We start from the raw sequence: 56,902 nt of genomic DNA, 5'->3' as shown, positions 1-56,902 counted from the left end.
GCGCCGTTGGGCCCGATCACCACCCAGCGCTCGTCTTCCCGGACGCTCCAGTCGATGCCGCGCAGCAGGGCGGCGCCGTCCCTGCGGACGGCCACGTCCTGAAGCTGAAGCACCTGACCGCCCATGTGGGCCCCCTCCCGTGGTTCGCTGAGATAAAACTATGGCAGTCCGACCACATATCGTGGATCGGGTGCGCATCGATTCACCGATCTCCGCCACGCTCGTCGCCTGGGGCAATGCCTGGCTCGGGGGACACGTGAGTCTGGAGCACGCCCTCGACCGCGTCGAGCGCGAGGCCGGACCCCAGGTGGTGGCGGCGGATGACGTCGAGACCCCCCTGCTCGCCTACCTCGTCGACCGGCGGATCGAAGGCCTGGGCGCGTTCCGGCTGGCCCTGCCGGTGCCCGGCGACCCGCTCGGGCTCACCGGCCCGCCCACCTTCAACGGCGCCGCGATCGACGCGGGCCAGGCCGTCGTGGCCGTGCTGTCCGGCCGGTGCCTCGGTCTCGTGCCGTCCGCCGACAGGCGCGGCTCGTCGTACTCCGGAATCCGCTGGACCGTGGCCGAGGCGTCGGCCGTCCCGCCCGACGTGCCGTCGCTGGCCGAGGCGGAGCAGGCGCTGCGGACCGCCATGATGGCCGCCACCGAGGCGCTGCTGGGCATGGGCGGCCCGGCGCAGGGCTTCCCGGCGCCGGACACGCTCGACCGCGCGGGCGAGGCCCTCGCCCCCGGCTATCCCGGCAGGGCGCACCGGGTCGGCGCCCTCGCCGCCCGGCTGTCGGCCGCGCTCCGCCTCGCCGACGAGCGGGGGCTCACCTCCGGGCAGGTCGCCGCACGCGGGCAGGCCCTGCGCGACCTCGACCGCGCCGTACGGCGGGCCAGGGTGGCCGCGCACAACGCGATCGTGGAGTCCCAGGTCTGACGTGCGCCCGGACCGGGCTCACCGCTTGGCGATCGCCTCGCGAACGGCGGGCACGACGTCCTGGGCCCAGCGGGTCAGAAGGGTGAGGTCGGGGGCGCCGTGGTCGGCGGAGAAGAGCGTGAAGCCCGACGCGCCGTGCTCCAGCACGGCCCCGGTCAGCTCCTCGACCCACTGGCCGGCGGAGCCGCCGATCCAGCGGCCCTCCGAGTCACGGGTGGCGGGCAGCGGCCGGTCGGTGATGCGGCCGGGGAAGTTGAAGACCGTGCGGATCTCGCGCGGATCGCGGCCGACGGACGCCGCCGCCTCGTCGATGACCGGCCGCGACGTGCGGTAGCGCTCGCTCAGCCAGTCGGCCGCGTGGCCGGGGATCCAGCCGTCCGCCACCCGGCCGGTCGCGGCCAGGGATTTGCGGCCGACCGATCCGGTCCACACGGGCGGCGCGGGCACGGGGGCCGGCTCGATCTGGTTCACCTGGTAGTGCCTGCCCTGGTAGGTGACCGGAGGGCCGCCGCCGGACAGCAGCTTGACCAGGACGATCGCCTCCTCGAAGGCGTCCACGGCGTCGCCGGGCGAAAGGAGCGGCACCCCCATGTCGGCGATGCGATCCCACAGCCCGCCCGCGCCCATGCCGAGCACGACCCGGCCGCCCGACAGCGCCGACAACGACGTCACCGTCCTGGCCAGCATGGGAGCGGGCCGGGTCGGCAGGTTGGTGACGTTGGCGAAGCCGGCGATGTGCTGCGTACGCCCGAGGATGAAGCCGAGCGCGGCGTAGGCGTCCACACGTCCGCCGAGATAGGGATGGTCCGACAACGTGAAGATGTCGAGCCCGTCCCGGTCGGCCTGCTGGACCATGCGCAAAAGCTCGGGTATGTCCTCGATGCCGGAATGCGCGCCAAACCCGAAGACGACGTCATGTGCTGACAACGTTCTGCCTTTCTGTGTGCGGACAGGCGTTTCGTCCATGTCAGGCGGCACCGAACTGCTCGGCGAAGCGGCCGGTGAACAGGTCGGCCCCCTTGTACGCCGAGACGGTCTCGGCCGGGACGACGACCGGTCCGTCGGGGCTGGGCAACTGGCCGACACCGCCACGCGGGCCAAGCGGGAGCAGGATCATGGGGTAGGGCAGCGGCCGGTAGGTGGCATCCGGCTGCTCGCCGCGCAGCTGGGCGATGATGTTGCGGGCCACCACCTCGGCGTGCTGCATCGCGTACCCGGCCATCTTGGCCTCGGGGACGTCGGTGATGTCGCCGATGGCGTAGACGTGCTCGTAACCGTGGACGTTGAGGGTCTCGGTGACGGGAACCCGTCCCTGCGGCGTTCGCGTCGTCAATCGGCCGTCGGCGAGGTAGTCGCTGTTGACCCGCACGCCATGGGCGCGGAACCAGATGTCGGCGGTGATCTCCTCCCCGCCGGTCGTGGTGACGGTGAAGGTCTCCGCCTGGCCGGGTTCGGTCGCCGGAGGTGCGGTCAGGCCGGTGCCCAGCCGCAGGTGGATGTCCAGGTCATCGAGCTGGCGGTGCAGTTCCTGGCGCATCTCCTCGGGGAAGGCGGCCAGCAGTCGCTCGGCGGGGTCGACGATGGTCACGTGCTTGCGCGGCCAGACTTCCTTGATCTCACCGGCCAGTTCGAGACCGACCGGCCCGGTGCCGAGAATCAGCACCCGTTCGGCGCCGGCCAGTTCCTTGTGGGTCCGGCGCAGGTCGTCCAGGGCGTCGTCCATGGAGTCGGAGGCGGGTTTGGCGGGGTAGGTGTAGCTGGAACCGGTGGCCAGGACCAGGTAGTCGGTCTCGACCCGGCCGCCCGAGGCCAGGGTGACGCCGCCGGGGTCCACCGAGACCGCGCGCTCGCGCACCACCGTGCCGCGCCTGAGCCACTGGTCGTAGGGGAAGAACATGGTGCCCGCCCAGTCCGGCTGGGTCAGCGCCCGCAGAGAGCCTGCCGTGTTGACGAACGCGTCCCGGGGGTCGATGAGGACGACGTCGGCCTCGGCGTCCAGCGCCTTCGCGAGCGCGGAACCCCCGTAGCCTCCGCCGACGACCACGACTGTACGACTCATCTTTCACGCTCCAACGCAAGAAATGGATGCAGTTCGCACTACGAACCATATTAGTTCGTAGTGCGAACTGCAACCTTTCCCGTATTCAGTGCGTGGAGTCCGGCTCCATGAAGACGCTGGGGACCTTGTTGTCCGTCACGACACGGCCGAGCAGAGCGGCGAGCGCGTCGCGCTCCGCCGGCGCCAACCCCGCGACCAGTTCCTCGACGCGGCGGCAGGTCTCGGTGTAGAACTCGTCGGCCAGCTCGGCGCCCTCCCCGGTGAGCGACACCCGCACCGCCCGCGAGTCCTGAGGGTCGGGTGTCCGCTGGACCAGGCCGTTGCGCTCGCTGCGGTCCACCAGACCGGTCAAGCTCGACTTCGCCAGACCGAGCATCGCGCCCAGTTCGCTCATGCCGTAGGGCTGCGTCATCAGGACGCACAACAACTGGCCCTGCTGCTGGGTGAGACCGTACTCGCGGGCGGAATTCGCGTACACGGCGTTCACCAGGAATGTGGACCGCACCAGTGCGGCCACCGTCCCGATCTGGACGCCGACATCCTTACTCACCGGTCCAGAGTAACCAATTCGCGAGACGAACTACCGCTTCCGCCGAAGCATGCGGAGGGGGCTATCGGGGCGACTGGATCGGGGCGGCGGCCCGGTCCACGTTGTCGGCCACGCGCCGGAGCAGCCGGATCAGTTGCTCCGCCTCCTCGTCGGTGAGACCGGACAGCGCGTCCCGCTCCCCCTGCACCAGCGCCTCGCGCACCAGGTCGAGCCGGTCCCGCGCCAGATCGGTGACGGAGAAAAGGCTGCCCCGCCGGTCACGGGGATTGGGCTGCCGGCACACCAGGCCGTCACGCTCCATCCGCGACAGCATCTCGGCCATCGTCGGCTGTTCGACCCGCGCCGACCGGGTCAGGTCCTTCTGCGACAGCGGGCCGCCTTCGGCCAGTGTCAGGAGCACCGCGGCGTTGGCCATGCTCAGCCCGAGGGGGCGCAGCCGCAGCTCATGGAGGCGGATCACCTTCCTCGACGAGCTGTTGATCCAGAAGGCGACATAGCGCTCCGGATCCCACCGCTCCTCCTCGCCCTCCATCGGCGCCTCTCTCCCGATCGACCTGGCGTCCGGCACGGGCACGTGACGACATGTCCCGAGGGGCACCCGTCCGCCGCCCGGCAAAAGGCTACCGACACCGTACGCGGCCTTTGCATAGGCCCCTATGAATCTGCTTACATAGGCGCCTATGTATCAGCGGCAGACGGGACGGACCATGAAGACAGCCATCGTCAACGCCCGGGTGTTCGACGGCGAGAGGCCGATCGGCCCCGCCGGAGTGCTCGTCGGCGACGGGCGAATCCTCGCCGTGGGAGGGGACATGCCCTCCGACGCCGAGGTCGTCGACGCCGCCGGGGCGACCCTCCTCCCCGGCCTGATCGACGCCCACGTCCACACCGGCGAGGACTCCCTCGCGCTCGCCCTGACGTTCGGCGTGACGACGGAACTCGAGATGCAGGGCATGCACACCCGGCACAACCGCGCCCACATCGAGGACGACGACACGCTCGCCGACGTCCGCTCCGCCGGCTTCGGTCTCACGGCGCCGGGCGGGCATCCCAGCGAACTGCTCCCCGAGGGCTTCGACATCCGTCCCTTCCTCGGGCCCGGCGGCCGGGCGTCCGCCGGGAACGGCGCGCCGGGTGACCGGCGGCAGGCGGGTCCTCCCCCGGAACCGCACGTGAGCACCCCCGGGGAGGCGGTGGCGTGGATCCCTCGCCTCGTGGCTTCGGGCTCGGATTACATCAAGTTCATGGTGGACGACGGGACCGTCGAGGGGCACCCGGGCCTTCCCATGCTCGACCAGGCGACGCTGAACGCCGGCGTCGCCGAGGCCCACCGGCACGGGATGCTCGCCATCGCCCACGCACTCACCGTCGACGCCACCCGCATGGCGATCGAGGCGGGCGTGGACGGCCTCGCCCACCTGTTCATGGACCGCCCGCACACCCCCGAGATCATCCGGTTGATCGCCGACTCCGGCGCCTTCGTCGTCGCGTGCGTCTGCCTGAACGCCTCGCTGATGGGGATGACCGGCGAGGCGCTGGCCGATGACCCGCGGGTGAGCAGGCGTCTCGACGACCGATGGGACAAGACCCTGCGCGGCAGCTTCAACCGCTACCCACAGGGCAGGCTCGACGACGTGCTGGCGTCCGTCGCGGCCCTGCACGAGGCCGGCGTGGACGTCCTCGCCGGCACCGACACCTCGATCCCCGTGCCGTTCCTCGGCGGGCTGGCTCCCGGCGCGAGCGTGCACCACGAACTGGGGTACCTCGTCCGCGCCGGTCTCGCCCCGTCCGCGGCGCTCCACGCGGCGACCGCCGCCACCGCCCGGCGGTTCCGGCTGGACGACCGCGGGCGCATCGCCCCGGGGCTGCGCGCCGACCTCCTCCTGGTCGACGGCGACCCCACTACGGCCATCGGCGACACCCTGAACATCCGGGCCGTCTGGCGGCGCGGCGCCCGGCTGGCGGGGTGAGCGGGCGGAGTGAGCAGGCGGACGCTCAGGCCAGGCCGTGGCGCACCGCGTAAAGCGCGGCCTGGGTGCGGTCCTGCACGCCGAGCTTCATGAGCACGTTGGAGACGTGGGTCTTCACGGTCTTCTCCGCCACCACGAGCTCGCGGGCGATCTCGCGGTTCGAACGGCCGGCGGCGAGCAGTCGCAGCACCTCGCGTTCCCGGTCGGTCAGCGCGGACCCCGCCCCGTCCTGCTCGCGGCCCGCCGGGCCGGCCAGCATCGCCTCGGCCGCCTCCGGTGCGAGCAGGACCTGCCCGCCGTACACGGCCCGGATCGCCTGCACGAGGGCGCCGGGGTCCACGTCCTTGTAGAGGAAGCCCGCCGCGCCCGCCCGCATCGCCGGAGCCACGTCGCCGCGGTCGCTGACCGAGGTGAGGACGATCACCCGCACGTCCCGGCCGGACAGCTCCGCGAGCGCGCCGAGGCCGTCGAGCACCGGCATCTTCAGGTCGAGCAGCAGCACGTCGGGGGCGAGCGCGCCGGTCATCTCGACCGCCTCGGCGCCGTCGGCCGCCTCCCCCACGACGCTGATGTCCTCCTGGATCTCCAGGAACGTACGCAGGCCCTGCCGTACGACGGGGTGGTCGTCGGCGATGAGCACGCGGATCACGCGGGCACCTCCAGTCGTACGGTCGTGCCGCGGCCGGGCGCGGAGGAGACCGTCAGCGTGCCGCCGACGGCCTGGGCCCGGTCGCCCATCGACGGCAGCCCCAAGCCGTGCACGCCTGCCTCGTCGAATCCGGCGCCGTCGTCGGTCACCTCCAGCACCAGCGCGTCCTCCCGATGCGCGAGCCGTACGTCGATGCGGGCGGCCCTGGCGTGCCGTACGGCGTTGTGCAGCGCCTCCTGGGCGACCCGGAGCACGGCGACCTCGATCTCGGGCGCCAGGTCGAGGCCGCGGTCGCCCGGCGGCTCGCCCTCGGTCGTGAAGGCGACCGTCATGGGGTGCAGGCGGTCGAGGAGGGCCGCCTGCTTGCGCAGGCTCTCCACCAGGCCGTGCCGGTCCAGCTCGGCCGGGCGCAGCTCCACGATCACCGCGCGCAGCTCGGTCAGCGCCTCTCCCGCCATCCGCTCGACCCGCTCGATCGCCTCGGCCGCCCGCTCGGGGTCCGTACGCGCGAGCGCGGCGGCGGCCCGCGCGGTCAGCCGCAGCGAGAACAGCTTCTGGCTGACGGCGTCGTGCAGCTCGCGGGCCATCCGGGTGCGTTCCTCGACGACCGTGAGCTCGCGCCCCCGCTCGTACAGCCGGGCGTTGGTGATCGCGATGGCGGCGTGCGCCGCGAACAACGTCAGCAGTTCCTCGTCGGCCTCGTCGAACCCGCCGGGCGTCCGCTTGTTGGACAGGAAGATGATCCCGAGGACCGTGTCGCCGTCCGTGATCGGCACACCGAGGAAGTCCTTGAGTATGGGGTGGGCCTTCGGCCACCACTCGAACCGGGGATCCCTGCGGATGTCGGGCAGCCGCACCGGCGTCCCCTCGCGGAGCATCGCGCCCAGCATGCCGTGCTGGCGCGGGGTGGGCCCGATGGCCGCCCACTGCTCGCCGGAGATGCCCTCGGCCACGAACTCGGCGAACGCGCCGTCGTCGTCGGGCACGCCGAGCGCGGCGTACTTCGCGTCGAGCAGCCGCGCCGCGGACCGCACGATCACCTGGAGGACCTCGCGGACCGACAGGTGGCGGGTGACGGCGAGCACGGCCGAGCTGACCGCGTGCAGCACCGCATCGCGGTCCCGCACGGAGGCGGCGGGGTCGGCGGCGGGGTCGGCGGCAGGGTCGGCAGGCTCGGGCACGGGACACAGACTAGGACCACCGCCGAAGGGCCCGCGTCGGCCGCAGGACCTAGACCCAACTGCCGAGCGACGGCCGGACCTCGGTCCGATGTGCGCCTGACGTGCTGATTTCTAGCGTGAAGCGCATGAAGCACGCACTCATCACCGGAGCGTCGCGAGGGCTGGGACTCGCTCTCGCCAAGGCGCTCGCCGCCGACGGCTGGTCACTCCTCCTCACCGCGCGCGGCGAGGAGGACCTGATGTCGGCGGCCTTCGACCTCGGCGCCCGGGCCATCCCCGGAGACGTCGCCGACCCGGCGCACGTGGCCGGGCTCGCCGAGTCCGTGCCCGAGCTGGACCTCCTGGTCAACAACGCGAGCGGGCTCGGCCCCGCCCCGATGCCCAGGCTCGCCGACTATCCGCTGGACGCGCTGCGCGCGCTGTTCGAGACGAACGTGATCGCGCCGCTCGCGCTGGTGCAGGCGACGCTGCCCGCGCTGCGCAAGCGGCGGGGCGCGATCCTCAACATCTCCTCCGACGCCGCCGTCGAGGCGTACGAGGGCTGGGGCGGCTACGGCGCGACCAAGGCCGCCCTCGACCAGGTGTCGAACGTCCTCGCCGCCGAGGAGCCCGACGTGGCGGTCTGGTGGGTGGACCCGGGCGAGATGCGCACCCGCATGCTGGCCGACGCCGTGGGCCCGGAGGAGGCCGGGGCAGCGCCGCCGCCCGAGAGCGTGGTCCCGGCGCTGCTGCGCCTCGTGGGCACCCGCCCCGCCCCCGGCCGCTTCACCCGGGGAGAGCTGGAATGACCGCCAGGGACCCCCACACCGCCGTCCCGGCCCGGACCGAGCCCCCCGTGAAGACCGCACCCGGCCCGGCGATCCGGCCGTACGGGGCGGGGGGATCGTTCGAGTTCGCGCTGGGGGCGCCGCTGGAGGCGCACGAACCGCCGGAGGCGCGTGGGCTGCGCCGCGACGAGGTCAGGTTGCTGGTGTCCCGCCGTGACACCGGCGAGGTCACCCACCACGTCTTCGCCGACCTGCCGTCGCTGCTGTCCCCCGGCGACCTGCTGGTGGTCAACAACTCCGCCACCCTGCCCGCGGCGGTGCGGCTCGACCGGCTGGCCGTCCACTTCTCCGGCCGCCTCGCGTCCGGTGAGTGGCTGGTCGAGCTGCGCCGCCGTACGGCGACGGCGACGGCGCCCTACTCCGGCGCCGCGCCCGGCGAGTGGCTGCCGCTCCCGGGAGGGGCCACGCTGCGCCTGCTGGCGCAGGAGACGCCGCGCCTGTGGCGTGCCCACCTGGACCGCGACGTGCTCTCCTACCTCGCCGCACACGGCGTGCCCATCCGGTACGGCTACGTGGGGCGCGACTGGCCGCTCGCCGACTACCAGACGGTCTTCGGGGTCGAGCCGGGCAGCGCTGAGATGCCCAGCGCCGCCCGGCCTTTCACCCCGGAGCTCGTCACCGACCTGGTCAGCCGGGGGATCGGCGTCGCGCCGATCACGCTGCACACCGGGGTCGCGTCACCGGAGAAGGACGAACCGCCCTATCCCGAGTGGTTCTCGGTCTCCCCGTGGACGGCACGGCTGGTGAACATCACCCGCGAGCACGGGGGCCGGGTGATCGCCGTCGGCACGACCGTCGTACGGGCTCTGGAGACCGCCGCCCTCGACGCCCACGCCCCGGGCACGGTGCGGGCGGCGTCGGGCTGGACCTCGCACGTCGTCACGCCGGCGGGAGGCGTGCGAGTGGTGGACGGCCTCGTCACGGGCCTGCACGAGCCCCGCTCCAGCCACCTGATGATGCTGTCGGCGATCACCGGGACCGGCGTGCTGGCCCGCTCGTACGAGGCGGCGCTGGAGGAGGGCTACCTCTGGCACGAGTTCGGCGACAGCCATCTCATCCTCTGATACGTGATCAAACCGTGATCTCGATCGTCAAGGCTGACCGCATGCGTACCCTCATCGGCAAGCCGACCGCGCTGCTGGCCGTGCCACTGGCCGCGGGCGCGCTGGTCGCGTCCGGCGCGCCCGCCTCCGCCGCGTCGTCGGCCGCGTCCACCGCGTCCACCTCGTCCACGGCGGTCGCGGCGTCTGCGGCGACCACGGCGGCCTCGGCGCCCGTCCGCATCCAGATCAGCTATCCCTACAGCGTCCGTGCCGGGCGCGTGGTGTCGTTCAAGGTCAGGCTCATCAACAAGCTCAGGACCAAGACCGACGAGATCTTCCTCGCGGTCAAGTTCCCCAAGAACGTCACCAAGACCCGGATCTACGTCCCGCACGGCTCCAACTACCACGAGCACTGCACGCGGGAGCGGACCCGGGCCCTGTGCGTGCTGCCCGGCCTCAAGAAGGGCAACAGCTACACGTTCTGGGCGAAGGCCCAGGTGAGCGGGTCCGCCCGCGGCAAGCTCTACGGCTACTTCGGCGGCGCGGTCGTCGACACGTCGACGAACACCGACCCCAGGGAGCTGCTCAGCGAGTTCGGCGACAGCATCGGCTGGGTGAAGTCGAAGAGCTCGATCTACCGCTGAAATCCGTCCGTCCACCACGGCGCCCGTCCGGCCTCGCCGGGCGGGCGCCGTCGATCGTGTGACGGCCCCCCGTCAGGCCGCCACGGCCTGCTCCTCGGGCTCCATGAGCCCCGTCCTGACCTGAGCCTCGGCGATCCGCGCCAGCGCCGTCCGCGCCTCCCTCCGGTGAACCGGCCCGCCGTACGCGGCCGGACGGTCCGGCCGTACGGCGGGGAAGACCGTCACCTCCGCGACGAGGTCCCTGGTGGCGACGATCCGCAGGACGGACGCGAGCAGCGTGTCGTCCCCGACGTACGACGGGCGGGTGGAAAGGGCGGCCCGCTCCCCCGTACCTTCATGAACCCCCGTACCTCCATGAACCGCGGTGCCCTCCAGGAAACGCAGCGCCAGCGGCCGCACGGGCACCCCCGCGTCGAGCGCCGCCTGGAACACCGCGGGCCGGAAGCGCCCCATCTCACGTCCGCACCACGTCGTGCCCTCGGGGAACGCGGCCACGCTCTCGCCGCGCCGCAGCGCGGCGGTCATGTCCGCGACGACCCCCGGCAGGGCGGACAGCCTGTCCCTGTCGATGAACAGCGCGCCGCCCCCGGAGGCAAGCGTGCCGACGATCGGCCACCTGCCCACCTCCGCCTTGGCCAGCGGGCGGCAGGCGAAGGTCGCCGTGATGACCAGGGGGTCGAGCCAGGAGACGTGGTTGCCGACGAGCAGGGCGGGCCCGTCCTCCTCCGGCACGGCTCGCGCCCGCGCCGAACCCCCGATGCAGGAGAACCCGCGGCGCGTCACGATCCTGATGCCGAGGGCCCGTAGCAGCAGACGCGACCACCACGTCGTGACCGCCCCGCGCCGCGCCGTACGACCCAGCGCGAGCGCGATCGGCAGACCGGCGAGCAGCACGGCGGCCGCGCCCGCCAGTCGGGCGGCCCGCCGCAGGGGGCCGGCCGTACGCGCCTGCGCACGCAGGCAGACGTCGGGCGCGCAGGGAGACACCGGCAGCCAGGCGGAGGAGGCCGCCGGCAGGTGCGCGACGGCGCTCACCGCGACTGCCTGAGGAAGTGCCGCAGGTAACGGGGGTCGGCGTCGGCCACGGAGAGCAGCACGAAGAAGTCCGCGGTGCCGAAGTCCGGATCGTAGGCGGGAGCGCCGCAGATCCACGCGCCGAGCCGCAGGTAACCGCGCAGCAGCGGCGGCAGCACGAACCGGTCGGGGCGGGAGACCCCGGCGTCGCGCCAGGGCGTGTGCGGCGTGACGCGATACTCCTCGGGCCCCAACTGGACCCGGTCGACGACTCCGGCGGCGACCGCACCGCCGTCGTCCAGGGGCACCGAGCAGCAGCCTGCGAGCCAGGCGTGGCCGCGGCTGGTCATGTAGTGCGCGATTCCGGCCCACATCAGGGCGACGACCGTGCCGCCGCGGTGGTCGGGGTGCACGCACGTGCGCCCGGCCTCGACCAGGTCGCCGCGCAGGCCCTTCAGCGCGCCGAGGTCGAACTCGGAGTCGGAGTAGAGCCGGTCGGAGCGGCGGGGCGGCAGCAGGCGGTAGGTGCCGACCACCGTGTCGCCCTCGCGGACGAGGAGGTGGTCGCAGTACGCGTCGAGCGGTTCGGCGTCGAGCCCGCTCAGGGGGGAGTCGAGCCGGGCGCCCATCTCCCCGGCGAACACCTCGTAGCGCAGGCGCTGGGCGGCACGCAGGTCCGCGGCGCTCTCGGCGAACCCGACGGTGTAGCGGCCGGAGCCCAGGGAGTGTTGAGACTGCAGAGAGATCGTCATGCGCGTCGCGTCCTTCCTCGGGGGGTGTCGGCCACGATGAGGCGGACGGCGCAGGGCGTCCCGGACTGGCCTGCTTCGCGGCCCACCACCATGACGACATGCGGAAATGACAGCGGAGCCTCAGGGCGGGGGCATGAAGGCGTCCGCATCGTGAACCTCGTGCGCGCTCATGACAAGCGGCGCAGTAACCTCAAACAACGTGAACCAGCGCACGCTCCTGATCACGCTGACCGGTCCGGATCGCCCGGGCGTCACCTCGCGGCTGTTTTCCGTACTGGCCGGGTTCCCGGTCGTCGTGGCCGACGTGGAGCAGGTCGTCATCCGAGGCCGCCTCACCCTGGGCGTACTCGTCGCCTACGCCGGCGGGCCGCCCACCGGCACCGGAGGCACGATCGGCGGCCTGTGGACGGCCGTCGAGCAGGTCGCCGCCGACCTCGACATGGACCTGGAGATCGCGACCGGCACGATCTCCAAGGAGAAGCGGCGACGCGGACGGCTGCACGTCACCGTCCTGGGCGCGCCGCTGCTGCCCGCCGCCATGGCCGGGATCTCCGGCCGGATCGCGGCGAGCGGCGCGAACATCGACAGGATCGAGCGGCTGTCGAGCTATCCGGTGACGTGCATCGAGCTCGCCGTGTCCGGCGCCGACCCCCAGGCGATGCGCGCGGAGCTGGCCGCGGAGGCGGCGGCGCAGCAGGTGGACGTGGCCGTGCAGCGCAGCGGCCTGCACCGCCGCGCCAAGCGTCTCATCGTGATGGACGTCGACTCGACGCTGATCCAGAACGAGGTCATCGAGCTGCTGGCCCGGCACGCCGGGTGCCTGGACGAGGTCGCCCGGGTCACCGACGAGGCCATGCGCGGCGAGCTCGACTTCGCCGAGTCGCTGGTCAGGCGGGTCGCGCTACTCGAAGGGCTGTCGGAGGAGGTCTTCGAGAAGGTCGTCAAGGAGGTCGTCCTCACCCCCGGCGCGCGCACGCTGGTGCGGACCCTCAAGCGGCTCGACTACCGCTTCGCCATTGTGAGCGGCGGCTTCACCCAGATCACCGACTCCCTGGTGGCCGACCTCGGCATCGACTACTCGGCCGCCAACACCCTTGAGGTCGTCGACGGCCGGCTCACCGGCCGGGTCGTCGGCGAGATCGTGGACCGGCCGGGCAAGGCCCGCGCGCTGGAGCGCTTCGCCGCCGAGTCGGGCATCCCGCTGAGTCAGACCGTCGCGATCGGCGACGGCGCCAACGACCTCGACATGTTCGCCGTCGCCGGGCTCGGCATCGCGTTCAACGCCAAGCCCATCGTGCGGCAGGCCGCCGACACCGCGGTCAACGTGCCCTACCTCGACTCGATCCTCTACCTGCTCGGCATCTCCCGCGAGGAGGTCGAGGCGGCCGACGCCGAGGACGGCATGCCGCCCCCCATGATCTGAGACCTCAGGGCCTGCTCGCGAAGGCGTCGGCCGCCGCCGCGCACAGCCGTACGGCGTCGGCGTCCAGCGAGCGCAGCGCCTGGTCGACGGCGGCGGTGCGCAGCAGCGCCGGCCCCGAGCCCGGCTCGGTGGCGTTCGCCTCCAGCTCGCTGAGGCGGCGCTCGGCCTGGGCGCCGACCCACACGGCGTCGTCCGCGAGCCCCCGGCTCACCTCCGCCGCCGGCTCGTACGGCTCCCGCCCCCGCACGGCCTGCGCGGTGGCCCGCAGATGGTCGGCCACGGCGTCCAGGACGTCGGGGACCGGCCCGGCGCCGGTGGGCTCGTCGCGCAGCACCGAGATCAGCGTCAGCAGGTCGTCGCGGACCCGCTGGGCAGCCTCCAGGGCCTCGTCGACGGCCTCGGGGGCCGTGCCGCCGGGTTCCTTGGCGATGTAGCCGAGCGCCCCCGTGACCATCTCGGCGTCCACCGCGGCCTTCCTGATCCGCTCCTCTACCCGCTCGGCGCCCGCCTTCCCCCTGGCCAGCTGCGCCAGCGTCCGGGCGACCGCCGCGTGCGAGTCGAGCATCCGGCCGACCCGCTCGGCCAGCCGTTCCGTCTCCCCCCGCGGCCACAGAAGCCGCGCGCACGCGATGGCGATGACGCCGCCGACGACGGTCAGCACGACCCGCGACTCGGCGATCCGCGCGGTCTGCGGCACCTGGAAGTCGAGCAGCAGCAGCACGCACATCGTCATGAACGTCGCCCAGTAGGCCTGGTGTGTCGGGGCCAGGCCGAACGCCAGCGCGGCCGACACCCCGATCAGCGCGACGAGCGTCCAGTGACCCGGTGCGATGTGCAGGATCGCGGCCGAGACCAGACCGCCGGCCGTGCTGCCCCCCACCCGCGCCCACACCTTGGCCCGCGTCTCCCCGTACGTCGGCTGGATGGTGACCAGCACCGCGATCACCAGCCAGTGCGGGAACGCGGGTTTGAACAGCACGATGACGATCGAGGCGAAGGCGGTGCCGAGCACGACGCGCAGGGCGTGCCGCACGCGCGGGTCGTCGAAGGCGAGCGGCGGGGGAGCCGCCAGCGTGGCCAGATCGAGGCCGGGCGCGCACAGGCGGCGGGCCGCCTCGACGGAGCCGTCGAGCGCCTCCTGGATCCGCCCGGCGCTGTGCGCGATCTGCCGGAGGAGGACGAGCACGACCATCTCGCGCTCGCCGCCCGCGGCCCGGTCGCGCAGCCGGTCCACCCGGTCGCGCAGCCGGTCCACCCGATCGCCGAAGCCCACGACGGGCACGTGCTCGGGCGGGCACTCGGCCAGGTAGGCCCGCAGCGACGCGGACAGCGAGCCCACGAGGTCGCCGAGCCCCGCCTCGTCCGCCGCGCCGGGCGCACGCCGGGCCAGCGTGTCGCACAGCCCCCGCAAGGCGATGATCTCGTGGAACACCCGGCGCAACGCGAGCGCGACGTCCTCGGCCGCCCGCGACCGCTCCCACCGGACGCGGCGGGCCCGGGCCATGCGGACCTCGGCGATCGCGTCGGCGGCCTTCCTCCGGCGCTCGTCCCACTCGTCCTGGCCCACCGCGGGGTCGGCCACGGCCTCGACCAGCCCGGCCAGGATGTCGGCCGTCTCCCCCAGCATCGTGACGACCGGGCGGGTGCGCCGCCACGGCCAGGGCAGGGTGAGCAGGACGGCCGCCAGCAGACCGCCGAGCAGTTGCAGGCCCGTGTGCGGCACGGGGTCGAGCGGCAGCGGGTTGGCGGCGGTCAGCAGCAGCGTGAGCGCCGGGGTGACGCCGATCGGGCGCACCAGGCCGCCCAGCCCGGCCAGGGCCGAGGCGACCAGGACCATGAGCCAGCTGCTGCCCGACAGCAGGATCCCCAGCGACGTCCCCACGCCGACCGACAGCACGACGCCGAGCAGGTAGGGGGTGCGCATGCCCGCGGGGTTCGCGATGGTGCGCGCCGCGACCAGCCACGCGCCGAGGCCGACCGTCGCACCGCCCGCGGGGTGCCCGATGAGCAGGCCCGTGAGCAGCGGGATCACCAGGCAGGCGGCCCCGGTCAGGCCGAAACCGAGCGCGAGGCGTGGATCCTCCAGTCTCGGCGCCCTGGCGAGCACGACGTTCCTGAGCGGCAGGCGCTTCTTACTACCCGCCTTGCCGGGCCGCAATCAGGTGCGGCTCACATGGACCAGCCGTCCGGTGCCGGCGGCGACGTCCTCCCACGGCACGTCCAGCTCGATCACCGCGTACGCGCCGGGCGGGAAGCCGTCGAGCCTGGCGTCGGTCAGGGCGGCGACGAGCTCGTGCACGCCCGGGTTGTGGCCGACGAGCACGACCGACGCGATCTCGCCGTCCGTACGGCGCAGCACGCCGAGCAGGTCGTCGGGGTACGCCTCGTAGATGTCGCGTTCGATCTCGACGGGGGCGTCGAGGCCGAGCAGCTCGGCGGTCCTGCGGGTGCGGACCGACGGCGAGCACAGGACGAGCCCCGGGGTGAGCCCGGTGAGCCCGGGGACCAATCGCCGGATCTCCTCCCCGGCCGCCCGGGCGTCCCGTTCACCGCCGGGGGTGAGCGGACGTTCGCTGTCCGGGAGGCCGGGCGCGTGGCCGGCCTTGGCGTGCCTGACCACGACGAGCGTCCGGACGCTCATGGCATGGCCCAGACAGCGAGGCCCACGATCACGGCGATCATCACCGTCATGGTCAGCAGGATCAGCGCCAGCGTCCTGCCCCCGTTCGGCTTGTCCATAAGTGCTCAGTGTATGGAGAAGGTCCCCCGCTCCATGAGCGAGGGACCTTCGGGCCGTGTTGCGGGCCGCGTCAGTGGGCGACGGGCTCCGTGGCACGGGAGGCCTCGTCGGCCTCGCCGGACGGGGCGATGCCGGTGGCGCGGCGCTTGGAGACGACCACGGCGCCGACCACGATCGCCACCGCGACGACCGTCGCGGTGACGCGGACCGCGACGTTGTCGGCGTACGCGACGACGGCCGGGGCGATCAGCAGCGCGACCAGGTTCATCACCTTGATCAGCGGGTTGATGGCCGGGCCCGCGGTGTCCTTGAACGGGTCGCCGACGGTGTCGCCGATCACGGTGGCGGCGTGCGCCTCCGAGCCCTTGCCGCCGTGGTGGCCGTCCTCGACCAGCTTCTTGGCGTTGTCCCAGGCGCCGCCGGAGTTGGCGAGGAACACCGCCATCAGCGTTCCGGCCGCGATGGCGCCGGCCAGGTAGGCGCCGAGCGGCGCGTATCCGAGCGCGAAGCCGACCGCGATCGGGGTCAGCACGGCGAGCAGGCCGGGGGTCGCGAGCTCGCGCAGCGAGTCGCGGGTGCAGATGTCCACCACGCGTCCGTAGTCCGGCAGCTCGCTGCCGTCCATGATCCCCGGCTTGGTGCGGAACTGCTCGCGCACCTCGTACACGACCCGGCCGGCGGCGCGGCCGACGGCGCTGATCGCGAGGCCGGAGAACAGGAACACCACGGCCGCGCCGACGATGAGGCCGACCAGGGCGTTCGGGGCGTCCACCGACAGGCTGAAGTCGGCGAACGAGCCCAGGGCGTTCTTCACGCCCTGCGACGCCTTGGCCAGCTCGCCCTCGACCGCGGTGCGGAACGAGCCGAACAACGCGGTCGCCGCGAGCACGGCGGTCGCGATCGCGATGCCCTTGGTGATGGCCTTGGTGGTGTTGCCGACCGCGTCCAGGGAGGTGAGCACGCGGGCACCCTCGCCCTCGACGTCGCCCGACATCTCGGCGATGCCCTGGGCGTTGTCGGAGACCGGGCCGAACGTGTCCATCGACACGATCACGCCGACCGTGGTCAGCAGGCCGGTGCCCGCGAGGGCCACGGCGAACAGCGCCACGGTCACGTTGCCGAAGCCGAGCAGGAAGGCGCCGTAGACCGCGCCGCCGATCAGCAGCGCCGAGTAGACCGCGGACTCCAGGCCGACCGAGATGCCGGACAGGATGACGGTGGCGGGACCGGTGAGCGAGCTCTCGCCGATCTCCCGCACCGGACGCCGGTTGGTCTCGGTGAAGTAGCCGGTGAGGATCTGGATGGCGCTGGCCAGGACCAGGCCCACGAGCACCGCGCCGATGGCGATCAGGCGCGGGTCGGCGGTGAGCGCGGCGACGTCCGCGGAGGCGCCGGACAGTTCGGCGAAGCTCGACGGGAGGTACGCGAACGCCGCGACGGCCACCAGCACGGCCGAGATGGCGGCGGAGATGAAGAAGCCGCGGTTGATGGCGGCCATGCCGGAACGGTCGTTGGAGCGGGGAGCCGTGGTGAAGATGCCGATGACCGCGGTGATCACGCCGATCATCGGGACGATCAGCGGGAAGACCAGGCCCTCGGTGCCGAACGCGGCCTTGCCCAGGATCAGGCTCGCGACCAGGGTGACGGCGTACGACTCGAACAGGTCGGCGGCCATGCCGGCGCAGTCGCCGACGTTGTCACCCACGTTGTCGGCGATGGTGGCGGCGTTGCGCGGGTCGTCCTCCGGGATGCCCTGCTCGACCTTGCCGACCAGGTCGGCGCCGACGTCGGCGGCCTTGGTGAAGATGCCGCCGCCGACACGCATGAACATCGCGAGCAGCGCGGCGCCGAAGCCGAACCCCTCGAGGACGTTCGGCGCGTCGCCCTTGTAGACCAGCACGACGATCGCGGCGCCCAGCAGGCCCAGGCCGACCGTGAACATGCCGGCGACGCCGCCCGTGCGGAACGCGATGCGCATCGCGGTCCTCTCACCCGACTCGCGGGCGGCGGACGCGACGCGGACGTTTCCTCGTACGGCGAGCCACATGCCGATGAAACCGGTCAGTGCGGAGAACACCGCGCCGACGACGAAGAAGACGGACCGGCCGATGCGCTCGCCGGTCGAGCCCGCCGGGAGCAGCAGAAGCAGGAACGGAATGATGACGACGAATATCGCAAGCGTCCGGAACTGCCGCGTGAGATACGCGGCGGCGCCCTGCTGCACGGCCCGCGCGATGTTCTGCATTCGCTCGGTGCCCTGCCCGGCGGCGAGCACCTCGCGCACCAGGCCGCCCGCGACGGCCAGAGCGAGCAGAGCCACGACGGCGACGACTATGACAAGGGTGAGATGGGAACCGTTCAACGCTACCGCTGCGCTCTCGCCAGCGGCGTGATAGGCAGACATCCGTCCTCCTCGGCCAGACGGGTTTCGGTCCTGCCCGGACGGCGCCGACGATCCGACTGGCCGTGCGGCGCACTTCCGGGCGGTTGGCAAGTGCCGCTTCCGGTTGCATCCGCAATACCTTGGCCGGTGCCGGGAGTCTACGCAGCGACGCCACGGATATGAAGGCCCTCGTGCCCCGTAATCGAGGCGGCGTCCAGTAATGGACGAACATTTGCACCGCTATGAACGTGCTTTGACCAGCGGAGTCAGGGGCGTGGCGGCGATGGTCGCCCTGGTTACAGTACTCCCCTGTCCCTTGTTTCGGTCCGTCCGAAATTAGGCCGGGCATAGCAAAAGATCGAGTGTCACGCCGGGGGGCGACACTCGATCTGCTCGAAGGTCTCGCCTCGAAGACCTCGCCCCGAAGGGTCGTTGAAGGTCGTCGAGGTCCGTGAAGGTCCTCCTCGGATGTCCCCGGAAGCCCTCGGCTCTCTTCGGAGGCTCTGGGATCTCTTTCGGAGGTTCTCGGAGGCTTCGCAGGTCAGAGGGCGGCGATGCCGTGGGGCGACGCGGGCCAGCTCATGCGGATGCGCATGCCCTTCGGCCCGGGAAGCACCTCGACGTCGTCGGCCAGCCCCGCGATGACCGCGATGCCCAGATTGTCGATCTCGGGCATGAGGTTGCCGTTCGCCTCCAGCACCTGGGGCGTCACGTCCTCGCTCGGGGCGGCGTCGGCGACCGTCACCTCGAAACGCCCCGCGTCATCGCGTAACTCGATGCGTACCGGCTCCCCCGGGCAGTGGAGGCGGTGCGCCTCCACAGCCCGCGAGCACGCCTCTCCGACGGCGAGCCGCACCTCGTCCAGGATCGCCTCCGCCACTCCCGTGCGCCGGGCGATGGCCGTGGCGACCAGCCGGGCCGTACGCACGTGGGCGGGCAGAGCGCTGAACGTCAGCTCGACGGTGGCCATGTTGCTGAGTCCTCGGCCGTCACTTGTCCCGGCCGTGGGCTTCCTTGGCCTCCTCGACCGAGGCGTAGATCCCGAAGACCTTCGTCAAGCCGGTGATGCGGAAGATCTTCAGGATGCGCTCCTGCGTGCAGACGAGCTCCAGGGAGCCGTCGTGCGCCCGCACCCGCTTGAGGCCGCCGACCAGCACGCCAAGGCCTGTCGAGTCGAGGAAGTCCACCTTCTCCATGTTCACGAGCAGGTGGAAGTTGCCCTTGTTGACCAGGTCGATCAGCAGCTCACGCAGTCTGGGCGCGGTGTAGACGTCGATCTCACCCTCGACATCGACGATGGTGAGATTGTCCTCGGAATGGTGGTCCAACTTCAGATCCACAGATCCTCCAGCGCCTTACTTGCGTAGGTCTCGATACAGGTCATGCATCCTGGTAGTCCAGAGGCACGACCCGATGCGCGGCATTCAACCACGCTACGACTCCGTGTCTATACGAAATCACGACTCCGGGCGACTCTCCCCGCAGATGCCAAACTGGAAACCAGTGACTCCGACTTCTTCGTCCTCTGCCCGAACAGGCGACCTTCTCACCCGCCTGCTCGCGGTTCCCGCACGCCGGGGGCGCGTGACTCATGTGGAGCATGTTCCAGCACGTCAGGCAGGTGAGGCAAGGTGGCCGGAATGGGCCCCTGACCTGCTGGTCTCGCGACTGCGTCTGCAGGGGGTCTCCGGCCTGTGGGAACACCAGCTTATGGCCGCCGAGCTGGTTAAACGTGGCCAAAACGTGATCATTGCCACAGGGACCGCGTCCGGGAAGTCTCTGGCCTACCTGGTGCCGGCCATCACGGAGATCTTCTCCGGTGGCACCGTGCTGTATCTCACCCCGACCAAGGCGCTCGCCGCCGACCAGCTCAGGGCCCTGCGCAAGCTGCGGCTGACGCAGGTGCGCGCCGCGACGTACGACGGCGACACCCCGCCCGAGGAACGCCGGTGGGTCCGCCAGAACGCCAACTACGTGCTGACCAACCCGGACATGCTGCACAGGTCGATTCTGCCCCGGCACTCGTCCTGGTCGTCATTCTGGCGGCGGCTACGGCTGGTGGTCGTGGACGAGTGCCACGGCTACCGGGGCGTCTTCGGCTCCCACGTCGCCCAGATCCTGCGCCGGCTGCGCCGGGTCGCCGCCAGATACGGCTCCTCCCCGGTGTTCCTGCTGGCGTCGGCCACCGCGAGCGACCCCGCCGCCGCAGGAGTGCGTCTGACCGGCCTTGAGATGGCCGAGGTGACCACGGACGCCTCCCCCAGGGGTTCGACCACCTTCGCCCTGTGGGAGCCGCCTCTGACCGATTTACGCGGGGAGAGCGGGGCCCCGGTCCGCCGTACGGCCACGGCCGAGGCGGCCGATCTCCTGGCGGACCTCGTGATCGAGGACGTGCGCACTCTCGCGTTCGTCCGTTCCCGCCGCGCCGCGGAGGCCGTGGCCCTCACCGCCCGCCGCACGCTGGAGGAGGTCGAGGCCCTCCTCGACGCCGGGCCCGCGCCGTACGGGGAGTACGCCGAGGGCGTGCGGGAAGAGGTGAGCGGCCCGAACGACGGCGGAGCTTTCGGCGGCGCATTCGGCGACGCTTCCGGCGAGGCCTTCGACGGGATCGGCGGGCGGGGACGGTCCTCAACGGCGGCCGCCGAGACCGGAGAGGCGGCTGAGATCGACGCGGGACACCGTCGTGGAGGAGGGCGGCTGGCCGACCGGGTGGCGGCCTACCGGGCGGGCTACCTCGCCGACGACCGGCGGGTGCTCGAAAAGGCCCTGCGCTCGGGCGAACTGACCGGCCTGGCCACCACCAACGCGCTCGAACTCGGCGTCGACGTCTCAGGGCTCGACGCGGTCCTCATCGCCGGATGGCCCGGCACCCGCGCCTCGTTGTGGCAGCAGGCGGGCCGGGCCGGGCGCGCGGGCCAGGACGCGCTGGCCGTGCTGATCGCGCGTGACGACCCGCTGGACACCTACATCGTCCATCATCCGGAGGCGGTGTTCGGGCGGCCGGTGGAGGCCATCGTCCTCGACCCCGACAACCCGTACGTGCTGGCGCCCCACCTGTGCGCGGCCGCTGCGGAGATCCCGCTGGCCGAGGACGACCTGGAGATCTTCGGCCCGGCGGCGCGGGGCGTGCTCGACGACCTCGTGAGCCAGGGACTGCTGCGCAGGCGCCCCACCGGGTGGTTCTGGACGAGCCGGGACCACGCGGCCGACCTGGCGGACATCCGCGGCTCTGGCGGTGCCCCGGTGCAGGTCGTGGAGGCGTCCACCGGTCGCCTGCTGGGCACGGTCGACGAGCCGTCGGCGCACACCATGGTCCATGCCGGAGCCGTCTACCTGCACCAGAGCGAGACGTTCGTGGTCGACGTGCTCGATCTGGACGCGGGGGTCGCCCTGGTCACCGCCGCCGAACCGGACTACGCGACCTTCGCGCGGGACGTCACCGACATTCGGGTGATGGAGTCGCTGCGTTCGCGGCCCTTCGGGCCCGGCACTCTGCACTTCGGCTCGGTGGAGGTCACCCGCCAGGTCGTCTCGTACCTCAAACGGCGCACCCAGACCGGGGAGGTCCTGGGCGAGGAGCCGCTCGACCTGCCGCCGCGCACGCTCTGCACACGCGCGGTCTGGTGGACCCTGCCCACGCCCGCACTCGCCGACCTCGTCGAGCCCGGACACGCTGTGGATCTCGGCGGGGCGGCGCACGCGGCCGAGCACGCCTCGATCGGCCTGCTGCCCCTGTTCGCGACCTGCGACCGCTGGGACATCGGCGGCGTGTCCACCGAACTCCACCCCGACACGGGCCTGCTCACGGTCTTCGTCTACGACGGCCACGACGGAGGCGCGGGCTTCGCCGAGCGCGGGTACGCCCGGGCGTCCGACTGGCTGACGGCGACGCGGGAGGCGATCGCCTCATGCGAATGCGAACGCGGCTGCCCGTCCTGCATCCAGTCCCCCAAGTGCGGCAACGGCAACGAGCCGCTCGACAAGGCCGGAGCGATCCGCCTCCTCGACATCCTCCTGGGCACCTGACCCGGCGCGCGGAACACGTCAGGCTGCGGACGGACCCTCCCAGCAGGCGGGCGGGCTTGCACTCCCGTCACACCAGCCCCGAGAGGCGAACAGAGGCAGCCGGAGCCGGCAGGCACCGAAGGCACGCGTCCCCGTAGGCGCCGGGAACACGCGACCGTCAGAGGTCGGGGCGGCGGCCGGGGTAGGGGCTGTCGTCGTCCTCCGTCCAGACGTCCGGCTCGGGCTGGCGGAGGGGCCGTTCCGGCATCTGGCCGTTGACCGCCGCACCCGCGGGCACCGCCGGCACGGGGACCACTGGCACGGGGACCACTGGCACGGGGACGACCGGCATCTGCCCGGGCAGCACCACCGGAGACAGCGATACGTGCGCGGGGGCCGTCCGGCCGCCGTCGTCCCGCCGTGCCGTCAACGGCGGAAGCGACGCCAGCCGATCCAGCGCAGTCTGCACAGGCGGCTCGCCTTCGGCGGGGACGGCCGAGGTCGAAAGGTCACCGGACGACGATCCGGGGAAAGCCGCGCCGACGACGGCGGAGTCCGCGGAGGCGCCGTTCCCCGGAACGGTTTCGGAAGCGGAGTCGGTGGAAGCGCCGTCCTCGGCTGTGGGGGCAGCGGAGGTCGCCTCAGCCGCGGATGTCTCGCCAGGACCGGTCTCGGCGGTAGGGCTGATTTCCGTGGCAGGGCCGGTCTCAGTGGCAGGGCCGTTCTCAGCGGTAGCCGACGGCTCCTGCCGGTCCGGCCGGCCGAGAGAGGCGGTCGGCTCCTGATCGGACAACGAGGCCACCGTGCCCGTGGTCGCGCCGGCGCCTGGGATGGTGCCCGTGCCCTCGGTCGTCGAGGAGACGGCGCCCAAGCGGATTTCGGTGTCGGCCTCCGTCTCCGGGAGATTCTCGCGGGCCTTCGGCCTGGCCAGGATTACGGAGGGACGTCGTACAGGCGCGTTCCCCCGGGCCTTCGCCGTGGCGGCGCCGCTGAACGCGGCCGCGCCACTCGCCACCGTGGCGGCCTCAGGCGGGGCGCCCGTCTTTCCTGTCACCGGCCGCGGCTGCGAGCCTCCGGACCGTCCCTCGCCCGCGCTGTCACTTGTCAGGCCCTTGCGCCGCAGCCAGGCGCCCAGGTTCGCGCCCGTGAGCAGCAGGACGACGGCGAGCGCGACGTAGACGCCGAAGCTCAGCCCGCCGAGCGGCAGGAAAGAGGACTGAGCCGTCATCTTCGGATCGTCGGTCTTCTCCGGGACGACCACCGGCTCGGTCTGGTCACTGCCACCGTTCGCCTCCGGCAGCGTGAGCTCGGTGTCCTTCGGCGGCTCGGTGTCCTTGGGCAGCGTGGTGTTCTGCGGCAGCGCCGGTTCCGGGTTCGGCACGGCGGTGGACTGATGCGTCTTCGGAGTCTTGGCGGCGGGCGACTTGACCGTCGACTGGCCCGGCTTCCTCGACGGCGACGGGGAGGGGCTCGGGGACGCCTTCGGCGCGGGAACGGCCACGTACGCGGCCGCGGAGCGCTGCGATGCCACGGTGCCGCCGGTGCCGTCCGAGCGGAACGCGCGGACGGAGACGTCCACCTTCTGTCCGCCCATGCCGGCCGGAAGCGCGAGGCTCGTCTGACAGGTGGAACCGGAGCAGGCGGAGTCGGCGGAGACGGAACCGGACTTGCCGGCCTTGACCGAGGTGATCTCGTACGACTGGAGGTCGGGCTCTGCGCCCTTCGCCCAGCTGACCAGGATTGTCGAGGGGTTCTTGAGCCGTGCCTCGACCCCTGAGGGAGCCTCCGGCGGACGGCTGAGCACGAAGGTGGAGGTGGCGTAGGTCTTGTGTGTGACCTCACCGAACAAACTGACCGTGAACGTGCCGTTGGGGGCGTCGCCGGGGTCGAAGGATCCGCTGATCGTCTGGTTCGCACCGCCGGAAGCGATCTTCTGCCGGGATACGGAAGGACCTTCGACGTACAGGGCCATGCTGACCTGGTACCAGTCCGTCTGCGCGGACACGGCCACGGCACCCGATGACTTGACGACCTCCCCGTCCGCGGGGGACAGGATCTCGGCGTCGGCCGCGTTCGCGGGTGCGGCGCCGATCATCGGCGTGGACGCCAGAGCCATCAAAACGATCATCGCCGTTGTGCCCAGCCTACGAACCCTGGTCACGACGCATCCCTTCATGGAGAACCGTCCGCCCCGGCTGCCTCGGCCGAATACGCACGGCGACTGAGAGTACGCGGCACTTTACGCCAGCCGTCCGCTCTTAGACCGAATGTCTAAGAAGTCGTGATTCTATTGCGACACAAGTGGTCTCACTTTACGGAAGATCAGAAATGCGCCATATGCCCGGTCGCGCTCGCGGCGGCTGGTAACGCCTCATCGGTGCTCGACGTGTGTCAGCGGCGGGGCAGCGGCTTCGACGGCGGCCGCGGCCGCCAGACAGAGATCCTCGCGAAACCGAGAACCGATGAGCTGCACCGTCTGTGGCAGCCCCTCGGCTCACCGCCACCGCGGGCAGCCCCAGCAGGTTCGCGGCCACGCTCATCCGATCGACGCCGGCCAGTCCGCGAGCCAGGCCGCGAGGTCGGCTCCCACGGCGAACGCCGGTCTCGTACAGATCGGCGTTCGCCGTGGGAGGCCCCTGACGAGCTCGGCCAGGTCGCTTGCCGCCATCTCCCAGAGCTCCGTCACCGTGGCCTCCTTCGCCCGCCGCGGCTGTCGAACCTTAGGCGGACCTCCGGAGAAGAGCAGTCTTGTTCTTTCTGGCGGGTTGATCCGCCCCACGGCGACCACCTCCTATGCGGCGGAGCCGACCGGACCGGCCGATGCGGAGGCGGTGGCCGTCGCGGGGCCGAGGAGTGGGACCACGAACCGCACGGTTACCGCGACCTCGGCGACACCGTCCGACAGCGAGCACGCTCGCAGAGACGCGCCGTTGGCGGCCGTGATCGCCTGCGCACGGTCACACGCCTCGTCAGGGACCGCCAGCGCCACGCGAGCGGCCCCGAGCGCGCCGAGGTCGGCGGCGCTCTGTGCCCGGTGCCGCGCGACGCGAGCGACACCTACCTGGACGACGACCATCGCCACCGCCCACACGGCGGTCATGAGGGCGATCGTCCAGATGGTCGCCGAGCCGCGCTCCCGGCTGGAGCGCGTTCCGCCCTCGAATGCCTGAAATCTCCTCATTCGCGTGCCCCCGCTCCCGCGATCCGCGCTCCTCCGATTCCTTTGAGTTCAGGGCGACTGCGTCGCGGAAGGCTGCCGGCCGCGTTCATATGGCTTCGGAACCGCTCGTCATTCGCGTCCGCCTGGTCTCGGAGCGACGAGGTCCTCCCGAGGCCCGTAGACCGGGTCGCCTCCGCAGCCGCCGACAGCGACGGAAGGACGCCGGGTTCGGTGGCGGAGACGGCGGCGGCCCGGAGGCGAGCCGGCGGGAGCGGCGACCTGAAGGGCGGCCGGACGATCGCGATGACCTCGACCCGGGTGGTGTCCGCTCCCACGCGGATGGACACCGTGGCACCCTCGGGAGCCAGTCGCAGGACTGCCGCGCTCACCTCCTCGGCCGCCTCGCCTCGTGCGGCGGCGCGTGCGCCGGACCGGGCCGCGTCGACGCATCGCAGTTGCGCGCCCACGATCGTCACCGCCCACAGTGAGGCGGTCAGCACCACCACGAGGGCCGGAAGTGCGACAGCGGTCTCCGCGGTCACCGAGCCTCGCTCCCGCCGGGGCGGTAGGTCCACCACACGCCGTCGCGGCATCCAGGCACAGCGGCGCATCACCGGGAGCCTCAGGCGGCCAGCTTCAGCGCCTTTTGGATGAGCGCGGCGAGCATCGACCTCACTTCGGCGCTGGTGACCACCTTCCAGAGCAGTGCGGCGAACCCGCAGGCGGCTATCGTGCCGACGGCATACTCCGCGGTGGACATACCCGCGTCGGCCCTCGTTTCGGCCTGCACCGCCCACCGAACGCTCAGCTCTCGAGCGCGGCACGAGGCCCGGGCGACCGATCGCCGCAGCGCGGCGTACGACCTCCGCAGGACGTCCCGCAACCCGCCTCCCGCCCTGTGGCCGGCAAGCGCCCACCCGCCGGCGACCGCCCGCTGTCCCAGGCGGCCGGACTTCGGCCCCCGCCCGGACCGCGTCGACGAGCCGGAGGCTTCGGAAGCGCCCGATCCCGCCCACCGGCCGAAGCGGGTGAGCACGGCCGTGCGCCCGGAGCGGCTGAGCAGCGCCCTACGTGCCGAGCGCACGAGCGTCGCCCATCGTGCCGACCGCGCCCTGTGACGGCCCACAGCGTCACCGTCTCGCCGCCGGAGGATCGCGCCCGTCTGATTCCTCCGGCCGGTCGCGGCGTGCTTGCTCATCGGTCCTCCTGACCCGCTCGGGGCGGCCTCTCCGCCCGCGCTGGGGCCAGACTGCGGGATCACGGACGGAGGGATTCGGGCCGAGCACGGTTCTGTGGACAAGAGCCCTGCCGCCGCAGTTGTCCACAACCACAGCGCCCTCATCTGTGGATCGGCGACTAGCGATTGTGGAGCTTCTGAACCCTTTACCCCGCCTGCTGTCCACAGGTGTGGATGAGGCTGTCCACAGGTTGTTCATGGCAGGAGGATCTGGCCCGCCAGACCCGCGACCATGGGAATGATCCCCAGGAAGACGAAGGCCGGCAGGAAACAGAGCCCGAGCGGGGCGACGGCGTGGACACCTACCCTGCGCGCCGCGGCCGAGGCCGTCGCCTGCGCCGTACGCCGGGCGTCGTCGGCGAGCCGGGTGAGGACGTCGGCGACCGGCGCACCGCTCTGGGCAGCCCGGATCATCGTTCTGGCCAGGGCGGCGAGCGCCGGTTCATCGGACAGAGCGGCCCACGCCTCCTCCGGAGGAGCGCCCAGGCGCATCTGAGCACCGGCCCACGAGAGGCGCTCGCCCACGGGGCCCGCGATCGCGACGGCGGTCGTCTCGACGGCCCCGCTCATCGGTTGTCCTGCCCGGAGACAGGCGACGATCAGATCGACGGCGAACGGAAGGTCGGCCCCCATACGCTCCCTGCGGCGTCTGACCTCGGCCGGTTCCCGCCTGCGAACGGCGACGAACAGGCCGATGGCCGTCACCGTCCCCGCGCACGCCCCCACCAGACCACCGAGAAGCAGGAACAGCGCGAATCCCACAGGTGCCGCGACGGCCACCCCTCGACGTGACGCGCTCGCGCCCATCGGCGCGGCGCCTGGTGATCCCCGTGCCGGCGCCTCCGACGCCGCCGACGACGCGATGGCGTTCAGCCGCACGGCCGGCGAACGGGCAGCCGGCCACGTCAGCATCGCCAGCGTGGTCAGGAGCCCGGCCAGTACGGCGATCATGTCTCGCCCCCTTTCCAGCGGGACAACCGTCTCCAGCAGGACAACCGGAGCTGCCATCCACGACGACGGCCGTCCTCTCCACCACACGTGACGCCCGCCGCCCACGCCACTCGTGACACGCACACCTCGCGACAGCCGCCGGCACCACTCGCGGCTTCGGCCCGCGACGTCCCCGGCACGCGTCCGATCAGGCCGTCCGGCCCCCGCACGCGTCCGATCGGGAATGTCCGGCACCGTCCCGCCACCGCACGTCGACGACGGCGCCGTCCGATCACGGCACCGTCCCGATCACGGCACCGTCAGCTCCTCGGCCCGGGTGACGAGCCTGCGGGTCCACCAGACGCCGGCGGCGTCGAGGACGAGCCCGACGACCAGGCAGACGAACCCCGCCGGGCTGCCGAACAGGAACGCCAGCGGATCCATGCCGAGCCCTGCGGCCATCAGCAGGCCGAGCACGGGCAGGCCCGCCAGCATCCGGGCGGTCGCCCGAGGTCCGGAGAGCTGGGCGGCCACCTCCTCTCGGTGGGCCTGCGCCTCGCGCAGAGACGCGCACGCCCGTTCCACCAGTGCGGTCAGGCCGCCGCCCACGGCTACGCTCACCCGCCAGCACGCGGCCAGCCGGACCAGTCCCTCACCCCCGCGCGCGGGCGCGGCGTTCAGCAGGGCCACGGCGACGTCGCCGCCATCCCGGGCGGCGGCGACCACCGGGGCGAGCGCGGCCGGATCGGGTGGGCTGAGCGAGGAGACCGCCCGAGCGAGGGCGTCGCCGGGAGTCCTGCCCGCCGACAGCTCGGCTGCCAGGCTCTGGCACAGCTCGATGGACGCCGCACGCCAGGCCGCCGCCGTCGCCCCTGGGCGTGGACGGCGGGTGAGTACGACCCAGAACCTGCGCATGTCCCTTGACCGCCGGCTCCGCGTGAGCCACGCCAGCCGTGTCGTCCCGGCATCCGGCCCGGCCCACACCCAGGCGGCGAGGGCGGCGGCGAGCATCGCGACCAGCCCCGTGACCAGCCCGCCCGGCGGCGTCATGACGGCCACGAGGCCGGGCAGCGTGCTCGTAGCGCCTCGAAGGACGGGCCCCGGCACGCCCGGCCGTCCGGATCGAAGGTCAGAGCCGCAGCCGCCGTCACCAGGCCGGACGGGCCGCGCTCGAGCACACAGATCTCCGAAACACGGCGGCGGCCGCCGCCGGCCTCCCGCACGAGGTGGATCACGAGATCGAGCGCGGCGGCGATCTGGCTGTGCACCGCCTCCCGCGACAGCCCCGCCGCACAGGCCAGAGCCTCCAGCCGCGCGGGCACGTCGGCGGCGTTGTTGGCGTGCAGCGTGCCGCAGCCGCCCTCGTGACCGGTGTTGAGCGCCGCCAGCAGATCGACGACTTCCGCTCCTCGCACCTCGCCCACCACGAGGCGGTCGGGCCGCATCCTGAGGGCCTGCCGTACGAGATCGCGCAGCCCGACCCCGCCCGCGCCTTCCAGGTTCGGCGGCCGGGCCTCCAGCCGTACGACGTGAGGGTGCAGAGGCTGCAACTCGGCGGAGTCCTCGACCAGCAGCAGACGCTCCGCGGGACCCGCGAGGGAGAGCATGGCGCTCAACATGGTCGTCTTGCCGGTGCCGGTTCCTCCGGTGACCAGGAACGCCAGCCGGGCCGCCATGATCGCGCGGAGCACGGCGGCTCCGCCCTCCGCGGCGAGCTCCTCCACCGTGAACGCCCGTCGTGACGGCAACCGCAGCGACAGGCAGGTCCCCTCCGCCGCTATCGGCGGGAGGACCGCGTGCAGGCGCACGCCGCCGGCGAGCCGGGCGTCCACGTAGGGGCAGGCGTCGTCGAGGCGACGTCCGGCCGCCGCGGCCAGGCGCTGGGCAAGCCTGCGGACCTCGTCGTCTCCCGGAAACGTCACGCCCGTCCTGCGCAGGCCGTCCCCGTCGTCCACCCACACCTCGCGCGGCCCGTTGACCAGGACGTCCGTGACACCCGGTTCGGCCAGCAGGGCTTCGAGCGGGCCCGCGCCGATGAGATGGGCGCGCAGCGTTCGAGCGACGGCCAGGATCTCGGCGTCGCCGAGCACGGCCCGCTCGGCGCGCAGGGCCGCCGCCACCTGGGCCTCGCTGGGGGCGGCACCGGTCTGCGACAGCCGTACGCGCACCGCCTCGACCAGATCAGCGCCGACCCCGGGAACGGTCACCGGTCCTTGGCGGGTCACGGGCCACCTGCCCCGGCGGACGGCCGGCCGGTCCTGCCGCCCTGGGAGAGCCCGCCCAGGAGGGACTCGAGCAGCTCACCGCAGAAGCGGCCCAGCGGGGAGCGGCGCAGCGGCGGCGGGTCTCCCCGATCCAGCGTCTCCACGAGTCCGCGCGTCTCCGGGAGCACACCCGCGCACGGGACCGACAGAGAGGCCGCGACGACCTCCGGATCGAGCGTCCCGGCACGCATCACCAGGCGCAGGTCACCGGTTCCCGGCCGGAGCAGCGTCACCGTCTGGGCCGCCGCGAGCGCTCCTCGCAGGTCCGCGGGTACGACGACGATCGTCGCGGCGGCCCTGGCGAGCGCCTCAGCCTCGCCTTCGCCGACGTGCCGGGGCAGGTCGACCACGACCAGGTCGCAGCCGCGCTGCGCGGCGTCGAGCACGACACGCATCGCCTCACGGGGGATGCGCACCGGCTCGCCGCGATGCGCCGACAACACCGTGAGCTCCCCGAAGGTGGGCAGCGCCTCCTGGAGGGCGGCGAAGCTCACCCTGCCTTCCCTCCCGACGACGTCGGGCCAGCGGGCGCCCAGCGCCTCCTCCTGACCGAGCAGCACGTCGATGCCGCCGCCGAGCGGGTCGGCGTCGACGAGGAGCGTGCGCAGCCCGCCACGGGACGCCGTCAGCGCCAGGGACGCCGCGAGGACGGTGGCACCGGCGCCGCCCTTGCCTCCCGCGACGCACAGGACCGTGCCGGCCCTGGTCGCGGGCTCGGCGGCGTCGCCGAACTCCTCCACGAGGAGCCGCTCGGCCTCGGGCAGTTCCAGCACGGTGTGCGCCCCGACCGCGACGCACCTGCGCCACATGTCGGGGTCGTCGGCGGTGCGCGTCACGACGACCACGTTCTGCCGAGGCGGCGGACCCGTGGCGGCCAGATCGTCGGCCAGGTCACTGCCGACCACGACCAGCGGAGCCCGAATCCAGTACGGCCGGGCGTGGGCCGCCGCGTGGGCCACGTCGAGTTCGACGCCTGCGGCGGCGGCGATGCGGAGCAGATCGTCGAGGAGTTCCTGATCGTCGGTTATGGCCAGTGGGCGTGGCATCGGTGTCTCCCTGTCGTCCCGGACGACTCGGTGTTCGGGAGGACCACCATGCGAGAGGCCGCGACCGGCGCGGGCGAGCGAACCGCGTTCTGTGGACGAAGCCCGGCCTGTGGACAAGACCGGGCGGTTCGGGTCGTCCCCTATTGGCCACAGGCAGGTTGATCAAAGAAAAAGGGCGACCCCCGCCGGGGGGGAGAGCGGGGGTCGCCTAGCGGTCCGGCTCTGGGGGGGTAGAGCCGGTCCCGTATTACAAGAAAGCTTTAAACAAGGGACCACGACATGGCAAGGGTTCCAACGTCATCAAGCCACGCACGCCGTTCCGTATGGAGAGACACACCGTATGCTGCCTGATCACGAGAGGTACGTCGAGAACCCTGTCCAATCTGAGTAAAATTTTTTCTCAGAGTCAGTGTGGCATGTCGACAGGCACGGTCGCAACGGGTACGGGCGACGGCCACGAGGAGTCACCGTTCCCCCTCTTCATGCCGACATACGGCACCAATGGGGACAGAGGTACAGGAATGACCCAGATGACTCGGTAAAGCTCTTGGACGTAGGGGTTTCCATCTCGGGGAAACGGACGTAAAAAGGGATTACGGACCTGCGGGTCCGTGTACGGCATCGGGTACCCACGCGCGACCAGCCGCGGGAGGCGTGTCGAGACGGGCTTGACCCGCTCCGACAAATTCAGGTGCACGCTTGGTAACCCGGTGACACGTACCGGCGACGGCGTTCCACACCAGGGACGCCGTCTGCTTTGTCCGCACCGGCGCCGCGCCTGGCGGCCCGGCACGGCTCCAGCGGACCGCCCCCGCCCGCACCTGCGCCGCGTACGGCGGCACGCAAGGGCGGCTCAGCGGGACATGGCCTCGCAGATCGCCGTCGTCTCGCGGACGCCGTGGACGACCGCCGAGGCGCAGTGCCTCACCCAGATCCCGACGCCCTCACTCGTGCCCTTGAGATACGCCCTGAGGCCCTCGGCGTACGCGTCGCCGAGGTCGGCGTGGCCCACCTCGACGGCGGCGAGCGACTTCGGATCGAGGCCGAGGTCGACCAGCGTGAGCCGCTCCGCGGCGCGGGCGACCAGGCCGTCGGCCACCCCGAACGGACGCAGCACCGCCAGCTCCGCGTGCACGATCGCGGCGAGCACGAGGGCGGGTGCCCCGGTGGAACCCGTGACCAGCCCGGCGAGGGCCGACATGCGGGCCGCGGTCTCCTCCGGTCCGGGCGCAGGGCCGAGCCCCAGCGGATCGGCGGTCGTGGGAGCGGTCCGGGGCCTGCCGGGGTCGGCGGTCATCCCGGCCGCCGCCAGCGCGTGCAGCCGGGCGAGGACCTGCCGCGGCGCCGAGCGCCACGTGGGGGCCAGCCGTCCGAGTTCGGCCGAGGCGCGCAGCGCGCCCTGCACGACGGGGTCGGTCACCTCGCCCATGCGCAGCGGCTCGATCGGCACGTCGACGCCCTCGATCGCGGCGGAGGCGCGCGCGCCACGCAGGGCCGACTCGGCCGACACCTCGGGACTGCGCCGGCGCAGCACCCGGTGCCGGTAGAGCCGGTCGACGGCCTCTCGGGCCTCCTGTACGGCCTCGGGCACGCCGGGCAGCCCGGCGATCACAGCCAGGGGATCGCTCACAGCCCCCGACCATACCCGCCGGTAGAAGGTCGTTCGCCGAAGAGGTACGGCCGTTCAGCGCACAAAGGCGACACCGGTCTCGGCCAGTTCCTCACCTATCGCTAAGTTGGCAGGTTATAGGCGGTAACCGGACAAAACGCCCCCACCCCGATTACTTGTACTTGACACCGCTCGCCTGGTGAAGTGGGACACGACATACCCCAGCTTGGCCGAGGCGGCCGAACGAGAGACAACCTTTTAGACGCTGTGAAGGAGTACGGAGTGGCCACCGAGACCCCCGGTCAGGAAGCCCAGGAGACGCTGTCGAACCTGCTGAGCGAGACGCGCCGGTTCGAGCCCCCGGCGGACCTGGCCTCGGCCGCGAACGTCACGGCGGACGCCTACGAGGAGGCCGCACAGGACCGGCTCGCCTTCTGGGAGCGCGCCGCGGAGCGGCTGACGTGGGCGGAGCGCTGGGACACCACGCTTGAGTGGGAGCCGCCCTTCGCCAAGTGGTTCGTCGGCGGCAAGCTGAACGTCGCCTACAACTGCGTCGACCGCCACGTGGAGGCCGGCCGGGGCGACAAGGTCGCCTACTACTGGGAGGGCGAGCCGGACGGCGACAGCCGGACGATCACCTACGCCGACCTGCAGAAGGAGGTCGCGAAGGCGGCCAACGCGCTGCAGGAGCTGGGAGTGCGCAAGGGCGACCGGGTCGCGGTCTACATGCCGATGATCCCCGAGCTGCCGATCACCCTGCTGGCCTGCGCCCGGATCGGCGCGATCCACTCGGTGGTCTTCGGCGGCTTCTCCGCCTCCGCCCTGAAGAGCCGCATCCACGACGCGGACGCGAAGGTCGTCGTCACCGCCGACGGCGGCTTCCGCCGCGGCGCGCCCAGCGCGCTGAAGCCGACGGTCGACGAGGCGGTCGCCGAGTGCCCCGGCGTCGAGCACGTCGTCGTCGTACGCAGGACCGGCCAGGACGTCGCGACCACGGAGCGGGACGTCTGGTGGCACGACCTCGTGGACCGCCAGCCCGCCGAGCACGAGCCGGTGCCGCACGACGCCGAGGACCCGCTGTACATCCTCTACACCAGCGGCACGACAGGGAAGCCGAAGGGCATCCTGCACACCACCGGCGGCTACCTCACCCAGGTCGCCTGGACCCACCACGCGGTCTTCGACCTCAAGCCCGACAGCGACATCTACTGGTGCACGGCCGACATCGGCTGGGTCACCGGGCACTCCTACATCGTGTACGGCCCGCTCGCCAACGGCGCGACCAGCGTGATCTACGAGGGCACCCCGGACACCCCGCACCGCGGCCGTTTCTGGGAGATCGTGCAGAAGTACAAGGTCACGATCCTCTACACCGCCCCCACCGCGATCCGTACGTTCATGAAGTGGGGCGACGACATCCCCGCGAAGTACGACATGTCGTCCCTTCGGGTGCTCGGCTCGGTCGGCGAGCCCATCAACCCCGAGGCGTACGTCTGGTATCGCGAGCACATCGGCGCCAACCGCTGCCCGGTGGTGGACACGTGGTGGCAGACGGAGACCGGCGGCATCATGATCAGCCCGCTTCCCGGCGTCACGGCCGCCAAGCCCGGCGCCGCCATGCAGCCGCTGCCGGGAATCTCCGCCGACGTGGTCGACGACCAGGGCAACTCGGTGCCGAACGGCGGCGGCGGCTTCCTCGTGGTCCGCGAGCCGTGGCCGTCCATGCTCCGGACCATCTGGGGCGACGACAAGCGCTACGTCGACACCTACTGGTCGCGGTTCGAGGGGATGTACTTCCCCGGCGACGGCGCCAAGCGCGACGAGGACGGCGACCTGTGGCTGCTCGGCCGGGTGGACGACGTCATGCTCGTCTCCGGGCACAACATCTCCACGACCGAGGTCGAGAGCGCGCTGGTCAGCCACCCGAAGGTGGCCGAGGCGGCCGTCGTGGGCGCCACCGACCCGCTGACCGGCCAGGCCATCGTGGCCTTCGTGATCCTGCGCGGCAGTGCGGAGGAGAGCGAGGACATCGCCGCCGAGCTGCGCGCCCACGTGGCCAAGACGCTCGGCCCGATCGCCAAGCCGCGGCAGATCCTGGTCGTGCCCGAGCTGCCCAAGACCCGCTCCGGCAAGATCATGCGCCGGCTGCTGCGCGACGTGGCGGAGAACCGGTCGCTCGGCGACGTCACCACGCTGACCGACAGCTCGGTCATGAACCTGATCGCGGAGAAGCTGCCCAGCGCCAAGAGCGACGACTGATCACGAGCCGCCTGATCTCGTGAGGAAGGCGTGGACGAACGGCGTCCACGCCTTCCGCGTCTCCGCACCGGCCACGGTCCGGCGCGACGAGGAGCGTACGGATCGCCTGAGCCGTCATATTCGGACCGTCTGCGGGCAGGTCTCCGCGTGTCGCGTCCTTCGAATCGGGTTATCCACAGGCAAGGGGCTTCAGTGCAGGTGCGCGGACGGGCACGAGATGATGTTTGATAGTCGCAGATAGGAGATCGCTCATGCCCGAGGACGAATCGCTCGGTGCGCTGGTCGCCCAGGCGAGCCATCACATCTCGACCCTCGTACGGTCGGAGATCGAGCTGGCGAAGGCCGAGCTCAAGTTCGACGCGAAGCGGGTCGGCATGGCCGCCGGGCTGTTCGGCGCCGCGGCCTTCATCGGGCACCTGTGCCTGATCCTGGCCTCGTTCGCGATCGCGTACGCCCTCGTGGCCGTGGGGCTGGCCACCTGGCTCGCGTTCACGATCGTCACGGTGTTCTACCTCCTGATGGCCGGGTTGCTGGTCCTCGTCGGCTACCGCCGGCTCAAGGGGCTGACCGGCATGAAGCGCACCAGGCGGAGCCTGCGCGGCCTGGCGGGCCCGGAGGAGGCGGAGGAGGAGCTGCCGGAGAGGATCCCGGCCCCCACCACGCCGCGGTCCGCGGCCCCGGCGCCGCCGCCGTACACGGGCCCGACCGCCGGGCAGGTGGGCGCCCACCGGGAGTCCGTGAGCGATGCCGGTTGACGAGACGCTGATCGAGCTCGACGGCCCCTGGACACACCGGGCGGTGCACGCGGGCGGTGTGCGGTTCCACGTGGCTGAGGCCGGGGACGGGCCGCTGGTCCTGCTGCTGCACGGGTTCCCCCAGTTCTGGTGGACCTGGCGACACCAGCTTCCGGCGCTGGCGGAGGCCGGTTACCGGGCCGTCGCCGTCGACCTGCGCGGTTACGGCACCAGCGACAAGCCGCCACGCGGCTATGACCTGCCCACGCTGGCCGTCGACGCGGCGGGCCTGGTGCGCGCGCTCGGCGAGACGAGCGCGATCGTGGTGGGCCATGACTGGGGCGGCCTGCTGGGCTGGACGATGAGCGTCCTCGACCCGAAGGTGGTGCGGCGGCTGGTGCCGGTGTCGGCGCCACATCCGCTGCGCATGCGCTCCGCGCTTTTCACCGACCCACTCGGGCAGCTCAAGGCCAGCCGCTACGCCCTGGGATACCAGCTCCCCTTCCTGCCGGAGCGGAAGCTGACCCGCAAGGGCGGCGCCGCGGTCGGCAGGCTGGTCGAGAGGTGGGCTGGGCCGCAGTGGCCCGGCGACGGCGTGACGCGGGTGTATCGGGAGGCGATGCGGCTCCCGACCGTGGCGCACTGCGCGCTGGAGTACTACCGCTGGTTCGCCCGGTCCCAGCTCCGCCCTGACGGCTTCCGCTACGCCCGCCAGATGCGCGCGGAGATCGAGGCGCCGACGCTGCAGCTGCACGGCGCGCTCGACCCGTGCATCCTGCCGCGGACCGCTCAGGGCTCCAGCAGGTTCGTGGCCGCGCCGTACCGGTGGCGGCTGATCGAGGGCGCCGGGCATTTCCCGCACGAGGAGCGCCCCGAGCAGTTCAACGCCGAGCTCATCGCCTGGCTCTCCGACCCCGAACCCGACCGCTGAACCCGCCGCTCAGCCCGACCGCTCAGCCCGACCGCTCAGCCCGACCGCTCAGCCCGGCCACTCAACCCGGCCACTCAACCCGGTCGCTCGACCTGACCGCCGAATCCGACCCCGAACCCGCGGCTGAACCCGGCTGCTGACCTGACGTCCGGCGCCTGGTGGGACGCGCCGTCGCCGGTCTCGCACACCTTGATCGTCCCCAGTGCGGCCGCCCCGGCTGCCGGATCGGTACCCGTGATCTTGTAGAAGATAGTAGAAATGTGCCCTGAAGTGGCTCAACTTCCTGGTTGATCTCCGGGGTGATCCGGGAGTCGCCGGGGTGCTTCGGCCGCTCAGAACCGCCCACGCGCCCTGCGGAGAGACCATGCGTGACCGTGACGAAGCGGGTCGCCCCCGCAATGCACGCCCTCGCGACGAGTACGGCAGGCCGCTCCCCAGAGGCACAGAGGGAGTGCCCCGGGTGCCGGACGACTACGCCCCCGCCGCCGAGGAGGCGCTGGAAGAGGCCAGGAACCTGCTCGCGGCGGGCCGGCCCTTCCACGCCCACGAGGTGCTTGAGGCCCGCTGGAAGACCGGCCCGGCCGAGGAACGCGAGTTGTGGCAGGGACTCGCCCAGATATGCGTCGGCCTGACGCACATCCAGCGCGGCAACCTCTCCGGCGCCGCCGCCCTGCTGACCCGCGGGTCCGCCAGGCTCGGCGCGTACGGCTCCACCCGGCCCTACAGGCTGGACCTGCGGGCCCTGGCCATCGAGGCCGACGCGGTCACGACCGCCATCGACGAGGGGAACGCGGACGCCGGCTCCGCCATCGCCGCCATCCTCGCCCGCCTGACCCCCGCGAAGTAGCGAGGCCGCCCGTCGGCGGCAGCGGTGACGCCGGGGTGCGGCGGCGGGGTGCGGCGGCGGGGTGCGGCAGCGGTGACGCCGGGGTGCGGCGGGCAGGGCTGCTGACCCATAAGGCTGCTGCGCATTGTGGAACCGGGCCCCGGCCGCGTGATGCGCGGGAGACGCACCTAGAGCAGCTTGTCGCGCGCGTAGGCGGCGGCCGCCGTACGGTTGCGGACGCCGATCTTGGCGAAGGCGTTGTTGATGTGCGTCTTCACGGTCGTCTCCGCGATGAAGAGGGCCGAGCCGATCTCCGCGTTGCTCAGCCCCCCGGCGACGAGCCGCAGCACCTCGACCTCCCGCACGGTCAGCCCGTCGGGACAGGCCGTGACCGGCGGCGGCGCGGCGCGGGACAGCGCGTCGACCAGCCGCCGGGACACCGCGGCCGAGAACGTCGACTGCCCGGCGGCGGCGGAGCGGAGGGCGGCGGCGATCTCGGCGCGTCCCGCGTCCTTGGTGAGGTAGCCGCAGGCCCCGGCCAGCAGGGCCGAGTCCACGGACCGGTCGTCGTCGTAGGTCGTCAGCACCACGACGGCCACCTCCGGGTGCTCACGGCTGATCCGCCGCGTGGCCTCGACGCCGTCCATCACGGGCATGCGCAGGTCCATGAGCACGACGTCGGGACGCAGCTCGGCCACCAGGCTCAGGGCCTCTTCTCCGTTCCCGGCGTCGCCCACCACCTCCACGTGGTCGACCAGGTCCAGCAGCGCCACCAGGCCCTCACGCATGAGCTGCTGGTCGTCCACGACCAGGACCCTCATTCCGGCACCTCCGCCCGCACCTCCCACAGGCCGCCCGCCGGTCCGGCGCTCAACGTCCCGCCCGCGAGCGCCAGCCGCTCACGCATGCCCTGCAGGCCGTGCCCGGACGACACCGCGCGTGCGGCCTCGCACGGGTTGCGCACCACCAGCCGGACGGCGCCCTCACCGTAGCCGAGCTCGACCGTCACGGGCTCGCCCGGAGCATGCCTCGCGGCGTTGGTCAGCGCCTCGCGCGCCGTACGCAGCAGGCAGACCTCCGCCGCCGGAGTGATCGGCCGCCGTGTGCCCGCCGTACACAGTTCGGCGGACACGTCGTGATCCCTGCGGTGCTCGGCGACCAGCAGGCTCAGCGCGTCGGGCAGCGGCGGCACGTCCTCCCGCAGGGCCGCCACCGCCGAGCGCGCCTCGGTCAGCCCCTCCCTGGCCAGAGCCCGCGACCTGCGGATGCGCGCCACCGCTCCCTCCACGTCGCCTCGCTCGGTGAGCAAGGCCTCGGCGACCTCCAGTTGCACCCCCAGGGCGCCGAGGGAGTGCGCGAGCACGTCGTGGAGCTCCCTGGCGATGCGGGCCCGCTCGTCGAGCGCCATGGCCCTGGCCCGGTCCTGCTGGGCCCGGCGGTACTGGCGCCGGTGCAAGGCGAAGAGCACGGTGCACAGCACGACCGCGGCGCGGACCACGATCGCCGATCGCGGCTGCTCCCACCACAGCATGCTGCCGGCCATGAGCGCCAGGTCGGTCACGGTGACCGCGACGATCGCTCCCATGCTCGGCGTCACGTGCGCCGCGAACAGCAGCAGCATCGCGAACACGAAGACCGTGGGCGCCGCCTCGGCCGATCCCGACACCGACGCGGCGATCGCCGAACCGGCCGCGAGGAGGGCCACGGCGACTCGCGAGAAGTATCGGTCGAGCAGGACGAAGGCCAGCCAGCACGCCATCGACGCGCAGAGCGCGGACCAGAACAGCGCGGGGGCGCGATCGGGCGACGCGGTCGCGAGCGACCAGGCGAGGACCAGGCTCATCAGCAGCCTGACCATGTGGCCGGTCTCGGGGTCGTCGGCCGCCAGCAGCCGCACGACCCGCCCCCACACCTCCCGCATCGCCTAGCGCGAATCCGTCAACGTCAGAATCATGTTCAACACGATAAGCCGGAAGGCCACGAAGCCGGCGATCACCAGCAGGGCCACGATCACGATCGCGAGCAGGAACTTGCCGTTCATCTTCCCCCCGTTGGCGTCCAGGAGCCGGTGCAGCAGGTCGAGCCAGATGCGGCCCGACCCTCCAGTGCGTTTGTCCATGCCGAGGACGGTAGGGACGGGGTGGGGTGGAGCGGCACCTCCGAAGGATGGAGAACGGGGTGGAGCCTCAGGAACCGGACACTCCCTAGTCGCAGTCCTGGGTGCCCACGCGGACGACGGCGCCGCTGCCGTCGTTGGCGTCGGGCATGACCTCCTCCGCAGTGAGGGCGTAGCCCGTCTCGGGCTGGTCCGTCGCGGCGGCGAAGATCACTCCGAACACCCGGCCGTCAGGGCTCAGCAGCGGCCCGCCCGAGTTGCCCGGCTGGACCTTGCCGCGGATGGCGTAGACCTCGCGCTCCACCCTGCGCTGGTTGTAGATGTCGTACGACTCGGCGCGCTGCTTGATCCTGATGCGCGCGGCGAGCGGCGTGAAGGGGTGCCCCTTCGGGTAACCGGCGATGATCGCGCTGTCGCCCTTGTCGGCGTTCATGTCGAAGCGCAGCGCGTTGATCGGGAGGCCCGGGACGAACAGGATCGCGATGTCTCGCTCGGGGTTGTACAGGACGACCCGGGCGTCGTACTGGTTGCCCTCGTAGTCGGTGACCCGCAACCCCTCGGTGACCCCGGCGACGACGTGGGCGTTGGTCATGATCCGCTGCCGCGCGTAGACGAACCCGGTCCCCTCGATGCGCTTGCGGCAGCTCGGGGCCGTGCCCTGCACCTTGACGATCGCCCTGCGGGCCCGGACGAGGGCGGGGCTGCCGTTGATCAGGCTCTGGTCCGGCGGGGGCACGTTCTGGCCGCCGATGGAGGTGATGACCTGCGGCCACTCCGATGTGCTGACAAAGTCCCTGAACGGCTTCTGCATGGCCCGCACGCCGTCCGGCATGGCCTCGTCGACCGTCTGCCACACGACGGATCCGTTGATCTGGTCCTTGACCAGCGGCTGGCCGAAGCTCATCGAGACCATCAGGGAGCCGAGCAGCCAGGCGATGGCCAGAACCGACAGACCGCTGGCGACCGAGCCGCCGAAGGCGTCGACCGCCTTGGCCGGCTCCCATGTGACGTGGCTGCGGGCCACCGCGCCGATCGTCGAGGACGCGAACTGCCCGATCGTCGCCGCCAGGAAGACGATGACGATGGCTAACAGGGCCCTCTCGATGTCGCCGCTGACGATCGCTCCGGCCAGAGGCGGCGCGATGAACAGCCCCAGGATGGCGCCGCCGATGAATCCGATGAAGCTGAAGGCCCCGATGATGAAGCCCTGCCGGTAACCGGATACCGCGAAGGCCACCACCAGGCCGATCAGGATGAGATCCAGAAGATCGCCGCGCACAGTTTCCACGGTATAGCCACGCCACTCGTCGTGTGCGGGCGTCTGCCGGGTCTCGTCGCCATACGCGGCGTACGAGCACCCCGGCGGCTCAGCCCCGCGCGGCCAGGTCGAGGACCTCTGGGGGAAGATCCTCGACCCGCGAGCGGTCCCAGGGACGCTCGAAACCGGCCGCGGTCAGCACGCCGTCGAGCACGCCGGCGGTGAACCCCCACACGAGCAGCCCGCGTACGCGGAACGCCACGGAGGGGACGATGCCGCGCGGATGGCGCAGCCGCAACCGGTTGGCCGGGTCCACCAGCTCCGCGACCGGGACCCGCTCGACGGTCTCGACCTCGTCGGGAGACGCGGCGTGCACGGCGCAGGGCGTGTGCCACCAGGCGAGCACGGGCGTCACCCGGTTGTCGCTGCGCCAGACGTAGAGCTCGGGCATGGTCCCGACGACCTCGACGCCCGAGGGGTCGAGCCCGGTCTCCTCCTGGGCCTCGCGCAGGGCCGCGCCGATCGGGCCGTCGTCGCCGGGATCGACGCCGCCACCGGGAAACGCGGGCTGGCCGGCGTGCACCCGGCCCTTCGAACTGCGCTGGATGAGCAGGATGTCGGGCCCTTCTGGCCCCTCGCCGAACAGCAACAACACCGCCGCCGAGCGGCCGGCGCCGTTCGCGGGCGGCCGCAACGCGGTGGGAACAGGGCTGTGCGCGGCCTTCGCGGCCAGCTCCGTCAACCAAGGGGGAGCCACGACCACCTCCACATCGTCACACCGAGCATGCTGGGGCCCAGGCGTGCCGTACAACCACGGGAGGACGCCCGAGCTTCCCGATCACTACATACTCACGAGAACGGACCCGGCCGCACCAGCGTGCGCGCCTCGTCCGCGTCTGTGGGGCCGGTGCCGTACGACGGGCAGAGCGCCGCGAGCGGGCACACGCCGCAGGCGGGCTTCCTGGCGTGGCAGATGCGCCGGCCGTGCCAGATCAGCCGATGCGACAGCATCGTCCACTCGGACTTGGGGATCAGCTCGCCGACCTCGTGCTCGATCTTCACGGGATCGGTCTCGGTCGTCCAGCCGAAGCGCCTCGTCAGCCGCTGGAAGTGCGTGTCGACGGTGATGCCGGGAACGTCGAAGGCGTTGCCGAGCACGACGTTCGCGGTCTTGCGGCCCACGCCCGGGAGCTTGACCAGCTCGGCCAGCTTGCCTGGAACCTCCCCCTTGTGGTGTTCGCACAGGGCCTGCGCCATCCCGATGATGCTGTTGGCCTTCGCCCGGAAGAACCCGGTCGACTTGATGATCTCCTCGAGCTCGGCGCGGTCGGCTCCGGCGTAGTCGGCCGCGGTGCGGTACTTCGCGAAGAGCACCGGAGTGACCATGTTGACCCTCTTGTCGGTGCACTGCGCCGACAGGATCGTGGCGACCAGCAGCTCCAGGGGGTTGCCGAAGTCGAGTTCGCAATGGGCGTCGGGGTAGGTCTCGGCCAGGATCCGGTTGATTCGCCGCGCCCGCCGCACGAGTCCCAGGCGGGTCTCGGCCTGGCGCTGACGCCGTCGGGGAGCGGCCGTGTTCGTCGCCATGCCGCAAGCGTAGGGCCTCGCGTCCTCGGCCCGCTCCCAGGTCATGGCTTGCCACACATGCCACATATCCAGCCTGTATTTGCCAATTTGTCCCTACGCTGCGCAATACACTGTGCCCGTAGGGGGACGACCGGCTGCCCGAGCCGGTCGAGCGCGCGATGGGCGTAAGGATAGGTTTCCGCCAAGATTGTGTTGTTTCGCCAGGCACCACGCACACGAGTGCGAGCCGGGAGCTACGCCCATGCGACGTAACGGGACACCCCGTAATGCGTCGCGGAAGGCGTGGGTCACAATGGCTAGCACGGAGCCGGCGACCGAGCGCGCCCGCAGCAAGGAGGCACCGTGAGCACCGAAGAAGTACTGAGCAAGGCGCCGCTGTTCTCCGCGCTCGACCGCGAGAGCGCCGCGGCTCTGCGTACGAGCATCACCGAGGTGGAGCTGCCCAAGGGCCGCACCCTCTTCAGTGAGAACGAGACGGGCGACCGGCTCTACGTGGTGCTCGAAGGCAAGATCAAGCTGGCGCGCACCGCTCCCGACGGCCGGGAGAACCTGCTGAGCGTGCTCGGGCCCGGCGAGATGTTCGGCGAGCTGTCGTTGTTCGACCCTCGCCCGCGTACGGCCTCGGCCATCGCGCTGACCGACGTACGGCTCGCCGGCCTGGGGCACGACGACCTGCGTCCGTGGCTGACCGGCCGGCCTGAAGTGGCGCTGCACCTGCTGCGCGCCCTGGCCCAGCGGCTGCGCCGCACCAACGACGTGCTCGCGGACCTCGTCTTCACCGACGTGCCCGGCCGCGTCGCCAAGCAGCTCCTCGACCTGGCCGACCGCTTCGGGCAGAAGACCGACGACGGCATCCGGGTGCACCACGACCTCACCCAGGAGGAGCTCGCCCAGCTCGTGGGCGCCTCGCGGGAGACCGTCAACAAGGCCCTGGCCGACTTCGCCCAGCGCGGCTGGCTGCGCATCGAGGCCAAGGCCGTGGTGATCATGGACAGGGAGCGGCTCTTCAACCGCTCCCGCTGAAGCGACGCTAGAGCGCCTTGAGGTAGTCGAGCTGGGCCGCCACCGACATCTCGGCGGCCGGCCACAATGACCGGTCCACGTCGGCGTACACCATCTCGACGATCTCGCGCGCGTCCCTGGCGCCCCTGCGGATCGCCTCGCGGATCTGGTCCAGCCGCTCGCGCCGGTGGGCGATGTACGCGTCGAGCACCCCGGAGGGATCGGGCAGGACGGGCCCGTGACCGGGCAGCAGCACCATGGCCTCCAGCATCTCGGCGCCCTGCCTGAGCCTGTCCAGGCTGCGCAGGTAGTCACCGAGGTCTCCGTCGGGGGCGATGACGGTCGTCCCCCGGCCGAGGATCGTGTCACCGGTCAGGATCGCCCGGTCGCCGGGCAGCCAGAAGCACAGCGAGTCGAACGAGTGCCCGGGCGTGCCGACGACCCGCACCTCCACGTCGCCCGCCGTCACCACGTCGCCGTCGGCCAGGCCCTCCTCGCCCAGGCGGAGGCGTGGGTCGAGCGCCCGCACCGGCGCGCCGAGCATCCGCGCGAGCGTCGCCGCGCCCTCGCTGTGGTCGGGGTGGCCGTGCGTGAGCAGGACGGCGGTCACCCGGCGGCCGTCCACCCGCTCGGCGACCCGCCGCAGGTGCGCCTCGTCGTCCGGACCGGGATCCACCACCAGTACGGCGTCCGCCCCGCCGACGATCCAGGTGTTGGTGCCGTCGAGGGTCATCGGCGACGGGTTGGGCGCCAGCACGTTCACGGCGCTCGCCGTGCCCGCGCCGTCAAGGCCGCCGGAGCCGTCGAGACCGTCGGCGCCGTCCGGTCCGGGGATGCGCAGGCCGCTCACTCGGCCGCCTTTCCTGTCTCGGGGATCATCAGCACCATCTGCCCGTCCACCTCGGCGGGCTCCGGCAGGACGGTCGTGATCGACCGGGGGCAGGCGAGCACGTCGCCGGCCGACTCGAACGCCGCCATCTCGGCCAGCGTCCGGAAGGTGGGCGGCAGCATGTGCGCCGTTCCCGCCCTCGCGGCGGCCAGCGCGTCGCGCGGCCGCATCCAGGCCACCCCGGACGCCTCCCCGCCCACGTCCCGCGTACGCTGCCCGGGGGGCAGAGCCGCCACGAAGAAGCGGGTGTCGAAGCGCCGGGGCTCCACCACCGGGGTGATCCAGTGCGCCCACGCCTTGAGCAGGTCGGACCTGAGCACGAGACCGCGCCGGTCGAGGAACTCGGCGAACGACAGCGTGCGCGCGATCAGCGCGAGGCGGTCGGCCTCCCAGTCCGGGCCCGTCGTGTCCGTCACCACCGTGTCCGCGCCCGGCCCGGCCAGGAGCACGCCCGACTCCTCGAACGTCTCGCGTACGGCGGCGCAGACGAGGCCCCGGGCCGTGCTCTCGTCGGCCCGGAAGACCTCGCCCCACGCGGCGGGCGGCGGGCCCGCCCAGGCCACGGTGTGGTCGGCGTCCCGCGGGTCGACCGATCCGCCGGGGAACACGTAGGCGCCGGCGGCGAAGGCCATCGTGGCCCTGCGCCTGAGGAGGTACACCTCCAGGGGGTCGTCACGCAGCAGCACCACCGTGGCCGCGTCCCTGGCGGGGACGGGAGCCAGGCGGCCGGCGAGGATCTCCCGCGCCCGCTCGCCGACCTCGCCGGGCAGCGGAAACCCCATGAGGCCCTCCAGAACAAGGATCGGGTCAACCGGCCCCATGCTCCCCCACGCGTTCGCGGAACCGCAAACCCCGGTTCCGGCCGGCCGGACGGTCAGCGGACCTCCGCGATGACCTCCACCTCGACCGGGGCGTCGAGCGGGAGGACCGCCACGCCGACCGCGCTCCTCGCGTGCTTGCCCGCCTCGCCGAACACCTCGCCGAGCAGCTCGCTGGCGCCGTTGACGACCTGCGGCTGCCCGGTGAAGCCGGGAGCGCTCGCGACGAACCCGACCACCTTCACGATCCGCACGACCTGCGACAGGTCGCCCACCAGCGCCTTGATCGCCGCCAGGGCGTTGACCGCGCAGATGCGCGCCTGTTCCTTGGCCTCCTCGGCCGACACCTCCGCGCCGACCTTGCCGGTGACGGCCAGCTCGCCCTTCACGAGCGGAAGCTGGCCGGAGGTGTAGACGTGGTCGCCCGTCCGTACGGCGGGCACGTACGCGGCCAGCGGGGGCACGACCTCGGGCAACGCGAGCCCGAGCTCGGCGAGCCGCTCCTCCGGGGTGGCCATCACTTCGGCCGCTTCATGTAGGCGACCAGCTGCTCGGGGTTGGGCCCCGGGATGACCGAGACGAGCTCCCACCCGTCTTCGCCCCAGTTGTCCAGAATCTGCTTCGTAGCGTGCGTGAGCAACGGCACGGTGACGTATTCCCACTTGGTCATGGGCAAAGGCTATCGAGGCACGGCAGGCCGGGGATGCTCAGGAACGCGGTTCCGGCCGAGGGGCGCGGTCGGACACGTCGAACGGCGTGCCGGGCAGGTCGGCCGGGGCGTCGATGGCGGGCAGTTCCTCCAGCTCCTCCTCCACCGGCACGGGCTCCCCCACCTCGGCCTTCTGCCCGGCGGCGGGCGTCTCGGCCGCGGGGGCCATCTTGTCGAAGAAACGCAGCAGCTCGACCGGCAGCGGCATGACCAGCGTGCTGTTCTTCTCCGCCGCGACCTCCACCACGGTCTGCAGCATGCGCAGTTGCAGGGCCGCCGGGTCGGAGGACATCTGCCGCGCGGCGGCGGCCAGCCGCTTGGACGCCTGGAACTCGCCGTCGGCCGTGATGATCCGCGCGCGCCGCTCCCGCTCGGCCTCCGCCTGCCGCGACATCGACCTCTTCATGCCCTCGGGCAGCGCCACGTCCTTGATCTCGACCCGCTCGATCCGGATGCCCCACGGCCCCTCGGTCGGCTCGTCGATGACGGCTTTGAGCTGGGCGTTCAGCGCGTCCCTGTCCGACAGCAACTGGTCCAGCTCCGACTGGCCGATCACCGACCGCAGCGACGTCTGCGCCACCTGGGAGACCGCGAAGAGGTAGTTCTGGACGTTCACGACGGCCTTGATCGGATCGATCACCCGGAAGTAGACCACCGCGTCGACGCGGACGGACACGTTGTCCCTGGTGATGCCCTCCTGCGCGGGCACTCCCATCGTGACGATCTGCATGTTCACTTTTTGCATGCGGTCGACGATCGGGACGATCAGGTGCAATCCGGGGCCCCGCACCTCCTGCTGGATGCGGCCGAGCCGGAACACGATCCCGGTCTCGTACTGCTGGACGATCCGCACGCCCCGGGCCACCGCGACGAGCAGGGCAAAGCCCAGGACCACGACCAGCGTCAACAGCACCGACTCCACGGCCGGCACCTCCTTCGTCGACCGGATGGGGGCAAGCGCCCCATTGGCGAACCCTTACCCAATCGACGCGCAAGCCGTACCTCGGGTTCCGGCTCTGGACGACCGCCGCGAATCGGCAGGTAACCCTTGGGTAGCCTTCCTCACGTGGGCGAGTGGAGCAGGCACGCCGACGGGAACCACCGCGCGACGACCCGCGCACGCGATCTCGCCGGCCGTCCGGAGGAGGCACGGTGAGTCAGCCGACCAGCAGTCGCGGCGGGAGCAACGGGGAGGCCCGTGACACCGACTGGGACGGCGTGCGCCTGCACATAGTGAGCGGCAAGGGCGGCACCGGGAAGACGACGGTCGCCGCCGCGCTCGCGCTGGCCCTGGCGGCGGGCGGGCGCAAGGTGCTGCTCGTCGAGGTCGAGGGACGGCAGGGCATCGCCCAGGCGTTCGACCTGCCGCCGCTGCCGTACGAGGAGCGCAAGATCGCCGTGGCGCCCGGCGGCGGGGACGTGTACGCGCTGGCCGTCGACCCAGAAGAGGCCATGCTCGAATATCTCGAGATGTTCTACGGCATCAAGCGCGTGGGCAAGGCGCTGACCCGCATGGGCGTGGTCGACTTCGCCACGACCATCGCCCCCGGCCTGCGGGACGTCCTGGTCACCGGCAAGACCAGCGAGGCCGTACGGCGCCGCGACAAGCTGGGCCGGAGGGTGTACGACGCGATCGTCATGGACGCGCCCCCGACCGGCAGGCTCGCCCGCTTCCTGAACGTGACGCAGGAGGTCGCCGGGCTGGCCCGGGTCGGGCCCATCAAGAACCACGCCGACCTGGTGCGGGGCGTCCTCGCCTCCCCGGAGACGGCGGTCCACTTCGTGACGCTGCTTGAGGAGATGCCCGTCCAGGAGACGCTGGACGGCATCGAGGAGCTGCGCACGACCGGCCTGCCGGTGGGCGGCGTGTTCGTCAACATGGTGCGCCCCGCCGGGCTGCCCGAGGGCGTGCTCGAAGCGGCCGGCCGGGGGCGGTTCGACTCCGCCGAGCTCGCGCTCGGCCTCAAGGCGGCCGGGCTGACGGACGCCACGGCCAACGCCTCCGCCGTCGCCGAGGCGCTCGCCCGTGAGGTGACCGAGCACGCCCTGCGGACCGAGCTGGAAAAGCGCGAGCGCGTCGCACTGGAGGAGGCCGGCGTGCCGCGGTACGACCTGCCGCTGCTGCCCGACGGCGCCGACCTGGCCGGGCTCTACGAGCTGGCCGACGCGCTGCGGGCCCAGTGTGTCGCGTGAACTGTGCGCGGCGTGACTTTCTGATCGAGTGAAAGGCTGAATTGTGACGAGGACGGCGCCCGCGCTGGACATGGACGCGATCTTGGATGATCCGGACACCCGGATCATCGTGTGCTGCGGCTCGGGCGGTGTCGGCAAGACCACGACGGCCGCGGCTCTCGGGCTGCGCGCCGCCGAGCGGGGCCGCTCGGTGGTCGTCCTGACCGTGGACCCCGCCAGGCGGCTGGCCCAGGCCATGGGCCTGACCGAGCTCGACAACACCCCCAGGCGCGTACACGGTGTGGACGGCGCCGGAGAGGCCGGCGGCGAGCTGCACGCGATGATGCTCGACATGAAGCGGACCTTCGACGAGATCATCGAGGCCCACGCCGATCCCGAGCGCGCCCAGCAGATCCTGACGAACCCCTTCTACCAGTCGTTGTCGTCCAGCTTCTCCGGCACGCAGGAGTACATGGCCATGGAGAAGCTGGGCCAGTTGCGCCGCTCGAACGAGTGGGACCTGATCGTGGTGGACACCCCGCCGTCACGGTCGGCGCTCGACTTCCTCGACGCCCCCGAGCGCCTCGGCCGGTTCCTCGACGGAAGGCTGATCCGCATCCTCACGGCCCCGGCCAAGGCCGGCGGGCGCAGCGCGTTCAAGCTGCTCAACGCCGGCTTCGGGATGGTCGCGGGCATCCTGACCAAGGTGATCGGGGCCCAGGTGCTCCGGGACATCCAGATGTTCGTCACCGCGCTCGACGCGGTTTTCGGCGGTTTCCGCCAGCGCGCCGAGCAGACGTACCGGCTGCTGCAGGCCCCCGGCACGGCGTTCGTCGTCGTCGCCGCGCCGGAGCGCGACGCGATGCGCGAGGCGTCCTACTTCGTCGAGCGGCTGGCCGACGAGCGCATGCCGCTGGCCGGGCTCGTCGTCAACCGCGTGCACCGGCCGCTGGCGCCGTCGTTGTCGGCGGCGCGCAGCTCCGCCGCCGCCGAGGACCTGGACGCCAGGGGTGAGCACGAGCTCACCGCGGCCGTGCTGCGGTTGCACGCCGGAAGGATGCAGCTCGCCTCCCGGGAGCAGCGCCAGCAGGAGCACTTCACCTCGGCCCATCCGACGGTGCCCATCGCGCAGGTGCCCGCGATGCCCGAGGACGTGCACGATCTGGCGGGACTGCGCCAGATCGGGCAACTCCTCGCGTCCTGAAGACGTGACGTCCGGCGTCCCGCTTCGCCGCGGGACGCCGCGCCGGGCTCAGCCGGCGATCAACTCGTTGGTCCGCTCGTACTCTTCCTTGGCGCACTCCAGCAGGTCGCGCCAGGACTCCACATCCGGCCTGCGCCTGAGCAGCGCGCGCCGTTCCCTCTCCGTCATCCCGCCCCACACCCCGAACTCGATGCGGTTGTCGAGCGCATCGGCGAGGCATTCGGTACGGACGGGGCATCCACGGCAGATGAGCTTGGCCCGGTTCTGGGCGGCGCCTTGCACGAAGAGTGCGTCAGGATCCGCACCTCGGCAGGCGGCACGGGAGGTCCAATCCGTGATCCACATGTTCGACCCCACTCCCCTTAGGTGGTCAGTCGTCGTTTCGGCCGACGGGCGCGGGCGTCGGGCCTCCTGGTTGCAGTAGCCGCAGAGGAGAAAGTACGCAACGAAACGATCGAACCGACATACCCCGGGGGGACCAAATTCGTGCATGGTCATGTCAGGCCATGTGGCCGGGAATGACTAGTCCCCCCCGCCGGGGGGTAATGCGGACCTGTGAGGTCGATGCCGGGAGAGTCACCAAACGGACGTACCCTTGGATCCGTGCAAGCACACGGCAAAACTCTGGCATCCCGGACAGGTGCGGGCCTGCGCCTCATCGGCGCCGCGGGCGTCGCGGGAGTGCTTGCGGCGGCCATTGCACTACCCGCCGTGGGCGGGGCCGGCGTGACGGTCAAGTCGAGCATCGACACCCTGAGCCTCAAGCCGGCGAAGCTCGACGAACCGCCGCTGCCCGAGAAGACGGTCCTGCTCGACGCGGACGGCAAGCAGATCGCCCAGTTCTACTTCGAGAACCGGGAATCGGTCCCGATGGACCGTATCGCGCCGATCATGCGCAAGGCGATCGTGGCGATCGAGGACTTCCGCTTCTACGAGCACGGCCCGCTCGACGTCGAGGGCACCACCCGCGCCCTGGTCAGGAACATCACCACGGGCGGGGTGACCCAGGGCGGCTCGTCCATCACCCAGCAGTACGTGAAGCAGGTCCTGTACAACAAGGCGGAGACCGACGAGGAGAAGGCCGCCGCCGTCGCGCCGACCGTGGGGCGCAAGCTCAACGAGATCCGCTACGCGATGGGGATCGAGCAGAAGTACAGCAAGGACGAGATCCTCAACCGTTATCTCAACATCGCCTACTTCGGCGCCAGCGCGTACGGCATCGAGGCGGCGTCCAAGCGCTTTTTCGGCAAGCACGCCTCCGAGCTGAGCCTGAGCGAGGCCGCCACCCTCGCGGGAGCCGTCCAGGACCCGAACGCCACCGACCCCAACCGGGGCAAGGAGTTCCGTGACCGGCTGCTGGCCCGGCGCAACGTCGTGCTCGACCGCATGGCCGAGCTGAAGATCATCACCGAGGCCGATCGCGACGCGGCCAAGAAGAAGAAGCTGGGGTGGAAGGACAAGGAGATCCCCGGCGGCTGCGAGGAGAGCGACTACCCGTACTTCTGTCTGTACGTGCGCAACGAGATCCTCAACGACACGCAGTTCGGCAAGACGCAGAAGGCCCGGCAGGACTTCCTGGCCCGCGGCGGCCTGACGATCAGGACCACGCTGAGCCGGAAGATGCAGAAGTCGGCGGAGAAGGCCATCAAGAAGTACGTCTTCCCGAGCGACAAGCCGGTCGCCTCCGAGGCACTCGTCGAGCCCGGCACGGGAGCCATCAAGGCGATGGCCTCCAGCCGGAAGTTCGGCACCAGCAAGAAGAAGAACGAGATGTCGATCAACGTCGTCGCGGACGGCCTGCACGGCGGCGGCACGGGCTTCCAGGCCGGATCGACCTTCAAGATGTTCACGCTGGTGACGGCGCTGAAGGAAGGCTACAAGTTCAACGACGGCTTCAACGTCGGCAGCACCTACACGGCGCCCAGCTACTCCGCGTTCAAGGACTGCAAGGGCAACTCCGTGGGCGACATCAAGACCCCGCTGCACAACGCGGAGGGCCACGGAGGGTTCCTGACCCTGCAGACCGGCACCTGGGGCTCGGTGAACACCTTCTTCCTCACGCTTGAGCAGAAGGTCGGCCTCTGCGACGTCGTGAAGACCGCCAAGGACTTCGGCATCAAGCGCGCCGACGGCGGCAAACTCCAGGAGTTCGAGCCGTTCACGCTCGGTTTCAACGAGATGGACCCGGTCACCGTCGCCACGGCGTACGCGACGCTGGGCGCCCGCGGCAAGTACTGCGCGCCGATGGCCATCACCGAGATCACCGACCGCTTCAACAAGGTCACCTCGTTCAAGCCCAAGTGCAAGCAGGCCGTCGAGGCCGAGGTCGCCGACGCGGCCACGAGCATCCTGTCGGGCGTGTTCACCAAGGGCACCATGTCCGGTGTCGGCGGCATCGGCAGGGACGCGGCCGGCAAGACCGGTACGGGCGACGTCTCCCGCACCGTCTGGTTCGCCGGTTTCACCCCCGACCTGGCGGGTGCGGTCAGCCTCGGCGACCCGCGCGGCCCGGTCCGCTACCCGCTGAGCAACCGCGTCATTGGCGGCCGGTCGTACGGCTCGGTCTTCGGCGCCAGCATCCCGGGCCCGATCTGGAAGGCGACCTTCCTGTCGGCGCTCAAGGACGTCGACGCCTCGTCGTTCGTCAAGCCGGACATGTCGAGGTTCGGCGGCTGCGCCCACCAGTGCGCTCCCCCGCCCAAGCCGAAGTCCGACCGGGGCGGCGGCGACGGTCCGGGTGGCGACGGTCGCGGCAACGGCCATGGCGGCGGTCCCGGCAACGGCCGTGGCGGTGGCAACGGCGGTGGCCCCGGTGGCGGCGACTCGCCCTTCGACCCGTTCGGGTGATCCTTCTCCCGATGGGCCGCTCCTCTCGCCGAGGAGCGGCCCATCGGCGTTTCCGGCCTCGTTCGTCAGGCTGAGTGCCCGGTCTCGGCCGGGCGCCCGCGGCCGTCAGGCGGACAGGCGGGCGCGTACGGCCTGGGCGACCCGGCCGCCCTCGGCGCGGCCCGCGACCTTCGGGTTCAGGATCTTCATGACCTGGCCCATGGCCTTGGGGCCCTGCGCGCCGCTCTCGGCGATCGCCTCGTCGACGAGCGCGTTCAGCTCGTCGTCGCCCAACTGGGCGGGGAGGTACTCCTCCAGGACCGCCTGCTCGTCCAGCTCCGCCTGGGCCTGCTCGGCCCGCCCGGCGCCGGCGAACGCCTCGGAGGCCTCCCGGCGCTTCTTGGCCTCGCGGGTCAGCACCTTGATCACCTCGTCGTCGGAGAGCTCGCGGGCCTCCTTGCCGGCGACCTCCTCGACGTTGACGGCGGCCAGAGCCATCCGGATGGTCCGGAGCCTTACCTCGTCACGGGCCTTCATCGAGGCCGCGAGGTCGGCCTTCAGCTTGTCCTTCAACGCACTCATGCGTCCATCTTGCCGTGCCCGGGCTCCCGTCTTCGCCAGGTTATGCGGGAGGCGGGCCGTACGTCGGGCATCATGGCTGTGTGAGGAAAGCAGCCGCGATTCCCCTGTCCATCCTCGGCCTCGGCGTGGCCGGTGTCGGCTACGCCTCGGTGATCGAGCGAAACTGGTTCCGGCTGCGCCGGTTCGACGTCCCCGTCCTGGCTCCTGGCCAGCGGCCGGTCCGGATCCTGCAGATCTCCGACCTGCACCTCACGCCCCGGCGCCACCGGCTGATCAACTGGGTGCGTTCGCTGGCCTCCCTCGACCCCGACCTCGTCGTGAACACCGGCGACACGCTGGCGCACCCCGACGCGGTCGAGTCGTACATGTACGCCGTGGAACCGCTGCTCGACCGGCCGGGTCTGTTCGTCTACGGCTCCAACGACCTCTACGCCCCCCGGCCGAAGAACCCCGCCCGCTATTTGTGGCGTACGTCCAAGGGAGACTCCCGGCAGCACGTGCCAACGCTGCCGTGGGCCGAGCTGGGCGCCGCGATGCGGGAGGCCGGCTGGCTGGACATGAACAACGCGACGGCCCGCCTCAAGGTGGCCGACCTCGACGTCCACGTGGGCGGCATCCACGACTCCCACATCGACCGGGACCGGTACGACGAGATCGAAGGCCAGACTCCCGTGGACGCCGACCTACGGCTCGGCGTCATGCACTCGCCCGAGCCGCGCAATATGTCGCGGTTCGCCCAGGACGGGTATCAATTGCTGCTGGCCGGGCACACCCACGGCGGACAGCTGTGCATTCCGTTCTACGGTGCCCTGGTGACCAACTGCGGCATCGACCGCGCCCGCGTCAAGGGGCTGAGCAGGCACGAGAGCTCCTGGCTGCATGTCTCGGCCGGACTCGGCACCTCGCCGTACGCGCCCGCGCGCTTCGCCTGCCCGCCCGAGGCGACCCTGCTGACGCTCGTCCCCCGCCGCCCCGTCGTGCCGGATGACACAAGCAGCCGCAAAGTCCGCTAGACTTGCCGAGGCGCAGGACGAAAAGTCCAAGCGACCGGGGTGTAGCGCAGCTTGGCAGCGCGCTTCGTTCGGGACGAAGAGGCCGTGGGTTCAAATCCCGCCACCCCGACCAGGTAGTTGCAGGTCAAGGGCCTGATCGCTGGAGACAGCGATCAGGCCCTTGATCGTTTGACCGTCATTTGACCGTCGGTCTGAACGCCGCCAGGGGGCACTGACGGGTTCAAACGAGTTCTCCTGGGCACCTTGATCAACAAGCTCCGGCTACCGGCCATCGACGGCAGTTCAAATCACTCGGCATGACTCTCCGCACTTTCTGCGACACGAGAGGTTGCCTTCGTTCCATGGCCAGGTGTGAGCTGACGTCATGCACCGTTGGGACCCCGTCAATCCCCGCCAGCTCGCCCTCCTCAAGCGGATCTCAGCCGGCGAGGACCTCAGCGGACCTGATGACGTGCCCGAACGGCATTCGGCGCACGCACTACGCAACCGAGGGCTCGTCGAGATTTCAAAGCGACGCGGCACTTGGAAGGCCGTGATCACCGAGGCGGGCCGCTTCTATCTGGAGCACGGCTACCATCCCGATCACCCCGACCGAAAGCCGGAGGCGGATGTAGTGCGCCTTCTTGCGCTCGACCAGGAAAACGGCATGCTCGCGCTGGGTGTACAGGGCGTCGGCGGTGACCACCGCGCCGGCCAGATCCAGGGATTGCAGCAGCGGAGCGAACGCGGTCAGCTCGTTGCTTTTGCCGTCGACCTCGACCTGGCCGAGGACGGCCAGGGTGCGGGTGTCGGTCACCGCGAGCAGGTGGGCGGCGCGGCCGGTGGCGGTGTGGTGCCGGGTGCCGCGCAACGCCTTTCCGTCGACCGCCAGCACCCGGCGCGGGCGGCGGCATGGCCTATGGCCGGTCGCCTGCGCGGCCTTGGACCGGGCCGTGCCCAGGTCCTTCAGCCAACCGTCGGTCGCGGCGGAAAAGGCTACGGCGTCCAGTGCTTCCAGCCTGGCGCGGATTGTGGACTCGTCCGGCACCCCATAGCGGCGGGCGAGCGGGTCGTTGCGGATCGTCAGCGCCGCAAGGACGTGGTCGGGGGCACCGGCGATCCAGTCGCTGATCGCGGCCCATGACGTTACCCCGGTGAGTGTCGCCGCGACCGCACCGGCCAGGAGCGATACAAGCGAATGTCGTACCCCTCGCGGGTCACGCGGATCGGGAACCCACGCCAGATAGGCCATCAACTGCGGCACCCGGCCGGCGAGCGCGTCACGTTCGGCCGACGGCAACGCGGCCAACTGGCCGAGGACGGTAAAGATCGGGGATGATGAGGGCGCGGGCACGGTCTTCTCTCACGATCAAGGCTTCGACAACCTCATGATCGCGAAGACCGTGCCCGCTCGCAGGTCTCTCCGGCGCGCCCCACTACGATCCGGACATCAAGCATCAAACCGCGACTACGCCGGAGCCCTGCCTATAACCGCCAGAGTTGAATGCAGAAAAATTCCAGTCCCTCGAATTCGGCGACGAGCGTTGTCGGATCCTCACTCCGCAGGCGCCGCCGAATCACGCGAATATGGTAGTCCCCAGGAAGGCCTAGGTGGATCTCTGGATAATCTTCATCGGTACCCGTGACTTCGTCGAAAGTGATCGTGCCGGAACTTGAGGTGAAGATTGCCTCTGATACGTCCGACTGAGGTGTGGGATCGACGGGGGGTTCGCCGCTCCATACTTCGACTACGACATCTGCTGTGTGTACGTCGAAGTCGCTAGAGATGACGGCGGCATTAGCCCCGGCGGTCAGCCAGGTAGTGGACATTACAGACAATGTTCTAGGGTCTGGAGCGCCGGGAGGCAGACCGGCATCCCCCTCTACATCCATTAGGATGAACTCGCCGTTCTCAATAAAGACGGTGAGGCGGGTTAATGAGCGCGCTTCCCCCATAGCGGGTCCTCCATAAGCAGATGGTGCGTGTCTCCCTCCGCGTCGCGGAGGGAGACACGCACCTTAGTCGTCTCGAGGCTCGAAGCTCAGCCAGAAGCCATCCCGGCGTAACATCCGGTTGTTATAGTACCAGTACCCTAGCCTTTGACCAAATAGCCAGTTCTGGTAGGCGTTGATAAGTCTTACCGAGTAGTTGTAGTGGGGATCTGCCTTGGTAGTTCCCTCTTTTGTAGATGCAAAAGGGAACTCGTCGCACTGGACCGCCTTAGTGTTGGGGTCCTTGTTGTGGGTCGAGTTCCATCCTTTGCCACCCCTCTGTTTCAAGCAGGTTCTGTAGGATTTGCCATAATTCTTTTTCTTCGCTTCGCCGTCGGCTGCGTAGTGAAGTTTCTTCCCGTTGATTTTCCCGGCCATGTTCTTCTGGCCACCGTCGTCTGGAGATGGGTACGTAATCTCGGGGTGGTACAGGGCGTCGTAGTCATGCTTGGCTTGTTCGGGCCAGTCGTTCCCTGTGTCGGGGTCTACGTCGTTCATCCAGAGCAGCGTCGTGGCTCGATAGAAGACGCACCCGCCAACTTTGTACCATCTGATGTAACTTGCGGAGTCGCAGCGGATGTTGGCCTTTACATCTTTGCCATTATCTGCTTGGCCAGTGTACAGAAAAGAGGCGTTCGCGGGATCCCATGCGACGCTAAGGGTTGGCCTGATTGAACATGTGCTTATTTTCTCATCGCCGTTTGCGCCCGCCGCAGGGGAGTAATATCTGAACTTCGTCGTTGGTGATAGTCTCCATCCGGAGACGGTCTTAGTTCGTACCGGTAGGCCATATCCGTACTCTGGGCTCAGGTCGGGGTCGCAGTGTCCTACGGGCAAGGGCCATCCCTTGGTGCTGTTCGTGACAGAGATAGAGGTATCGGCTAGAGTGCCCGTCGCCTCCTTAATTTTTACGTCGACCAGTTCATCGACTGTCCTCTCATTCTGATAAGTGTCTTCAAGGATGGCCATTGTCATTTTCACTCGGCCAGTCCTGCGGGCTCCCTGACTGCTGACGACCCACTGCTCAGCCCATGCGGTCTTCTTGGAAGTCTGCAGGTTATAGCAGAGGGAGAACCTACTCGCCAGCCAACCGCCTGACACGAAAGACGCTTTGCGGCAGTCATCCAGATCCCATCGCTTCGGCCCCTCTTTCGTGGTAGAGGCGGCAGACGCATAAGGGGACGTCGACAGTGTGTCGCTCTTACCTTGTTGTGCCTGAGACAGCGAAGGGGCAGGAGCACCACACGCCCCGTTATCCCTCCATGCAGTATCATTTCCTGGTTCCCCGGCGGCAAACAAACCGGCGACTACCCATTCATGGCCCTTCCAAGTGACTTTATCGTCTTGGAAGTAGAAACTATCCGTCTTCCAGGTGGGAGCGGTGCATGGGGTCACGCTCGGGCTGGCGCTCGGGCTCGGGCTGGGGCTCGGGCTGGGGCTCGGGCTGGGGCTCGGGCTGGGGCTCGGGCTGGGGCTCGGGCTGGGGCTCGGGCTGGGGCTCGGGCTGGGGCTCGGGCTGGGGCTCGGGTCCTCTATTGTGCAGGCGGGGACGGGTTCATCGTTTTGTACTGCGGTGATATCACTGTTGGTGAGGACC

The 56,902-nt window shown here is 71.1% G+C and carries 56 protein-coding genes and 1 tRNA gene (2 of these 57 only partly in view); 17 read left to right on the top strand and 40 right to left on the bottom strand.

Annotated elements, in window-relative coordinates:
* On the bottom strand, positions 1-125 hold the 5' portion of the coding sequence (locus FH610_RS10100) for an ABC transporter ATP-binding protein (protein ID WP_139574029.1). 664 nt of this gene lie to the left of the window's left edge; only the first 125 of its 789 coding nucleotides appear in the window; the start codon lies at positions 123-125; its stop codon lies beyond the left edge, outside the window.
* Between the two features lie 71 nt (positions 126-196).
* On the opposite strand from FH610_RS10100, the gene FH610_RS10095 reads away from it, so the two are divergent.
* Positions 197-922 (top strand): hypothetical protein, encoded by a 726-nt coding sequence (locus FH610_RS10095; protein WP_420813674.1) that lies wholly within the window; start codon positions 197-199, stop codon positions 920-922.
* 18 nt (positions 923-940) lie between these two features.
* Here FH610_RS10095 and FH610_RS10090 read toward each other — a convergent pair whose 3' ends face one another.
* The 4 genes from FH610_RS10090 to FH610_RS10075 form a co-directional block, all read right to left on the bottom strand.
* Complete coding sequence (locus FH610_RS10090; RefSeq protein ID WP_139574027.1) at positions 941-1,849, bottom strand: LLM class flavin-dependent oxidoreductase; 909 nt, start codon at positions 1,847-1,849, stop codon at positions 941-943.
* 40 nt (positions 1,850-1,889) lie between these two features.
* Positions 1,890-2,981, bottom strand: coding sequence for an NAD(P)/FAD-dependent oxidoreductase (locus tag FH610_RS10085; protein WP_139574026.1), 1,092 nt, complete (start codon positions 2,979-2,981; stop codon positions 1,890-1,892).
* 85 nt (positions 2,982-3,066) lie between these two features.
* Positions 3,067-3,531 (bottom strand): MarR family winged helix-turn-helix transcriptional regulator, encoded by a 465-nt coding sequence (locus FH610_RS10080; protein ID WP_205825661.1) that lies wholly within the window; start codon positions 3,529-3,531, stop codon positions 3,067-3,069.
* Between the two features lie 61 nt (positions 3,532-3,592).
* Positions 3,593-4,105 carry a MarR family winged helix-turn-helix transcriptional regulator gene (locus FH610_RS10075; RefSeq protein WP_205825660.1) on the bottom strand — a complete coding sequence of 171 codons (513 nt, stop codon included), beginning with the start codon at positions 4,103-4,105 and terminating at the stop codon, positions 3,593-3,595.
* A gap of 133 nt (positions 4,106-4,238) precedes the next feature.
* Here FH610_RS10075 and FH610_RS10070 point away from each other — a divergent pair, with 133 nt between their 5' ends.
* On the top strand, positions 4,239-5,501 hold the full coding sequence (locus FH610_RS10070; RefSeq protein ID WP_139574024.1) for an amidohydrolase family protein: 1,263 nt from the start codon (positions 4,239-4,241) through the stop codon (positions 5,499-5,501).
* Between the two features lie 25 nt (positions 5,502-5,526).
* Here FH610_RS10070 and FH610_RS10065 read toward each other — a convergent pair whose 3' ends face one another.
* Positions 5,527-6,150: a response regulator gene (locus tag FH610_RS10065; protein ID WP_139574023.1), complete on the bottom strand. Its 624-nt coding sequence runs from the start codon at positions 6,148-6,150 to the stop codon at positions 5,527-5,529.
* Positions 6,147-7,331, bottom strand: a complete 1,185-nt coding sequence (locus tag FH610_RS10060) for a GAF domain-containing sensor histidine kinase (RefSeq protein WP_240808869.1) — start codon at positions 7,329-7,331, stop codon at positions 6,147-6,149. The genes FH610_RS10065 and FH610_RS10060 overlap by 4 nt, the downstream gene beginning before the upstream one ends.
* Positions 7,332-7,456: 125 nt before the next feature.
* Here FH610_RS10060 and FH610_RS10055 point away from each other — a divergent pair, with 125 nt between their 5' ends.
* Genes FH610_RS10055 through FH610_RS10045 form a run of 3 tightly spaced genes read left to right on the top strand, consistent with a single transcriptional unit; the run spans position 7,457 to position 9,845 of the window.
* Complete coding sequence (locus FH610_RS10055; protein WP_139574022.1) at positions 7,457-8,119, top strand: SDR family NAD(P)-dependent oxidoreductase; 663 nt, start codon at positions 7,457-7,459, stop codon at positions 8,117-8,119.
* Complete coding sequence (locus FH610_RS10050; RefSeq protein ID WP_139574021.1) at positions 8,116-9,222, top strand: S-adenosylmethionine:tRNA ribosyltransferase-isomerase; 1,107 nt, start codon at positions 8,116-8,118, stop codon at positions 9,220-9,222. The genes FH610_RS10055 and FH610_RS10050 overlap by 4 nt, the downstream gene beginning before the upstream one ends.
* Before the next feature lie 41 nt (positions 9,223-9,263).
* Complete coding sequence (locus tag FH610_RS10045; protein WP_139574020.1) at positions 9,264-9,845, top strand: hypothetical protein; 582 nt, start codon at positions 9,264-9,266, stop codon at positions 9,843-9,845.
* Between the two features lie 72 nt (positions 9,846-9,917).
* On the opposite strand, the gene FH610_RS10040 is transcribed toward FH610_RS10045, so the two are convergent.
* Complete coding sequence (locus tag FH610_RS10040) at positions 9,918-10,880, bottom strand: lysophospholipid acyltransferase family protein (RefSeq protein ID WP_161627965.1); 963 nt, start codon at positions 10,878-10,880, stop codon at positions 9,918-9,920.
* The gene (locus FH610_RS10035) at positions 10,877-11,611 is read right to left on the bottom strand and encodes a GNAT family N-acetyltransferase (protein ID WP_139574018.1); all 735 of its coding nucleotides are present in this window, start codon (positions 11,609-11,611) and stop codon (positions 10,877-10,879) included. The genes FH610_RS10040 and FH610_RS10035 overlap by 4 nt, the downstream gene beginning before the upstream one ends.
* Before the next feature lie 199 nt (positions 11,612-11,810).
* Here FH610_RS10035 and serB point away from each other — a divergent pair, with 199 nt between their 5' ends.
* Positions 11,811-13,034, top strand: a complete 1,224-nt coding sequence (gene serB / locus FH610_RS10030) for a phosphoserine phosphatase SerB (protein WP_240808868.1) — start codon at positions 11,811-11,813, stop codon at positions 13,032-13,034.
* A 4-nt stretch (positions 13,035-13,038) separates the two neighbouring features.
* Here serB and FH610_RS10025 read toward each other — a convergent pair whose 3' ends face one another.
* From FH610_RS10025 to FH610_RS10005, 5 genes are all read right to left on the bottom strand, one after another.
* A complete protein-coding gene (locus FH610_RS10025; RefSeq protein WP_139574016.1) occupies positions 13,039-15,192 on the bottom strand; it encodes an FUSC family protein in 2,154 nt (717 codons plus the stop codon).
* Positions 15,193-15,675: a SixA phosphatase family protein gene (locus FH610_RS10020; protein WP_240808867.1), complete on the bottom strand. Its 483-nt coding sequence runs from the start codon at positions 15,673-15,675 to the stop codon at positions 15,193-15,195.
* A 169-nt stretch (positions 15,676-15,844) separates the two neighbouring features.
* The gene (locus FH610_RS10015; RefSeq protein WP_139574015.1) at positions 15,845-18,178 is read right to left on the bottom strand and encodes a sodium-translocating pyrophosphatase; all 2,334 of its coding nucleotides are present in this window, start codon (positions 18,176-18,178) and stop codon (positions 15,845-15,847) included.
* Between the two features lie 520 nt (positions 18,179-18,698).
* Positions 18,699-19,127 (bottom strand): ATP-binding protein, encoded by a 429-nt coding sequence (locus tag FH610_RS10010; protein ID WP_139574014.1) that lies wholly within the window; start codon positions 19,125-19,127, stop codon positions 18,699-18,701.
* Between the two features lie 19 nt (positions 19,128-19,146).
* A complete protein-coding gene (locus FH610_RS10005) occupies positions 19,147-19,497 on the bottom strand; it encodes an STAS domain-containing protein (RefSeq protein WP_030506779.1) in 351 nt (116 codons plus the stop codon).
* Positions 19,498-19,900: 403 nt separating this feature from the next.
* On the opposite strand from FH610_RS10005, the gene FH610_RS44355 reads away from it, so the two are divergent.
* Positions 19,901-22,183 carry a DEAD/DEAH box helicase gene (locus FH610_RS44355; protein WP_240808866.1) on the top strand — a complete coding sequence of 761 codons (2,283 nt, stop codon included), beginning with the start codon at positions 19,901-19,903 and terminating at the stop codon, positions 22,181-22,183.
* Between the two features lie 157 nt (positions 22,184-22,340).
* Here the strand turns inward: FH610_RS44355 and FH610_RS09995 are convergent, their stop codons facing one another.
* The 10 genes from FH610_RS09995 to FH610_RS09950 form a co-directional block, all read right to left on the bottom strand.
* Positions 22,341-24,278, bottom strand: a complete 1,938-nt coding sequence (locus FH610_RS09995; protein ID WP_139574012.1) for a hypothetical protein — start codon at positions 24,276-24,278, stop codon at positions 22,341-22,343.
* A gap of 420 nt (positions 24,279-24,698) precedes the next feature.
* On the bottom strand, positions 24,699-24,848 hold the full coding sequence (locus FH610_RS42795) for a hypothetical protein (RefSeq protein WP_161627964.1): 150 nt from the start codon (positions 24,846-24,848) through the stop codon (positions 24,699-24,701).
* 105 nt (positions 24,849-24,953) lie between these two features.
* Entirely contained in the window at positions 24,954-25,343 is a 390-nt protein-coding gene (locus FH610_RS09985; protein WP_139574011.1) for an Rv3654c family TadE-like protein, read from the bottom strand.
* On the bottom strand, positions 25,340-25,915 hold the full coding sequence (locus FH610_RS44350) for a TadE family type IV pilus minor pilin (RefSeq protein ID WP_338104527.1): 576 nt from the start codon (positions 25,913-25,915) through the stop codon (positions 25,340-25,342). Before FH610_RS44350 ends, FH610_RS09985 begins: the two co-directional genes overlap by 4 nt.
* Positions 25,916-25,944: 29 nt before the next feature.
* Positions 25,945-26,520: a DUF4244 domain-containing protein gene (locus tag FH610_RS43600; RefSeq protein ID WP_205825658.1), complete on the bottom strand. Its 576-nt coding sequence runs from the start codon at positions 26,518-26,520 to the stop codon at positions 25,945-25,947.
* Positions 26,521-26,754: 234 nt separating this feature from the next.
* A complete protein-coding gene (locus tag FH610_RS09970; protein WP_240808865.1) occupies positions 26,755-27,567 on the bottom strand; it encodes a type II secretion system F family protein in 813 nt (270 codons plus the stop codon).
* A 231-nt stretch (positions 27,568-27,798) separates the two neighbouring features.
* Entirely contained in the window at positions 27,799-28,539 is a 741-nt protein-coding gene (locus FH610_RS09965) for a type II secretion system F family protein (protein WP_139574142.1), read from the bottom strand.
* Positions 28,536-29,696 (bottom strand): TadA family conjugal transfer-associated ATPase, encoded by a 1,161-nt coding sequence (locus FH610_RS09960; protein ID WP_240808864.1) that lies wholly within the window; start codon positions 29,694-29,696, stop codon positions 28,536-28,538. The genes FH610_RS09965 and FH610_RS09960 overlap by 4 nt, the downstream gene beginning before the upstream one ends.
* A gap of 14 nt (positions 29,697-29,710) precedes the next feature.
* Entirely contained in the window at positions 29,711-30,799 is a 1,089-nt protein-coding gene (gene ssd, locus FH610_RS09955; protein ID WP_139574007.1) for a septum site-determining protein Ssd, read from the bottom strand.
* A gap of 853 nt (positions 30,800-31,652) precedes the next feature.
* On the bottom strand, positions 31,653-32,429 hold the full coding sequence (locus tag FH610_RS09950; RefSeq protein ID WP_139574006.1) for a Fic family protein: 777 nt from the start codon (positions 32,427-32,429) through the stop codon (positions 31,653-31,655).
* A gap of 261 nt (positions 32,430-32,690) precedes the next feature.
* Here FH610_RS09950 and acs point away from each other — a divergent pair, with 261 nt between their 5' ends.
* The 4 genes from acs to FH610_RS09930 all read left to right on the top strand — a co-directional run bounded on the left by acs (position 32,691) and on the right by FH610_RS09930 (position 37,179).
* Positions 32,691-34,667, top strand: a complete 1,977-nt coding sequence (acs, locus tag FH610_RS09945; RefSeq protein ID WP_139574005.1) for an acetate--CoA ligase — start codon at positions 32,691-32,693, stop codon at positions 34,665-34,667.
* A gap of 251 nt (positions 34,668-34,918) precedes the next feature.
* Positions 34,919-35,422, top strand: a complete 504-nt coding sequence (locus tag FH610_RS09940; RefSeq protein WP_139574004.1) for a phage holin family protein — start codon at positions 34,919-34,921, stop codon at positions 35,420-35,422.
* Positions 35,412-36,332 carry an alpha/beta fold hydrolase gene (locus FH610_RS09935; protein WP_139574003.1) on the top strand — a complete coding sequence of 307 codons (921 nt, stop codon included), beginning with the start codon at positions 35,412-35,414 and terminating at the stop codon, positions 36,330-36,332. The genes FH610_RS09940 and FH610_RS09935 overlap by 11 nt, the downstream gene beginning before the upstream one ends.
* A 460-nt stretch (positions 36,333-36,792) precedes the next feature.
* Positions 36,793-37,179, top strand: a complete 387-nt coding sequence (locus FH610_RS09930; protein WP_240808863.1) for a DUF309 domain-containing protein — start codon at positions 36,793-36,795, stop codon at positions 37,177-37,179.
* A 167-nt stretch (positions 37,180-37,346) separates the two neighbouring features.
* Here the strand turns inward: FH610_RS09930 and FH610_RS09925 are convergent, their stop codons facing one another.
* From FH610_RS09925 to nth, 6 genes are all read right to left on the bottom strand, one after another.
* Complete coding sequence (locus FH610_RS09925) at positions 37,347-37,979, bottom strand: response regulator (protein WP_139574001.1); 633 nt, start codon at positions 37,977-37,979, stop codon at positions 37,347-37,349.
* Complete coding sequence (locus tag FH610_RS09920; protein WP_139574000.1) at positions 37,976-39,079, bottom strand: sensor histidine kinase; 1,104 nt, start codon at positions 39,077-39,079, stop codon at positions 37,976-37,978. The genes FH610_RS09925 and FH610_RS09920 overlap by 4 nt, the downstream gene beginning before the upstream one ends.
* 3 nt (positions 39,080-39,082) lie before the next feature.
* Positions 39,083-39,277 carry a hypothetical protein gene (locus tag FH610_RS09915; protein ID WP_139573999.1) on the bottom strand — a complete coding sequence of 65 codons (195 nt, stop codon included), beginning with the start codon at positions 39,275-39,277 and terminating at the stop codon, positions 39,083-39,085.
* 85 nt (positions 39,278-39,362) lie between these two features.
* Complete coding sequence (locus FH610_RS09910; RefSeq protein ID WP_139573998.1) at positions 39,363-40,553, bottom strand: MarP family serine protease; 1,191 nt, start codon at positions 40,551-40,553, stop codon at positions 39,363-39,365.
* Between the two features lie 88 nt (positions 40,554-40,641).
* Positions 40,642-41,289, bottom strand: a complete 648-nt coding sequence (locus FH610_RS09905) for an NUDIX hydrolase (RefSeq protein WP_139573997.1) — start codon at positions 41,287-41,289, stop codon at positions 40,642-40,644.
* A 92-nt stretch (positions 41,290-41,381) separates the two neighbouring features.
* Complete coding sequence (gene nth / locus FH610_RS09900) at positions 41,382-42,119, bottom strand: endonuclease III (RefSeq protein ID WP_139573996.1); 738 nt, start codon at positions 42,117-42,119, stop codon at positions 41,382-41,384.
* A 342-nt stretch (positions 42,120-42,461) separates the two neighbouring features.
* On the opposite strand from nth, the gene FH610_RS09895 reads away from it, so the two are divergent.
* Positions 42,462-43,142, top strand: coding sequence for a Crp/Fnr family transcriptional regulator (locus FH610_RS09895; RefSeq protein ID WP_030506761.1), 681 nt, complete (start codon positions 42,462-42,464; stop codon positions 43,140-43,142).
* A 7-nt stretch (positions 43,143-43,149) separates the two neighbouring features.
* On the opposite strand, the gene FH610_RS09890 is transcribed toward FH610_RS09895, so the two are convergent.
* The 5 genes from FH610_RS09890 to FH610_RS09870 form a co-directional block, all read right to left on the bottom strand.
* Complete coding sequence (locus FH610_RS09890; protein WP_420813668.1) at positions 43,150-43,971, bottom strand: MBL fold metallo-hydrolase; 822 nt, start codon at positions 43,969-43,971, stop codon at positions 43,150-43,152.
* The gene (locus FH610_RS09885) at positions 43,968-44,792 is read right to left on the bottom strand and encodes an NUDIX hydrolase (protein ID WP_139573995.1); all 825 of its coding nucleotides are present in this window, start codon (positions 44,790-44,792) and stop codon (positions 43,968-43,970) included. Before FH610_RS09885 ends, FH610_RS09890 begins: the two co-directional genes overlap by 4 nt.
* Positions 44,793-44,884: 92 nt before the next feature.
* Positions 44,885-45,346: a RidA family protein gene (locus FH610_RS09880; RefSeq protein WP_139573994.1), complete on the bottom strand. Its 462-nt coding sequence runs from the start codon at positions 45,344-45,346 to the stop codon at positions 44,885-44,887.
* On the bottom strand, positions 45,346-45,498 hold the full coding sequence (locus tag FH610_RS09875) for a Sp36 family protein (protein WP_076440089.1): 153 nt from the start codon (positions 45,496-45,498) through the stop codon (positions 45,346-45,348). The genes FH610_RS09880 and FH610_RS09875 overlap by 1 nt, the downstream gene beginning before the upstream one ends.
* A gap of 37 nt (positions 45,499-45,535) precedes the next feature.
* Complete coding sequence (locus tag FH610_RS09870) at positions 45,536-46,459, bottom strand: slipin family protein (RefSeq protein ID WP_139573993.1); 924 nt, start codon at positions 46,457-46,459, stop codon at positions 45,536-45,538.
* A gap of 230 nt (positions 46,460-46,689) precedes the next feature.
* Here FH610_RS09870 and bagA point away from each other — a divergent pair, with 230 nt between their 5' ends.
* Together bagA and bagB are read left to right on the top strand one after the other, a co-directional pair.
* Positions 46,690-47,730 (top strand): ATPase BagA, encoded by a 1,041-nt coding sequence (gene bagA / locus FH610_RS09865; RefSeq protein ID WP_139573992.1) that lies wholly within the window; start codon positions 46,690-46,692, stop codon positions 47,728-47,730.
* 70 nt (positions 47,731-47,800) lie between these two features.
* Positions 47,801-48,913, top strand: a complete 1,113-nt coding sequence (gene bagB, locus FH610_RS09860; protein WP_139574140.1) for an ATPase BagB — start codon at positions 47,801-47,803, stop codon at positions 48,911-48,913.
* Between the two features lie 48 nt (positions 48,914-48,961).
* Here bagB and FH610_RS09855 read toward each other — a convergent pair whose 3' ends face one another.
* Positions 48,962-49,258 (bottom strand): WhiB family transcriptional regulator, encoded by a 297-nt coding sequence (locus FH610_RS09855; RefSeq protein ID WP_139573991.1) that lies wholly within the window; start codon positions 49,256-49,258, stop codon positions 48,962-48,964.
* A gap of 366 nt (positions 49,259-49,624) precedes the next feature.
* Here FH610_RS09855 and FH610_RS09850 point away from each other — a divergent pair, with 366 nt between their 5' ends.
* Positions 49,625-51,760: a transglycosylase domain-containing protein gene (locus tag FH610_RS09850; protein WP_338104526.1), complete on the top strand. Its 2,136-nt coding sequence runs from the start codon at positions 49,625-49,627 to the stop codon at positions 51,758-51,760.
* 105 nt (positions 51,761-51,865) lie between these two features.
* Here FH610_RS09850 and FH610_RS09845 read toward each other — a convergent pair whose 3' ends face one another.
* Positions 51,866-52,321 (bottom strand): GatB/YqeY domain-containing protein, encoded by a 456-nt coding sequence (locus FH610_RS09845; protein WP_139573989.1) that lies wholly within the window; start codon positions 52,319-52,321, stop codon positions 51,866-51,868.
* Positions 52,322-52,401: 80 nt separating this feature from the next.
* Between FH610_RS09845 and FH610_RS09840 the strand changes: the two genes are divergently transcribed.
* Together FH610_RS09840 and FH610_RS09835 are read left to right on the top strand one after the other, a co-directional pair.
* Positions 52,402-53,334: a metallophosphoesterase gene (locus FH610_RS09840; protein WP_139573988.1), complete on the top strand. Its 933-nt coding sequence runs from the start codon at positions 52,402-52,404 to the stop codon at positions 53,332-53,334.
* 35 nt (positions 53,335-53,369) lie between these two features.
* Positions 53,370-53,446: transfer RNA gene (locus FH610_RS09835), tRNA-Pro, on the top strand.
* A 393-nt stretch (positions 53,447-53,839) separates the two neighbouring features.
* Here FH610_RS09835 and FH610_RS09830 read toward each other — a convergent pair.
* The 3 genes from FH610_RS09830 to FH610_RS09820 all read right to left on the bottom strand — a co-directional run.
* Positions 53,840-54,622, bottom strand: coding sequence for an ISAs1 family transposase (locus tag FH610_RS09830; RefSeq protein WP_139573987.1), 783 nt, complete (start codon positions 54,620-54,622; stop codon positions 53,840-53,842).
* A gap of 176 nt (positions 54,623-54,798) precedes the next feature.
* Positions 54,799-55,269: a hypothetical protein gene (locus FH610_RS09825; RefSeq protein ID WP_139573986.1), complete on the bottom strand. Its 471-nt coding sequence runs from the start codon at positions 55,267-55,269 to the stop codon at positions 54,799-54,801.
* A 63-nt stretch (positions 55,270-55,332) separates the two neighbouring features.
* A protein-coding gene (locus FH610_RS09820) for a LamG-like jellyroll fold domain-containing protein (protein WP_139573985.1) crosses the window boundary here: on the bottom strand, positions 55,333-56,902 show its end. The gene runs 2,279 nt beyond the window's last position; only the last 1,570 of its 3,849 coding nucleotides appear in the window; its start codon lies beyond the right edge, outside the window; its stop codon occupies positions 55,333-55,335.

Source organism: Microbispora catharanthi (assembly GCF_006334915.2).
In the GTDB taxonomy this organism is placed as follows: domain Bacteria; phylum Actinomycetota; class Actinomycetes; order Streptosporangiales; family Streptosporangiaceae; genus Microbispora; species Microbispora catharanthi.
The sequence above is the reverse complement of the archived record's forward strand: the minus strand, read 5'-3'. Positions and strand labels throughout refer to the sequence as shown.

Bases quoted from the DNA above. Each gene is read 5' to 3' on its own strand.
- FH610_RS09920 (WP_139574000.1), bottom strand. From the start codon at position 39,079: ATGCGGGAGGTGTGGGGGCGGGTCGTGCGGCTGCTGGCGGCCGACGAC.
- FH610_RS09935 (WP_139574003.1), top strand. From the start codon at position 35,412: ATGCCGGTTGACGAGACGCTGATCGAGCTCGACGGCCCCTGGACACAC.
- FH610_RS09995 (WP_139574012.1), bottom strand. From the start codon at position 24,278: ATGGCTCTGGCGTCCACGCCGATGATCGGCGCCGCACCCGCGAACGCG.
- FH610_RS44350 (WP_338104527.1), bottom strand. From the start codon at position 25,915: ATGCCGCGACGGCGTGTGGTGGACCTACCGCCCCGGCGGGAGCGAGGC.
- FH610_RS10085 (WP_139574026.1), bottom strand. From the start codon at position 2,981: ATGAGTCGTACAGTCGTGGTCGTCGGCGGAGGCTACGGGGGTTCCGCG.
- FH610_RS09915 (WP_139573999.1), bottom strand. From the start codon at position 39,277: ATGGACAAACGCACTGGAGGGTCGGGCCGCATCTGGCTCGACCTGCTG.
- FH610_RS10050 (WP_139574021.1), top strand. From the start codon at position 8,116: ATGACCGCCAGGGACCCCCACACCGCCGTCCCGGCCCGGACCGAGCCC.
- FH610_RS09885 (WP_139573995.1), bottom strand. From the start codon at position 44,792: ATGGGGTTTCCGCTGCCCGGCGAGGTCGGCGAGCGGGCGCGGGAGATC.
- FH610_RS10045 (WP_139574020.1), top strand. From the start codon at position 9,264: ATGCGTACCCTCATCGGCAAGCCGACCGCGCTGCTGGCCGTGCCACTG.
- ssd (WP_139574007.1), bottom strand. From the start codon at position 30,799: ATGCCACGCCCACTGGCCATAACCGACGATCAGGAACTCCTCGACGAT.
- FH610_RS09940 (WP_139574004.1), top strand. From the start codon at position 34,919: ATGCCCGAGGACGAATCGCTCGGTGCGCTGGTCGCCCAGGCGAGCCAT.
- FH610_RS10035 (WP_139574018.1), bottom strand. From the start codon at position 11,611: ATGACGATCTCTCTGCAGTCTCAACACTCCCTGGGCTCCGGCCGCTAC.
- FH610_RS10020 (WP_240808867.1), bottom strand. From the start codon at position 15,675: ATGAGCGTCCGGACGCTCGTCGTGGTCAGGCACGCCAAGGCCGGCCAC.
- FH610_RS09965 (WP_139574142.1), bottom strand. From the start codon at position 28,539: ATGACGCCGCCGGGCGGGCTGGTCACGGGGCTGGTCGCGATGCTCGCC.
- FH610_RS09845 (WP_139573989.1), bottom strand. From the start codon at position 52,321: ATGAGTGCGTTGAAGGACAAGCTGAAGGCCGACCTCGCGGCCTCGATG.
- FH610_RS09970 (WP_240808865.1), bottom strand. From the start codon at position 27,567: ATGGCAGCTCCGGTTGTCCTGCTGGAGACGGTTGTCCCGCTGGAAAGG.
- FH610_RS09880 (WP_139573994.1), bottom strand. From the start codon at position 45,346: ATGGCCACCCCGGAGGAGCGGCTCGCCGAGCTCGGGCTCGCGTTGCCC.
- FH610_RS09985 (WP_139574011.1), bottom strand. From the start codon at position 25,343: ATGAGGAGATTTCAGGCATTCGAGGGCGGAACGCGCTCCAGCCGGGAG.
- bagB (WP_139574140.1), top strand. From the start codon at position 47,801: ATGGACGCGATCTTGGATGATCCGGACACCCGGATCATCGTGTGCTGC.
- FH610_RS09855 (WP_139573991.1), bottom strand. From the start codon at position 49,258: ATGTGGATCACGGATTGGACCTCCCGTGCCGCCTGCCGAGGTGCGGAT.
- FH610_RS09925 (WP_139574001.1), bottom strand. From the start codon at position 37,979: ATGAGGGTCCTGGTCGTGGACGACCAGCAGCTCATGCGTGAGGGCCTG.
- FH610_RS10070 (WP_139574024.1), top strand. From the start codon at position 4,239: ATGAAGACAGCCATCGTCAACGCCCGGGTGTTCGACGGCGAGAGGCCG.
- FH610_RS43600 (WP_205825658.1), bottom strand. From the start codon at position 26,520: ATGAGCAAGCACGCCGCGACCGGCCGGAGGAATCAGACGGGCGCGATC.
- FH610_RS10055 (WP_139574022.1), top strand. From the start codon at position 7,457: ATGAAGCACGCACTCATCACCGGAGCGTCGCGAGGGCTGGGACTCGCT.
- FH610_RS10010 (WP_139574014.1), bottom strand. From the start codon at position 19,127: ATGGCCACCGTCGAGCTGACGTTCAGCGCTCTGCCCGCCCACGTGCGT.
- FH610_RS09825 (WP_139573986.1), bottom strand. From the start codon at position 55,269: ATGGGGGAAGCGCGCTCATTAACCCGCCTCACCGTCTTTATTGAGAAC.
- FH610_RS09875 (WP_076440089.1), bottom strand. From the start codon at position 45,498: ATGACCAAGTGGGAATACGTCACCGTGCCGTTGCTCACGCACGCTACG.
- nth (WP_139573996.1), bottom strand. From the start codon at position 42,119: ATGGCGACGAACACGGCCGCTCCCCGACGGCGTCAGCGCCAGGCCGAG.
- FH610_RS10015 (WP_139574015.1), bottom strand. From the start codon at position 18,178: ATGTCTGCCTATCACGCCGCTGGCGAGAGCGCAGCGGTAGCGTTGAAC.